General features: G+C 70.2%; 63 protein-coding genes and 1 pseudogene (1 of these 64 cut by a window edge). 47 read left to right on the top strand and 17 right to left on the bottom strand.

The genetic code is table 11. The annotated features are described in order from the left end of the window. A protein-coding gene (locus D0Z08_RS05945) for a Fic family protein (protein ID WP_118923661.1) crosses the window boundary here: on the bottom strand, window positions 1–1,065 show its 5' portion. The gene continues 156 nt to the left of window position 1, outside the view; the window shows 1,065 of its 1,221 coding nt (coding positions 1–1,065); it begins with the start codon at window positions 1,063–1,065; its stop codon lies off the left edge, out of view. Between the two features lie 77 nt (window positions 1,066–1,142). On the opposite strand from D0Z08_RS05945, the gene D0Z08_RS32895 reads away from it, so the two are divergent. The 24 genes from D0Z08_RS32895 to D0Z08_RS05830 all read left to right on the top strand — a co-directional run bounded on the left by D0Z08_RS32895 (window position 1,143) and on the right by D0Z08_RS05830 (window position 17,514). Beyond that, window positions 1,143–2,018 carry a hypothetical protein gene (locus D0Z08_RS32895; protein ID WP_245993695.1) on the top strand — a complete coding sequence of 292 codons (876 nt, stop codon included), beginning with the start codon at window positions 1,143–1,145 and terminating at the stop codon, window positions 2,016–2,018. Window positions 2,019–2,213: 195 nt separating this feature from the next. Beyond that, window positions 2,214–2,591, top strand: a complete 378-nt coding sequence (gene rplS / locus D0Z08_RS05935; RefSeq protein ID WP_118923659.1) for a 50S ribosomal protein L19 — start codon at window positions 2,214–2,216, stop codon at window positions 2,589–2,591. A gap of 27 nt (window positions 2,592–2,618) precedes the next feature. Continuing rightward, window positions 2,619–3,479, top strand: a complete 861-nt coding sequence (lepB, locus tag D0Z08_RS05930) for a signal peptidase I (RefSeq protein ID WP_245993692.1) — start codon at window positions 2,619–2,621, stop codon at window positions 3,477–3,479. Between the two features lie 23 nt (window positions 3,480–3,502). Then, window positions 3,503–4,183 (top strand): ribonuclease HII, encoded by a 681-nt coding sequence (locus tag D0Z08_RS05925; protein ID WP_118923657.1) that lies wholly within the window; start codon window positions 3,503–3,505, stop codon window positions 4,181–4,183. Then, the gene (locus tag D0Z08_RS05920; protein WP_118923655.1) at window positions 4,180–4,488 is read left to right on the top strand and encodes a DUF2469 domain-containing protein; all 309 of its coding nucleotides are present in this window, start codon (window positions 4,180–4,182) and stop codon (window positions 4,486–4,488) included. Before D0Z08_RS05925 ends, D0Z08_RS05920 begins: the two co-directional genes overlap by 4 nt. 87 nt (window positions 4,489–4,575) lie before the next feature. Next, complete coding sequence (locus tag D0Z08_RS05915) at window positions 4,576–6,315, top strand: pilus assembly protein TadG-related protein (protein WP_118923653.1); 1,740 nt, start codon at window positions 4,576–4,578, stop codon at window positions 6,313–6,315. Window positions 6,316–6,485: 170 nt separating this feature from the next. Continuing rightward, entirely contained in the window at window positions 6,486–6,983 is a 498-nt protein-coding gene (locus D0Z08_RS05910; RefSeq protein ID WP_182481183.1) for a TadE family protein, read from the top strand. Next, window positions 6,980–8,773 (top strand): Tad domain-containing protein, encoded by a 1,794-nt coding sequence (locus tag D0Z08_RS05905; protein ID WP_118923649.1) that lies wholly within the window; start codon window positions 6,980–6,982, stop codon window positions 8,771–8,773. Before D0Z08_RS05910 ends, D0Z08_RS05905 begins: the two co-directional genes overlap by 4 nt. Window positions 8,774–8,884: 111 nt before the next feature. After that, window positions 8,885–9,283, top strand: coding sequence for a YraN family protein (locus D0Z08_RS05900; RefSeq protein WP_118923647.1), 399 nt, complete (start codon window positions 8,885–8,887; stop codon window positions 9,281–9,283). Further along, window positions 9,283–10,239 (top strand): ATP-binding protein, encoded by a 957-nt coding sequence (locus D0Z08_RS05895; RefSeq protein WP_118923645.1) that lies wholly within the window; start codon window positions 9,283–9,285, stop codon window positions 10,237–10,239. Before D0Z08_RS05900 ends, D0Z08_RS05895 begins: the two co-directional genes overlap by 1 nt. 19 nt (window positions 10,240–10,258) lie before the next feature. Next, window positions 10,259–11,659, top strand: coding sequence for a recombinase family protein (locus tag D0Z08_RS05890; protein WP_182481182.1), 1,401 nt, complete (start codon window positions 10,259–10,261; stop codon window positions 11,657–11,659). Further along, window positions 11,656–12,048, top strand: coding sequence for a hypothetical protein (locus D0Z08_RS05885; RefSeq protein ID WP_118923641.1), 393 nt, complete (start codon window positions 11,656–11,658; stop codon window positions 12,046–12,048). Before D0Z08_RS05890 ends, D0Z08_RS05885 begins: the two co-directional genes overlap by 4 nt. 81 nt (window positions 12,049–12,129) lie before the next feature. After that, complete coding sequence (locus D0Z08_RS05880; RefSeq protein WP_118923639.1) at window positions 12,130–12,345, top strand: hypothetical protein; 216 nt, start codon at window positions 12,130–12,132, stop codon at window positions 12,343–12,345. Next, window positions 12,335–12,589 (top strand): DUF6011 domain-containing protein, encoded by a 255-nt coding sequence (locus D0Z08_RS33690; RefSeq protein ID WP_425454041.1) that lies wholly within the window; start codon window positions 12,335–12,337, stop codon window positions 12,587–12,589. The genes D0Z08_RS05880 and D0Z08_RS33690 overlap by 11 nt, the downstream gene beginning before the upstream one ends. Then, window positions 12,574–12,795: a hypothetical protein gene (locus D0Z08_RS05870; protein WP_118923635.1), complete on the top strand. Its 222-nt coding sequence runs from the start codon at window positions 12,574–12,576 to the stop codon at window positions 12,793–12,795. Before D0Z08_RS33690 ends, D0Z08_RS05870 begins: the two co-directional genes overlap by 16 nt. After that, entirely contained in the window at window positions 12,792–13,067 is a 276-nt protein-coding gene (locus D0Z08_RS05865) for a hypothetical protein (protein WP_118923633.1), read from the top strand. The genes D0Z08_RS05870 and D0Z08_RS05865 overlap by 4 nt, the downstream gene beginning before the upstream one ends. Beyond that, entirely contained in the window at window positions 13,064–13,609 is a 546-nt protein-coding gene (locus tag D0Z08_RS05860; protein WP_118923631.1) for a hypothetical protein, read from the top strand. Before D0Z08_RS05865 ends, D0Z08_RS05860 begins: the two co-directional genes overlap by 4 nt. Then, the gene (locus tag D0Z08_RS31950; RefSeq protein WP_182481181.1) at window positions 13,609–13,773 is read left to right on the top strand and encodes a hypothetical protein; all 165 of its coding nucleotides are present in this window, start codon (window positions 13,609–13,611) and stop codon (window positions 13,771–13,773) included. Before D0Z08_RS05860 ends, D0Z08_RS31950 begins: the two co-directional genes overlap by 1 nt. Before the next feature lie 160 nt (window positions 13,774–13,933). Next, window positions 13,934–14,188: a hypothetical protein gene (locus D0Z08_RS05855; protein ID WP_118923629.1), complete on the top strand. Its 255-nt coding sequence runs from the start codon at window positions 13,934–13,936 to the stop codon at window positions 14,186–14,188. Window positions 14,189–14,293: 105 nt separating this feature from the next. Then, window positions 14,294–14,524 (top strand): hypothetical protein, encoded by a 231-nt coding sequence (locus D0Z08_RS05850; protein ID WP_118923627.1) that lies wholly within the window; start codon window positions 14,294–14,296, stop codon window positions 14,522–14,524. 215 nt (window positions 14,525–14,739) lie between these two features. Then, window positions 14,740–16,158, top strand: coding sequence for a phage major capsid protein (locus D0Z08_RS05845; protein ID WP_182481180.1), 1,419 nt, complete (start codon window positions 14,740–14,742; stop codon window positions 16,156–16,158). A gap of 202 nt (window positions 16,159–16,360) precedes the next feature. Next, window positions 16,361–16,606, top strand: coding sequence for a hypothetical protein (locus tag D0Z08_RS05840; RefSeq protein WP_118923623.1), 246 nt, complete (start codon window positions 16,361–16,363; stop codon window positions 16,604–16,606). Window positions 16,607–16,779: 173 nt separating this feature from the next. Next, window positions 16,780–17,004 (top strand): hypothetical protein, encoded by a 225-nt coding sequence (locus D0Z08_RS05835; protein ID WP_118923622.1) that lies wholly within the window; start codon window positions 16,780–16,782, stop codon window positions 17,002–17,004. 6 nt (window positions 17,005–17,010) lie between these two features. Beyond that, window positions 17,011–17,514 (top strand): hypothetical protein, encoded by a 504-nt coding sequence (locus D0Z08_RS05830; protein ID WP_147381333.1) that lies wholly within the window; start codon window positions 17,011–17,013, stop codon window positions 17,512–17,514. Between the two features lie 60 nt (window positions 17,515–17,574). Here the strand turns inward: D0Z08_RS05830 and D0Z08_RS05825 are convergent, their stop codons facing one another. The 3 genes from D0Z08_RS05825 to D0Z08_RS05815 are packed head-to-tail and all read right to left on the bottom strand — an operon-like array spanning window position 17,575 to window position 18,319. Beyond that, entirely contained in the window at window positions 17,575–17,811 is a 237-nt protein-coding gene (locus D0Z08_RS05825; RefSeq protein WP_147381332.1) for a helix-turn-helix domain-containing protein, read from the bottom strand. After that, window positions 17,808–18,017: a helix-turn-helix domain-containing protein gene (locus D0Z08_RS05820; protein WP_118923616.1), complete on the bottom strand. Its 210-nt coding sequence runs from the start codon at window positions 18,015–18,017 to the stop codon at window positions 17,808–17,810. The genes D0Z08_RS05825 and D0Z08_RS05820 overlap by 4 nt, the downstream gene beginning before the upstream one ends. Then, on the bottom strand, window positions 18,014–18,319 hold the full coding sequence (locus D0Z08_RS05815; RefSeq protein WP_147381331.1) for a DUF6907 domain-containing protein: 306 nt from the start codon (window positions 18,317–18,319) through the stop codon (window positions 18,014–18,016). The genes D0Z08_RS05820 and D0Z08_RS05815 overlap by 4 nt, the downstream gene beginning before the upstream one ends. Before the next feature lie 68 nt (window positions 18,320–18,387). On the opposite strand from D0Z08_RS05815, the gene D0Z08_RS05810 reads away from it, so the two are divergent. From D0Z08_RS05810 to D0Z08_RS05800, 3 genes are read left to right on the top strand one after another with little or no spacing between them, the layout of a single operon-like run. After that, a complete protein-coding gene (locus D0Z08_RS05810; RefSeq protein ID WP_245993691.1) occupies window positions 18,388–19,140 on the top strand; it encodes an ATP-binding protein in 753 nt (250 codons plus the stop codon). Continuing rightward, window positions 19,137–20,267 (top strand): DNA-processing protein DprA, encoded by a 1,131-nt coding sequence (dprA, locus tag D0Z08_RS05805; RefSeq protein WP_118923611.1) that lies wholly within the window; start codon window positions 19,137–19,139, stop codon window positions 20,265–20,267. The genes D0Z08_RS05810 and dprA overlap by 4 nt, the downstream gene beginning before the upstream one ends. Window positions 20,268–20,321: 54 nt before the next feature. Continuing rightward, window positions 20,322–21,272 carry a tyrosine recombinase XerC gene (locus D0Z08_RS05800; protein ID WP_118923609.1) on the top strand — a complete coding sequence of 317 codons (951 nt, stop codon included), beginning with the start codon at window positions 20,322–20,324 and terminating at the stop codon, window positions 21,270–21,272. 4 nt (window positions 21,273–21,276) lie between these two features. Here D0Z08_RS05800 and D0Z08_RS05795 read toward each other — a convergent pair whose 3' ends face one another. After that, complete coding sequence (locus D0Z08_RS05795) at window positions 21,277–21,858, bottom strand: M23 family metallopeptidase (RefSeq protein WP_118923607.1); 582 nt, start codon at window positions 21,856–21,858, stop codon at window positions 21,277–21,279. Window positions 21,859–22,202: 344 nt separating this feature from the next. On the opposite strand from D0Z08_RS05795, the gene rpsB reads away from it, so the two are divergent. The 8 genes from rpsB (at window position 22,203) to D0Z08_RS05755 (ending at window position 29,244) form a co-directional block, all read left to right on the top strand. Further along, a complete protein-coding gene (gene rpsB / locus D0Z08_RS05790; protein WP_118923605.1) occupies window positions 22,203–23,186 on the top strand; it encodes a 30S ribosomal protein S2 in 984 nt (327 codons plus the stop codon). Window positions 23,187–23,234: 48 nt separating this feature from the next. Next, window positions 23,235–24,044, top strand: coding sequence for a translation elongation factor Ts (tsf, locus tag D0Z08_RS05785; RefSeq protein WP_118923603.1), 810 nt, complete (start codon window positions 23,235–23,237; stop codon window positions 24,042–24,044). 161 nt (window positions 24,045–24,205) lie between these two features. Continuing rightward, window positions 24,206–25,408: an SPFH domain-containing protein gene (locus D0Z08_RS05780; RefSeq protein WP_118923601.1), complete on the top strand. Its 1,203-nt coding sequence runs from the start codon at window positions 24,206–24,208 to the stop codon at window positions 25,406–25,408. Window position 25,409: 1 nt separating this feature from the next. Continuing rightward, window positions 25,410–26,666, top strand: a complete 1,257-nt coding sequence (locus tag D0Z08_RS05775; protein ID WP_118923599.1) for a TFIIB-type zinc ribbon-containing protein — start codon at window positions 25,410–25,412, stop codon at window positions 26,664–26,666. Continuing rightward, window positions 26,663–26,965, top strand: a complete 303-nt coding sequence (locus D0Z08_RS05770; protein WP_118923597.1) for a hypothetical protein — start codon at window positions 26,663–26,665, stop codon at window positions 26,963–26,965. The genes D0Z08_RS05775 and D0Z08_RS05770 overlap by 4 nt, the downstream gene beginning before the upstream one ends. A 49-nt stretch (window positions 26,966–27,014) precedes the next feature. Continuing rightward, the gene (pyrH, locus tag D0Z08_RS05765; RefSeq protein ID WP_118923595.1) at window positions 27,015–27,728 is read left to right on the top strand and encodes a UMP kinase; all 714 of its coding nucleotides are present in this window, start codon (window positions 27,015–27,017) and stop codon (window positions 27,726–27,728) included. A gap of 31 nt (window positions 27,729–27,759) precedes the next feature. After that, a complete protein-coding gene (frr, locus tag D0Z08_RS05760; RefSeq protein WP_220454087.1) occupies window positions 27,760–28,314 on the top strand; it encodes a ribosome recycling factor in 555 nt (184 codons plus the stop codon). Window positions 28,315–28,335: 21 nt separating this feature from the next. Further along, window positions 28,336–29,244, top strand: coding sequence for a phosphatidate cytidylyltransferase (locus tag D0Z08_RS05755; protein WP_118924124.1), 909 nt, complete (start codon window positions 28,336–28,338; stop codon window positions 29,242–29,244). Here the strand turns inward: D0Z08_RS05755 and D0Z08_RS05750 are convergent. Further along, window positions 29,188–29,814 carry a glycosyltransferase gene (locus tag D0Z08_RS05750; protein WP_118923591.1) on the bottom strand — a complete coding sequence of 209 codons (627 nt, stop codon included), beginning with the start codon at window positions 29,812–29,814 and terminating at the stop codon, window positions 29,188–29,190. The genes D0Z08_RS05755 and D0Z08_RS05750 overlap by 57 nt on opposite strands. 171 nt (window positions 29,815–29,985) lie before the next feature. On the opposite strand from D0Z08_RS05750, the gene D0Z08_RS05745 reads away from it, so the two are divergent. Together D0Z08_RS05745 and rlmN are read left to right on the top strand one after the other, a co-directional pair. Beyond that, window positions 29,986–30,417: a hypothetical protein gene (locus D0Z08_RS05745; RefSeq protein ID WP_245993689.1), complete on the top strand. Its 432-nt coding sequence runs from the start codon at window positions 29,986–29,988 to the stop codon at window positions 30,415–30,417. A 6-nt stretch (window positions 30,418–30,423) separates the two neighbouring features. Beyond that, window positions 30,424–31,557: a dual-specificity RNA methyltransferase RlmN gene (gene rlmN, locus D0Z08_RS05740; protein WP_118923589.1), complete on the top strand. Its 1,134-nt coding sequence runs from the start codon at window positions 30,424–30,426 to the stop codon at window positions 31,555–31,557. Between the two features lie 3 nt (window positions 31,558–31,560). On the opposite strand, the gene D0Z08_RS05735 is transcribed toward rlmN, so the two are convergent. Next, window positions 31,561–33,258, bottom strand: a complete 1,698-nt coding sequence (locus D0Z08_RS05735) for a TIGR03767 family metallophosphoesterase (RefSeq protein WP_220454075.1) — start codon at window positions 33,256–33,258, stop codon at window positions 31,561–31,563. A 132-nt stretch (window positions 33,259–33,390) separates the two neighbouring features. Here D0Z08_RS05735 and D0Z08_RS05730 point away from each other — a divergent pair, with 132 nt between their 5' ends. Continuing rightward, on the top strand, window positions 33,391–34,512 hold the full coding sequence (locus D0Z08_RS05730) for a glycosyltransferase family 4 protein (RefSeq protein ID WP_118923587.1): 1,122 nt from the start codon (window positions 33,391–33,393) through the stop codon (window positions 34,510–34,512). Window positions 34,513–34,568: 56 nt separating this feature from the next. Here the strand turns inward: D0Z08_RS05730 and D0Z08_RS05725 are convergent, their stop codons facing one another. Next, a complete protein-coding gene (locus D0Z08_RS05725) occupies window positions 34,569–35,459 on the bottom strand; it encodes an LOG family protein (protein WP_220454074.1) in 891 nt (296 codons plus the stop codon). After that, window positions 35,456–36,151: a winged helix-turn-helix transcriptional regulator gene (locus D0Z08_RS05720; protein WP_118923583.1), complete on the bottom strand. Its 696-nt coding sequence runs from the start codon at window positions 36,149–36,151 to the stop codon at window positions 35,456–35,458. The genes D0Z08_RS05725 and D0Z08_RS05720 overlap by 4 nt, the downstream gene beginning before the upstream one ends. A gap of 104 nt (window positions 36,152–36,255) precedes the next feature. Between D0Z08_RS05720 and D0Z08_RS05715 the strand changes: the two genes are divergently transcribed. Continuing rightward, complete coding sequence (locus tag D0Z08_RS05715) at window positions 36,256–37,437, top strand: acyl-CoA dehydrogenase family protein (RefSeq protein ID WP_220454073.1); 1,182 nt, start codon at window positions 36,256–36,258, stop codon at window positions 37,435–37,437. A gap of 9 nt (window positions 37,438–37,446) precedes the next feature. On the opposite strand, the gene D0Z08_RS05710 is transcribed toward D0Z08_RS05715, so the two are convergent. Beyond that, entirely contained in the window at window positions 37,447–38,319 is an 873-nt protein-coding gene (locus D0Z08_RS05710) for a serine protein kinase RIO (protein WP_118923579.1), read from the bottom strand. A gap of 175 nt (window positions 38,320–38,494) precedes the next feature. On the opposite strand from D0Z08_RS05710, the gene D0Z08_RS05705 reads away from it, so the two are divergent. The 6 genes from D0Z08_RS05705 to D0Z08_RS05685 all read left to right on the top strand — a co-directional run bounded on the left by D0Z08_RS05705 (window position 38,495) and on the right by D0Z08_RS05685 (window position 42,965). After that, window positions 38,495–39,898 (top strand): M1 family metallopeptidase, encoded by a 1,404-nt coding sequence (locus D0Z08_RS05705; RefSeq protein ID WP_118923577.1) that lies wholly within the window; start codon window positions 38,495–38,497, stop codon window positions 39,896–39,898. Between the two features lie 84 nt (window positions 39,899–39,982). Continuing rightward, the gene (locus D0Z08_RS31945; RefSeq protein ID WP_182481179.1) at window positions 39,983–40,150 is read left to right on the top strand and encodes a hypothetical protein; all 168 of its coding nucleotides are present in this window, start codon (window positions 39,983–39,985) and stop codon (window positions 40,148–40,150) included. A 24-nt stretch (window positions 40,151–40,174) separates the two neighbouring features. After that, the gene (locus D0Z08_RS05700; RefSeq protein ID WP_118923575.1) at window positions 40,175–40,699 is read left to right on the top strand and encodes a PH domain-containing protein; all 525 of its coding nucleotides are present in this window, start codon (window positions 40,175–40,177) and stop codon (window positions 40,697–40,699) included. 10 nt (window positions 40,700–40,709) lie between these two features. Continuing rightward, window positions 40,710–41,207, top strand: coding sequence for a MarR family winged helix-turn-helix transcriptional regulator (locus D0Z08_RS05695; RefSeq protein ID WP_245993687.1), 498 nt, complete (start codon window positions 40,710–40,712; stop codon window positions 41,205–41,207). A 10-nt stretch (window positions 41,208–41,217) separates the two neighbouring features. Further along, the gene (locus D0Z08_RS05690; protein ID WP_118923573.1) at window positions 41,218–42,192 is read left to right on the top strand and encodes a co-chaperone YbbN; all 975 of its coding nucleotides are present in this window, start codon (window positions 41,218–41,220) and stop codon (window positions 42,190–42,192) included. Window positions 42,193–42,203: 11 nt separating this feature from the next. Further along, on the top strand, window positions 42,204–42,965 hold the full coding sequence (locus D0Z08_RS05685; RefSeq protein WP_118923571.1) for an EI24 domain-containing protein: 762 nt from the start codon (window positions 42,204–42,206) through the stop codon (window positions 42,963–42,965). Between the two features lie 79 nt (window positions 42,966–43,044). On the opposite strand, the gene D0Z08_RS05680 is transcribed toward D0Z08_RS05685, so the two are convergent. Together D0Z08_RS05680 and D0Z08_RS05675 are read right to left on the bottom strand one after the other, a co-directional pair. Further along, window positions 43,045–43,977 (bottom strand): hypothetical protein, encoded by a 933-nt coding sequence (locus D0Z08_RS05680; RefSeq protein ID WP_118923569.1) that lies wholly within the window; start codon window positions 43,975–43,977, stop codon window positions 43,045–43,047. 155 nt (window positions 43,978–44,132) lie between these two features. Continuing rightward, window positions 44,133–45,032, bottom strand: a complete 900-nt coding sequence (locus D0Z08_RS05675) for a LysR family transcriptional regulator (protein WP_118923567.1) — start codon at window positions 45,030–45,032, stop codon at window positions 44,133–44,135. On the opposite strand from D0Z08_RS05675, the pseudogene D0Z08_RS05670 reads away from it, so the two are divergent. Continuing rightward, window positions 45,031–45,933: pseudogene (locus D0Z08_RS05670) on the top strand (EamA family transporter); the annotation flags it as partial. The gene D0Z08_RS05675 and the pseudogene D0Z08_RS05670 sit on opposite strands and share 2 nt — an antisense overlap. A gap of 33 nt (window positions 45,934–45,966) precedes the next feature. Here D0Z08_RS05670 and D0Z08_RS32585 read toward each other — a convergent pair. Genes D0Z08_RS32585 through D0Z08_RS05645 form a run of 5 tightly spaced genes read right to left on the bottom strand, consistent with a single transcriptional unit; the run spans window position 45,967 to window position 53,814 of the window. Next, window positions 45,967–46,737, bottom strand: coding sequence for an NUDIX domain-containing protein (locus tag D0Z08_RS32585; protein WP_118923563.1), 771 nt, complete (start codon window positions 46,735–46,737; stop codon window positions 45,967–45,969). A gap of 55 nt (window positions 46,738–46,792) precedes the next feature. Continuing rightward, on the bottom strand, window positions 46,793–48,712 hold the full coding sequence (gene glgB, locus D0Z08_RS05660) for a 1,4-alpha-glucan branching protein GlgB (RefSeq protein ID WP_245993685.1): 1,920 nt from the start codon (window positions 48,710–48,712) through the stop codon (window positions 46,793–46,795). Then, the gene (locus D0Z08_RS05655) at window positions 48,709–50,094 is read right to left on the bottom strand and encodes a maltokinase N-terminal cap-like domain-containing protein (protein ID WP_118923559.1); all 1,386 of its coding nucleotides are present in this window, start codon (window positions 50,092–50,094) and stop codon (window positions 48,709–48,711) included. Before D0Z08_RS05655 ends, glgB begins: the two co-directional genes overlap by 4 nt. Before the next feature lie 4 nt (window positions 50,095–50,098). Beyond that, the gene (treS, locus tag D0Z08_RS05650; protein WP_245993684.1) at window positions 50,099–51,802 is read right to left on the bottom strand and encodes a maltose alpha-D-glucosyltransferase; all 1,704 of its coding nucleotides are present in this window, start codon (window positions 51,800–51,802) and stop codon (window positions 50,099–50,101) included. Further along, window positions 51,799–53,814: an alpha-1,4-glucan--maltose-1-phosphate maltosyltransferase gene (locus D0Z08_RS05645; protein WP_118923556.1), complete on the bottom strand. Its 2,016-nt coding sequence runs from the start codon at window positions 53,812–53,814 to the stop codon at window positions 51,799–51,801. Before D0Z08_RS05645 ends, treS begins: the two co-directional genes overlap by 4 nt. Window positions 53,815–54,157: 343 nt before the next feature. Here D0Z08_RS05645 and D0Z08_RS31940 point away from each other — a divergent pair, with 343 nt between their 5' ends. Next, a complete protein-coding gene (locus tag D0Z08_RS31940) occupies window positions 54,158–54,301 on the top strand; it encodes a hypothetical protein (protein ID WP_182481178.1) in 144 nt (47 codons plus the stop codon). Window positions 54,302–54,406: the final 105 nt, after the last annotated feature.

Genomic DNA, 54,406 nt, shown 5'->3' with positions numbered 1-54,406 from the left:
GGCGGTGGACTCCGAGGCGTCGACGCGCTCCATCACCAGCGCGACGTTCACGATCGGCTCCTCGGTGAGGAGATCGAGGAGCCGGTGCAGCGCCGTACCGGGGCGGGAGCCGCCGACGGCGTCGTGCCACTCCTTGCGCAGGTCCTTGAGGTGCGCCGCCGTACGCCACGACTCAGCGGTCGCGACGCTCGTGGCGGAGGCGAGCATCGCGATCAGGGGAGCGGCGGACCCGTTGCGGTAGTCGTCGAGAGCGCCGAAGTAGCGCTCGCGGTGGGCGACCAGGGCGGACGCGATGGGCACCGTGAGGTGCCGGGTGGCCCGGCGGCGCCGGAGCACGGCGTGGATCAGCGCCCGGCCGATCCGGCCGTTGCCGTCGATGAACGGATGGATCGACTCGAACTGAGCGTGCACGATCGCGGCCTGCACGAGCGTCGGTACGTCGTCGCGGTTGGCGAACGCGAACAGGTCCGTCAGGTAGTCGGCCACCGTCTCCGGAGGTGGCGGCACGTGCAGGGCACCGAGGGGGGAGTAGTCGCTGCCACCGATCCAGTTCTGGGTCGTCCGGAACGTGCCGGCCCGGTGGCCCTCGTCCGGGTGGTGGCGGAACAGGTCCTCGTGCGCCTGCAGGATCGCCTCCGGACGGATCGCCCGGGTCGTCTCCGCGTCGCGGATCATCCGGGTGAGGGCGGCCGTCGCCGACGCCATCGAGACCGCCGAGGCGTTGGCGCCGACACCGAGCAGGGCACGTCCGTAGTCGGCGAGGCTGGCGTCGACGTTCTCGATCTTCGAGGAGTCGACCGACTCGGCACGGAGCTGGAGGTGGTTGAGCGCCTTGAGCGTCCGGCCGTGCACCAGGTCGAGGTGACCGAGGTCGCCGGCGCTCGCGGTGGTCATCGCCGCCAGAGGCCGCTCGATCGGGTAGTCGCGGTCGCGGATGTACGGCGGCAGCGCGACCGTGATCTCGCGGAGCTGCTTGTCGGCCCGGGGCCCCCGCGCCAGCCGTTGCCGGTAGGGCCGCACCTCCTGGGTGTGGGGCGCCCAGTCTCGGGGCGGGGCGGCGGTCACGGTCCCATCCTCCCAGGGGCGGGGGGCTGACCCCGGGATTCCTCCACCGGTCGGCCCGATGTGCGGTAGGAACAGGTATGGCCGCTTCCGCAGGTCGGCGCCTCCGCCCGCTGGCGGTGGTGTGCGCGCTGTTGATGGTCGCGTGGGGAGCCGCCTCGATCGCGTCGCTCGTCGTGCAGATCATGAACTACGACGAGTTCGGCTGGCCAGACGAGAACGCCGACGGCGAGATCTGGGCGTACGTCGTTCTCTACCTCGCCGCGGCGGCCAGCGGGGCCTGGGTCGCCGTCTGGGGCCTCTTCGGCCTCGCCTGGCGGCCGCCACTGCACCTCGGTGCGGTGGCGCTGCTGGTCGCGATCGGTGTCGAGGTGACCGCGAACGTCGTCCAGGTCAGCTACTTCTCCGACCTCGGTGCACCGGTCAACCTGGGCGACCAGGCGGAGGGGTACGTCGATCGGATTACCTTCGACACTGGTGTCGCGGTGAGCGAGGGCCGGGCGTTCCTCACCGCGCTGCCGCTGATGACTGCGTTCCTGCCGCTCCTCGCCTGGCTGGTCGTGCTCGTCAGCGGCGCCGGGCGCAAGCGCCGGTTCGCACCGCAGTACGGCCAGCCGCAGTACGGCCAGCCGCAGTACGGCCAGCCGCAGTACGGCCACCCGCAGTACGGCCAGCCGCAGTACGCCGCGCCGTACGGGCAGGTGTATCCCCACCAGCCTGCCTATCAGCCGCAGCATGCCCACCCGCCGCCGCAGCACTACCCGCCGCAGCCGCCGGCCTACCGACTACCCCAGGAGCCGGCGTACCAGGCGCCGCCCGACCCGCCCCGGCACAAGTGGGGCGCGGTGCCGCCGGTCCTGCCTGAGCGGCCGGCAGCGGTCCGCCCGACGCCCCCGCCGCAGCAGCCGCCGGACCAGGAGACGCTGCCGTACCAGAAGCCGACGCAGGGCCCCTGAGGCCCGACCCGCGATTACCGACGCTGCTCGGGGTTGTGCGATGATCGTTCGTCGGCGACGCGGGCGCTTCTGCGTTTGATCTGGTTCTGCCACAGGGGAACCGACACACCACGCCGCCGCGACTGAAGCATCACGAACCACTGAAACACGACCCCGATACCGCGGTTGACCTGTGTGCACTCGCGAGGAGATATCATGAGCAACCCTGCGCCCATTCATCCTGGCCCGTCCGTCGTCGCCGAGCTCGGCAACGCAGCGAAGCGCGACGACATCCCCGCCTTCCGCGCGGGTGACACCGTCAAGGTGCACGTGAAGGTCGTCGAGGGCAACCGGTCCCGCGTCCAGATCTTCCAGGGCGTCGTGATCCGGATCCACGGCAGCGGCGTCGGCCGTACCTTCACCGTCCGCAAGGTCTCCTTCGGTGTCGGTGTCGAGCGGACCTTCCCGCTCCACTCGCCGATCTTCGAGCAGATCGAGATCGTGACCCGCGGTGACGTGCGCCGGGCGAAGCTCTACTACCTGCGCAACCTCCGCGGCAAGGCCGCCAAGATCAAGGAGCGCCGCGAGGCCTGATCGGGTCACTGGCTAGAGTCAGTACCTGTGACGACCGACGCCGCCGGCGAGCCCGACGCCCTCGACGACGCCACCGACGGTGACGCGTCGACCGGCACGACCGACGGCCCCGCCGACGCGACCGACGACGCGACCGATGACGCCGAGGCGCCTGTGAGCAAGAAGCGGGACGAGGGCGGCGAGCGCAAGCACCTGCCGGTCTGGCAGGAGAGCATCCTGCTGCTCGCCGTCGCGCTCGTGCTCGCGGTCGTGATCAAGACCTTCTTCGTCCAGGCGTTCTACATCCCCTCGGAGTCGATGGAGCCGGGGCTGATCAAGAACGACCGGATCCTCGTCCAGAAGGTGTCCTACTGGTTCGGCGGCGGTCCGGCCCGGGGCGACGTCATCGTCTTCGAGGACCCGGGTGGCTGGCTCCAGGGCAACGAGCCCGCGCCCACCGGACTCGCGAACCTGCTCTCGAAGGTCGGGCTCTACCCGACCGGCGGTCACCTGGTGAAGCGTGTCGTCGGCACCGAGGGCGACGTCATCGAGTGCTGCGACGAGGAGGGCCGGATCCTGGTCAACGGCGAGCCGATCGACGAGTCGGACTACATCGCCGAGCGGCACGGCAAGTGTGCTGCCGTCTTCCAGGGCCAGTGCGACTGGTCGGTGGGTCCGATCCCCGAGGGCAAGCTGTTCGTGCTGGGCGACAACCGGATGTCCTCGGCGGACTCCCGCTTCCACATGTGCGGCCCTGACGTCGAGACCTGCGCCGAGAGCCCGTGGGTCGACGCCGACCTCGTCGTCGGCAAGGTGTTCTCCCTCGTGTGGCCGAGGGCCCGTTGGACCTGGGTGAGCAACCCCGGCGCGTTCGACGGGGTGCCCGACGACCCGCCCACGGTGGACTGACCAGGACTAACCTGGACGACGCCATGTCGACGCTGCCGCGAGGATTGACCGTACGACGCGACGCCGGCCTCTACGGCTACGAGCGCGCTCTGCGCCGCCATGGCATCGAGCCGATCGCCGGCGTCGACGAGGCCGGACGCGGAGCCTGCGCCGGGCCGCTCGTGGCGGGTGCGGCGATCCTGCCCGCAGGAAAGACCGGCATCGTGCCGGGGCTCGCGGACTCCAAGCTGCTCACGCCCAAGGCCCGCGAGCGCTGCTACGACCAGGTCGTGCGCCGGGCGGTCTCGTGGTCGGTCGTGGTGATGTCCCACGAGGAGTGCGACCGGCTGGGCATGCACGTCGCCAACGTCGAGGCGCTGCGCCGCGCGGTCGCCAAGCTCGACGTCGCGCCGTCGTACGTCCTCACCGACGGCTTCCCCGTCGACGGCCTCGGCGCCCCGGGGCTCGCGGTGTGGAAGGGCGATCGCGTCGCCGCCTGCGTCGCGGCGGCGTCGGTGATCGCCAAGGTGACCCGCGACCGGCTGATGGACGACCTCGACCTGGAGTGGCCGGCGTACGACTTCCGCACCCACAAGGGCTACATCACGCCGACCCACACGGCCGCGCTGGACGAGCACGGGCCCTCGCCCGTCCACCGGATGCGATTCGTCAACGTGCGTCGAGCCGCCGGTCTCGAGGGTCCGGCTATAGAGTCGGCGTTGTGAGTGCCGAGGAGCTCGAGAAGTACGAGACCGAGCAAGAGCTGACGCTCTACCGCGAGTACCGCGACGTGGTGAAGATCTTCAAGTACGTCGTGGAGACCGATCGGCGGTTCTACCTCTGCAACTCCGTCGACGTGAAGGCCCGCACCGAGGCCGGTGAGGTGTTCTTCGAGGTCACCATCAGTGACGCCTGGGTGTGGGACATGTATCGCCCGGCGCGGTTCGCGAAGAACGTGAAGGTGCTGACGTTCAAGGACGTCAACGTCGAGGAGCTCGCCAACTCGGACATCGAGCCTCCTAAGAACTGACTAGGCCGCGACGACCGTTCGGCCAGAGTTCCGGGCAGTCCGCTCGTTATCAGAAATAGAAACGGCGCGGCGTCTTACTGTCGAGGGGTGAAGGACAGGAATGAGCGCGGGGCCGTAGCGGTCTTCACTGCGTTCGTTCTCGTGGTGCTGATGGGCATCGTCGCGATCGTGGTCGACCTCGGCATGGAGCGCGTGACCCGGGCGGACCTCCAGGCGCTGGCCGACGTCGTCGCGCTCGACCTCGCCCGCGAGATCCGGGGTGGTCGGACCCAGGCGGCCCTCGCAGCGGAAGGCGACCTCGGCGACCCGTCGAGCGCGGTCAGCAAGAGCGCGGCGCGCAACTCCGACATCCTCGGGACGGGCCTCACCCTCGAGGTCGACTGGGGCTCCTACGACAACGAGGTCTGGAACACCGCCACCGACCCGCCGTCCGCCGTTCGGGTGATCGCGAGCGCCGACACCGAGTACTCGGTGATGGAGGGGACGGGCGCGGTGACCCGGACGGCGTTCGCCGTCGCGTCAAGCTCAGCCTGCTACCGGCTGGGCACGTTCGTCGCGGCGATCCGGACCGGTGACAGCACCGTGCTGGCGCCGCTCAACCGCCTGCTCGGCGTCAACCTCGACCTCGTCAGCTACCGCGCACTGGCAGACGCCGACGTCACCCTGGGCGACCTCGCCGCCACGTCCGTCATCGGCAGCCCCACGCAGCTCCTGACGGGGACGGTGACCTACGCGAACCTGCTCCGGGCGATGATCGAGGTGCTGTCCAACGAGCCGGGTTCCTCGAACGGCGCCGCGATCAGCGCGCTGCAGACCATCCTCGCCGTCTCGGCACCGCTCGGTGCCATCGCGGTCGGCGACGTGCTGCACGTGTCGCCGACGGACCGTGCGGCGCTGGAGATCGCACTGAGCGTCCTCGACATCGTCGGCTCGGCGCGGCTCGCCACGGGCGAGCACTTCCTCGATATCGACAACTTCCAGGCCGGTGTGCCGGGCGTGGGCTTCCAGTTCACCGGTGGCATCAAGCTGATCTCGGCCGCGCAGCTGGCCTGCGGCGAGCCCAACTCGCCGGAGAGCATCGCGCGCACCGCCCAGCTCCAGGGCAGCCTCGGCGTCAATTTCGTCAACCTGCCGAGCCTCAGCATCCCGGGACTGGCGACCCTGCAGACGACCGCCGGGTCGGGCAGCCTCCAGGTGAGCATCGCCGAGGGAGAGGGGCAGCTGGTCGCGCCTCCCGAGGTCCACTGCGGCAGCGGGACGGCCGCCGACCCGCACACGTACTCGGTCGCGGTCCGGACCCAGCCCGCGTCGTACTCCCTCAGCTCGGAGCTCGACGTCACCGGGGAGATCAAGGTCTCCGTGCTGCAGGACCTCGGCCTGGGCAGCCTGCTGAGCGGGCTGCTCGGCGGCATCCTGCTCCCGAACTCCAAGGTCTCGGTCGATCTGCACATCCGGCTCGCGGCCGCCACGAGCGCGCCGGCAGGGACGTCGATCGCGAACCTGCGGATCCCGCCCAACGACGTCACCCCGGTGCAGACGGGGACCACCGTCTACCTCGACCCGCAGAGCGTGGTGCCGACCGTGACCGACGTCAGGATCGGGGGCAAGACGGCCCCGCTCGGCGGTGCCCTGCCGCTGACGAACGCGATCGTGAACGAGCTGACGTTGAACGGCAACGACTTCGTGGAGAAGACGCTGGTGCCGCTCATCGACAACATCAACCAGACCTTGATCGGACCCGTTTCGCGGATGGTGGGCCTCCGGTTCGGAGGCGCCGACGTGTACGCCGTCGGGGCGGTCTGCGGACAGCCGTCCCTCTGGGGATGACTCCAACGGATGCGGCCCTAGTCCCAATGAACTAGGACCTCCGTCCCCGAGCGGTTCGAATAGACGGAGAACTGATGACGGCATACGACGGCAGCACTACTGTCCGGCTAGGCAGTCAAACTGCCTGTCCGGTGCTTGAGGGAGCACAGGGGGAGCGAAGGTGGAGGGCCATGCGTCGAGTGCTGCAATGGGGAGCAGGCGACGGTCGTAGGCGACGTCGCGAGGAACGGGGAGCAGCGGCCCTCGAGTTCGCGCTCGTGCTACCGATCCTGGTGATGCTCGTGTTCGGTGTCATCGCGTTCGGCTACATGCTCAGCTTCCGCCAGGCGATGAGCCAGGCTGCGGCGGAAGGCGGCCGCGCAGCAGCGGTCAGGCCCGCCGGTACGGCGGACGGCGACCGACTGACGGCCGCACGAGCCGCCATCAACGACGCACTCGACTCGTACAACGTGGAGTGCACCGCGGGTGGCGGCCTGATCCACGCCGGCGGGGCCGACGGCGCCTGCACGATCGTGATCGATGCCTGCACGACCGGTCCGGCCGGTTCCGAGTGCGCCAGGGTCACCCTCGAGTACCCCTACAGCGACAACTCCCTGATCCCCGGACTGGGCATCAACGCGATCCTGCCGGACAACCTCGTCTACACGGCTGAGGTACGGGTCAGTTGAGCGGGTGCTCCACCCGGCGGCCGCGGCTGCTGAGCCGTCGCGAGCCTGACGAGCGTGGCGCCACCGCGGTCCTGGTCGCGCTGATCACCACCCTGGTGCTGCTGACGATCTCTGCCTTCGCGATCGACCTCGGCATGCAGCGGGCCGGCGCCCGCGACATGCAGGCCGTCGCCGACCTGGTGGCGCTCGACATGGGTCGGCTCATCGACGGACGCACCCGCGCCGAGATCGAGGCGGGCGACGGCGACAAGCCGTCCGCGTCCACCCAGCTCAGCTGGAGCCTCTCGAACAACGACGACAACACCGTCGGCGACACCCCCACCATCGCAGCGTTCTGGGTCGAGGTCGACGAGGACGGCGACTTCCCCGAGGCCGGCGGGATTCCCGTCCAGGTCGCCGCCGGCGAGGCGCCGAACGGCGTCGTCGTCCGCGCGGGCACGGACGTGGCCTTCGCGTTCGCGGGTGTCACCGGCGTCCCGAGCGGCGACGTCGAGCGCTCGGCGGTCGCGACGGCCGAGGAGAGCGCCTGCTTCAGCATCGGGTCGTACGCCGCGCGCCTCAACACCAGCAACTCCGCGCTGCTCAACGCCATCCTCGGGGGCATCCTCGGGGGCGGGATCAACCTCAACGCGGTCAGCTACCAGGGCCTCCTCACTGCGGACGTCAGCCTCCTCGACATCGCGCTCGAGCTCGGCCTCGGATCGGTCGACGAGCTGCTCAGCAGCAACATCAACGCCGGCACCCTGCTGATCGCGGCGGCCAACGTGCTGCAGGCCGACGGCGGTGTCTCCGACGTCAACGTGCTCAACATGGTGGCGGCGCAGCTCGGCGGCCCGTCGATCAACGTCGGCGACCTGGTGAGTGCCGAGCCCGGCTCCGGTGCCGCGGAGACCGCCACGATCAACGTCCTTGACCTGCTGGCCGGCACCGTGCTCATCGCCAACGGCACCAACGCGATCAGCATCCCCGGCCTGACCGCGAACCTCCCGCTGCTCGGCACCAACCTGACGACGAGCCTCTCGCTCATCGAGAAGGCTCGGACCCGCTGCGGCAGGCGGGGAGGTACGGCGGAGACCGCCCAGGTCGCGCTGTCGATCGACGGGTCCCCGGTCTCGATGCCGAGCGTCCTCGGGCTCAGTGTCTCCGCCGACACCGAGGTCGCCCTGAGCGTGGCCTCGGCCCGCGGCACCCTGACCGACATCATCTGCGGCAGCGAGACCCCGTCCGACCCGAGCGGCGAGGACGTCCAGGTGACGAGCGGGGTCGCCGGCGCCTCCATCTACAGCCGGGTGGCGGTGAGTGGGACCGTGGCCGGCAGCGGGGCACTGGGTGGGCTGCTGAACGGCCTCACGTCGCTGCTCGGATCCGTCGTCTCGGTGCAGATCAACGGCACGGTCGGCCTGCGGGTCTCGACCGGCGACCCCTCGACGGTCAAGACGGCCCAGATCCGCGTGCCGAACAACCCATCCGACTGGGACGAGCCGATCGAGCTCGGCTCGGGTGACCTCGGCATCAACACAGCCAGCGTCACTACGGTTCCCAACCCGCCGGTGCTGACCATCACGGCCAAGAACATCCTGGGCCTCAACGTGTCGCTCAACGCCGGCCAGATCGCCGGGATCATCACGAACCTCACCTCGTCGCTCACGAGCCAGGTGCTGAACCCCGTCGTCACCTCGGTCAACGACACCCTGCTGAGCCCGCTCTTCGACCTGCTCGGAGTCAGCGTCGGCGGTGCCGACGTCTGGGGTCAGCGCCCCTACTGCAGCAACCCGGTGCTGGTCGGCTGAGCCACCGGGCGAGCCACTAACCATCCACAGCTCCGGCACGGGCCGGCGTCTCTCCACAGCGCCGGCCCGAGCCGGGTCCATTCGTCCGCGGCTCCGGCCACGCTGGCGGACATGACAGAGACAACGGCGGGGTCCCCTGCGGGGCCGACGACGGCAGCGGCCCGACAGGCACTCGGGCAGTACGGCGAGGACGTGGCCGCGCGCCACCTGGTCGAGAAGGGCCTGGTGCTCCTCGAGCGCAACTGGCGGTGCGACGAGGGTGAGATCGACCTGGTCCTCCGTGACGGCACGACCCTCGTGGTGTGCGAGGTCAAGACCCGCACCAGCCTCGAGGTCGGCACACCGCACGAAGCGATCACCGACGCCAAGCTGGCGCGGCTCCAGCGGCTGGGGGAGCGCTGGGCGACCGATCGCGGTGTCCGCCCGCAGGGCACCCGTGTCGACCTGGTGGCGGTGCTGCGGCCGCGGCGCGGGCCGGCAGTCGTCGACCACGTGGCGGGGCTGGCCTGATGCCGTTCGCGACCACCCACACCGTCGCGCTGAACGGTGCGCTCGGCCACCTGATCGACGTGCAGGCCGACGTCTCGCCCGGCCAGGTCTCGGTGACGATGGTCGGACGCGGCGACGCGGCGCTCCGCGAGGGCCAGGACCGGATCAGGATGGCCATCATCAACAGCGGCCTGCGGTGGCCGGCGACGAAGCGGATCACGCTTCTGCTCTCACCTGCCGACCTCCCCAAGTCCGGCACGCACTTCGACCTGGCGCTCGCGGTGGCCCTGCTGGCCGCTGACGCCGCCGTCCCGGCCGTCGTCCTGCGCAACGCCGCTTTCATCGGGGAGCTGACCCTGTCGGGCGGGCTGCGTCCGGCGATGGGCGTCCTGCCGATGGTGCTCGCCGCGGCCGAACGCGGCATCGACCGGGTGTTCGTGCCGGAGCCCCAGGCGCGCGAGGCGTCGATGGTCCCGGGCGTCGTGGTGTTCGGGGTGCGGTCGCTGTCGCAGGTCGTCGCCGAGCTGCGCGGGGAAGAGGTGCCGGCCGCGCCGCCGGTGGCGGCGGCCTCGGGCACGCAGCTGCTCACGTGGCGCGGCGAGGAGCGGCTCGACGAGCTGGACTTCGCCGACCTGCACGGTCTGCGCGACGTGAAGTACGCCGTCGAGGTCGCCGCCGCCGGCGGTCACCCGATCCTGCTGTCCGGCCCCAAGGGCGCCGGCAAGACCAGCATCGCCGAGCGGATGCCGACGATCCTCCCGGACCTGACGGCGGAGGAGTCCCTGGAGCTCACGGCGGTCCACTCGCTGGCCGGCGTCCTGGATCCGGCGCGGGGGATGGTGACCCGGCCGCCGTTTGCCGCACCGCACCACGACGCGAGCAAGGCCAGCATCGTCGGCGGCGGGCGCGGCCAGGTGCGGCCGGGCGAGATCAGTCGCGCGCACCTCGGTGTGCTGTTCCTAGACAGTAGTGCTTAACCCCGTTAGCCTGTCAAGGGTGAAGCGAGCAGCGATCTACCTGCGAATCTCCCGAGACCGCGAGGGCCTCGAGCTCGGCGTGCAGCGTCAGGAGCAGGACTGCCGAGCCCTGGCCGAGCGCGAGGGCTACGAGGTCGTCCACGTCTACCGAGACAACGACATCGGGGCCAGCACGCTCTCGAAGAAGAGCCGCCCGGAGTACGAGGCCATGCTCGACGCCGCCCGGGCCGGCGATTTCGAGATCGTCATCGCCTACAGCAACTCCCGGCTGACCCGTCGACTGCGCGAGTTGCTCGATCTCATCGACCTCTACAACGCGCACGGCACCAAGGTCGTCACCGTCGTCTCAGGCTCCGACGACCTGTCGACCGCGGACGGGCGGATGACGGCCCAGATCAAGGGCTCCGTCGACCAGGCCGAGGCCGAGCGGATGGGGGAGCGCATCCGCCGCGCGCACCTGCAGCGCGCCCAGAGCGGCACCACGAACCACGGCGGGCGTCCGTTCGGCTGGCAGGACGACAAGGCGACCATCGACAACAGCGAGGCCATGCTCATTCGCGAGGCGGTCGCCGACGTGCTCGAGGGCATCGGCCTGCGGGCGATCACGCGCAGATGGAACGAGGCCGGGGTACTGACGGCCCGCGGCAACGAGTGGGATCACCGCGCGCTGCGCCAGTTGCTCCGAGCGCCCCGCCTCGCGGGATGGCGGGTGCATCGCGGGGAGATCGCCCGCGACGCTGACGGGCTGGCCGTGCGTGGAGTGTGGGAGCCGATCCTCGACCAAGACACCTACGACCGCCTGCAGGTCGCCCTGAGCGGCCGCGCGGGGCGCTCTCCGGGCCGCCGTGGCGCTCGGCGCTACCTGCTGTCCGGCATCGCGCGCTGCGGAACCTGCGGGGCTCGCATGTACGGATCGACGACGCCTGCCGGCCACGCCTACACGTGCCGTAAGGACAACGGCGGCGCCGGGTCGCACAACGTCTCTGTTGCCGGCGTCCCCACCGACGAGGCCGTCAGCGCCGTCGTGGTCGCCCGCCTCCAAGGCGAGGACCTCGCGACCTCGACCGGGGACGCGTCCCCCGAGTTCGGGCAGTCCGAGCGCCTCGAGGAGATCCCGGCCAAGATCGCCGAGTTGATGGGGGAGTACAACGCGGGGCGGCTTTCAGGGGCGGTCGTGTTCCCCCAGGTTGCGAAGCTCGAGAGCGAGCAGGCCGACCTGACTGTCGAGCGGGACAGGTTCATCGCTGCGACCTCGGTGCCTGACATGCACCACGTCGACATCGACGGCTTCCCGATGCTCAACACCGATCGTCAGCGACTCATCATCGAGCAGGTACTCGAGGCGGTCGTGATCGCGCCCTCTCGGAAGGGTGCGCCGTGGGATCCTGACCGCATCACCTACGTGTGGAGACAGTCGTGAAGCGCACTGAAGTGAGGATCGTCTGCGATGGCGAGTCGCTGTGTGACGGCGCGGTGCCGTCGCACAGCGACCGCGTCACGTTCGTGGAAACGATGGTGAAGGACGCCCGCGGTTGGCGCGCCATCGGCTCGCCGTCGATCGCGGCCAAACGTGCGGCTCAACAGCTTGCCGAGGAGCGCGGAATTCGGCTGCTCCCCGCTGAGCGCAACGCCGCAGGCTATGACGTGGTTGACGACGACGACCGTCATCACAAGTACGACCTGCTCTGTTCGCTCTGCGGCTACGAGTTGGACGTTCGCGCCGAGCGCCTTCATCCAGTGCTTGACGTGATCGCAAACGCCGGCGTCGGGTCCGTCTCCTTGCGCGGCCTGGGTGCTAGATTGCAGTAGCAACACCGAGAGGCGAGCGGAAGACCGCCTCACCGGGCTCCTTAGGCGGGAGCAGAGTTCTCCTGCCTAGGAGCCTTTCGTATGTCCAGCTGGACTGCAGAACGGGCGCGAGTAGCGTCCCTGTCCCGATCCCGCGCCGCCGACGATCCCGACCTGATCGAGGCGCGCTCCAACCTCAAAGCCGAGCGCCTGGCCGACCACGTCGCAAAGGCCCTCCATGACGCCCCGGATCTGACCGAAGAGCAGCGGCGGCGCATCGCACGCCTGCTGATGGGCGGTGGCTCGGATGCCGCCTGAAATGCATCAACGCCCCGGCGGCGAATCCGAGGCGCTGACAATGACGTTGGACGGCGTCAAAGCCATCGTCGCACAAGGTCCCGACACATCACCGGACCTCGAGCACCGCTGCGAGGTCTGCGCTCATCCCCTGTACGCGCGCCGCTCCATTGCCCTCGGTATCGGGCCCGTCTGCCTGAGGCGCGTCGTGGTGTCGCCCCTGAGGCTCTACGCCGAGGCGGTGGCAGCATGCAGCGCCGCCTGACCATCGTCGCGGTCAACGCGAACATGACCGTTGTTTCCGGGTACGGGGCTCGAGACCTCATCACCGAGCTGCGATCCCGGCCGCCGATGTGGTCGAGCCGTCCGCGCGGGTGGGTGATCCAGCCGTCGACTCTCCCCGATCTCATCGCCCTGGCCGAGCACCGCGGCTTTCAGGTCGTTCACGAGGACAGCGGGGAGGCGGCATGAGGATCGACCCCGACCGCGTGTTCCGCGACTTCATGCTCGACGTCTTCGGCGACGTGTGCGCCGCCCAGTGGCGCGCACGGGCCGAGGAGTTCCGCGCAGCTCGACCGCGGCCGGGTGACTACCTCGGCGCCTCGACTGTCGAGGACCGCCGCGAGCAGTGGCGCCGGCTGACTGCCATCGCCGAAGCGTGCGAGGCCCGTGCTCGGTTCATCGCGGCGGGGCATGTCGAGTTCCCCGAGGTCGAGGCGTTCCGGCTCTCGGAGGCCGCATGAGCCGCGTACCTCAGGAGTGGGGCAAGAACCCCAGCTTCTTCTTCGGCAACCGCGAGAGCTTCAAGGACATGGCGACCGACGACGTGTTCCCGCGCTGGCTGCGGGTGACGTTCGCGGCCTACGCGCACTTCGGTGCCAACGGCCATGCCACCTTCCGGCAGAAGCGATTGGCCTGGCTCCTCGGCGAGAAGGTCGGCGAAGTCATGATCCCGACCAGCCGGCAGCGGGTGCGGGAGGCGATCGACGGCGCCGTCGATCGCGGTCTCCTGATGCCCGAGTCCAAGGCGCTGTGCCTAGTCCTGCCGAGCGCGGTCGTCGCCTTCGGTGTCGGCAAGGAAGGCGCCGCCTGTCCGCGTCACCCAGCCAGAAGGAACGGTCAAACCGTGTCACCTACCTCCGAAACGACACGGTTTCAGCCTGTCGTTTCGACCCCAAAGGAACGCCAGAACCGTGTCGTTTCAGGCTCAGCCCCTCTCTTCTCTCTCACAACCCCAACCGGAGACGACCGCGACTCTGCGGACCCCGACGAAAGGACCGCCTGATGTTCGCCACCACCCCCGACCAGAAGCCCAGGCGGGTCGACCGCAAGGACTGCGCGCACTGCGGGGGCAGCGCCGCCGGCTGCCGCTCCGTCGAGTGGCTCGCTGGTCGCCGCTGCTGCGAGGCGTGTCCGGGTGACCATGACCAGGAGGGGGCGGGCCGATGACGCAACACGCACGCGCCCGCGGACCCCTGCACTCGTTTTTGGCGTCTCTCCCCAGCAAGACGCCGGGGGGTACCTACCTCGCGCGTCGCGTGATTCGGCCCCAAGACCCCGGAATCCATCACGCATATACACCGCGAAAACCGCTGGAAGGAATGTACCGATGACCGACCCATCCGACCATCTGACCATCGAACAAGCCGCGGAGAACGGCACCCGGCGAGACCTCCTGGTTTCGCTGCGCCGACGCCTCGCCGCCGCGCTGGACGACGACAGAACGCAGCCGCGAGACCTGTCGCCTATCACACTCCGGCTCCGCGAACTCGCCGAGGAAATCGCAGGAATCGACGCCGAGGCCGACGACCCGATCGCCGCCTCTGACTTCCCAGACGAACCGTTCGACGCCACGGCCCTCTGAGGTCTCAGAGAAAAACCCTCGCGGAGAGGGAAGAAAGATTCCGGGATCCGCGCCCCCCATTTCGCCCCTGCGCGACCGACCGGCCCCCCTTACCTAGGAGCACCGATGACCGACAACCTGACCCTCGCTGACCTCCAGTCCCTCGCTTGCGAGGACTGCCCGGCTGACGTGAGCATCCAACTTGGCGAGGGCTTCGCCGGCTCGGTGCTGACCGTGGTCGTGGTGCACGCCGTCACCTGTCCGTGGGCGGCGCGGTGCGTCCCTCACGGTGGCGTGACGCTGATGCGTGGGTCACAGCTCCTGCGGCACGTCGTGGCGAGTGAGCCTCCGTGCTGATGTCGCCGCGGCGTGAGACAATTCCTGTGTCGGTCTGGCCCGGTGGGTGGCCGACGAATCGGAACCGCAAGAACGCAGGTCTCCCTGACTGGCCCGGTGGGCGTCAGGCACAGCAGACCTTCGCCCCTGGTAGGTGGCGGCGCGTGGAGCGGCCGAGTCATCGAACCCACCCATGCCTGCGCTCGCTCGCGGCATTCCAGATCGGACACACACCCATGACCACCATGACCTTGGGCCAAGTCTCGGCCCGCATGATCGAGCTCGGCGACGAGATGGAGAAGCTCGACAACATCCGCCAGGAACACGGCAGCCTCACGCGCGAGAAGCAGGCGCGTCTCGATGGGCTGCTCGCCGAGTTCAAGGACCTGCAGGACCGCTATCACGAGAAGCGCTCTGCCGAGCTCGCCGAGCTCCGCGACATCGCCAACGGCAAGGACGGCGGCATGGTCGTTCCCGGCGTCCCGGGCCGCGATGATGACTCGTTCGCCCAGGCTCCGACCCGCGCCCGTCGCATCATCGACCAGGCGCACCGCTCCGGCGCCCTGGCCGACCACGCCGCCGAGACGGTCGAGCGGATGGTGACCGGCGGCAGCGACTTCGAGCGCTCCGCGGCCTCGCGCTGGGTGGAGGTCACCGGAGACCCGGCCTACCTCCGCGCGTTCGCCCACCTGCTCACCGACCCGACCCGGGGCCACCTGATGTGGAACGAGCAGGAGCGCGAGGCCTTCCAGCGCGTCGAGCGCTACCGCTCGGAGTCGCGAGCCATGTCGCTGACCGACGCGAACGGCGGCTACATGGTGCCGATGACCCTCGACCCGGCCATCAACCTGACCTCGGCGGGATCGACCAACCCACTGCGCCAGGTCGCGCGTGTGGTGCAGACCGCCACCGAGTCCTGGACCGGGATCACGTCGGCCGGCGCCACCGCTGAGTGGAAGGCCGAGGCCGCTGAGGCCGCCGACGCCGCGCCGACCGTGGACGACCAGCCGATCCCGGTGCACTTCGGTGACGTGTTCGTCCCGTACTCCTACGAGGTGGGCATGGACGCCGCCAACTTCTCTGTCGAACTCGGCAGGGTGCTTGCAGACGCCGCGGACCAGCTGATGAACACCGCCTACACGACTGGTTCCGGCTCCGGTCAGCCCAAGGGCTTCGTGACCGCACTCGCGGGCACTGCCTCGGAGGTCAACGCGGCCGCGGACGACACCTTCGCCAAGGGAGACGTGTACGCGCTGCAGAACGCGCTCCCGGCCCGGTGGTCGGCAAACGCGTCGTGGCAGGCATCGCTGCCGATCATCAACACCATGAGCCAGTTCGAGACGACCGCCGGCGCGCGGCTGTTCCCCGAGCTCTCCGAGGGTCGGCTCCTCAACCGGCCGATCAACGAGAACTCCAACATGGACAGCACGGTCACCACGACCGGCGCCGTCTCGAACTTCGTCCTGGCCTACGGCGACTGGAAGCAGTTCGTCATCGTCGACCGGATCGGCACCACGCTCGAGCTGATCCCGAACCTCGTCGGCACCAACCGGCGCCCGACCGGCCAGCGCGGCGCGTTCCTGTGGTTCAGGACCGGCTCCGACGTCCTGGTGACCAACGCGTTCCGCCTGCTCGACGTGGCATCCGCTGCGTGACCCTGATCAACCTGCCGGCCTAGTCATCCGGCAGGGCGCCGCCCGAGGGTGCGGCGCAACAACGACCCCGGCTCTCGGGCCGGGGTCGTTGTTGTCTCGCCATGACGGGAGGAACGCAGCCAAGACGAATGGCTCAAATGAGCCCTTTGATTCCCGCGGCCGTGGCGGCAAGAAGCTGCCGGCGGGGTCTAGCGTTGCTGGCATGGATGAGCAGACCAGAGAACGCCTCTACGCCGCCCGGGACGAATGGCGAGACGCTATGGACGCCTACCGGGAGCAGGCAGACAAGCATGTGCTGATGTGGTGGGGAGATCGCCCGCCGCCGAAGCTGGACCTTCAACCAGTCACGCACGAGGCGATCAAGAGGCTCGAGGCGCTTCGAGAGGAGGAGCAGTCCCGCAAAGACGCGTACTACGCCCTCGCGAGGGAGCTTGGTCTAGCCGAGTGACGGGGAACGGGGAGTAGCAACGACCCCCGGCCGCACACATTGAGGTCGGGGGCGCTGGCCATTTTGCCCGCCAACGGCCCCGCACCCCCCCGGAACTCTCGCTTCTGTCCGGGTGCGGCGCTTGTGTGTTTGTGTGATCATGGGTGTGAAGAAGTGTGGAAGGAGGCCGAATCATGGACGCAAGGCGACTGCTCGCCGCGCTGCTGCGCCGCACCACAATGCTGCTTCGCCCCGCCACACACGCACCGGAGCCGGACGAGATGGCTAACCTCGCGGAGTTCCGCGCCGGGGTCGGCCGTCGGCCCGCCATGACTCCCGAGCGCCGTCAGATGTTCGACGAGTTCGGCGAGAAGCTCGCCGGGGTCGCCGTCTGGCGCGACCGTCCGTCGTCGCGATAGGCCCGCGTGACCCTGAGTCTTGGCTGGACTGTCGCCCAGCGCGGCGACATCGCCGAACTGAATCAGTTTGACTGCTCGACTCCGGTGTCGGGCATACCGCACTGGGCCCAACACCCCCGCGACTGGGAACGGGTCGTTCAGGCAGGTATTCGCAATGCCCGGCCGCCAATGCCGATGGGCGAAGAGTTGCTCCTCGGTCGTGACGCGGACGGCATTGTGGCTGTGTCGTGGACGTGGGAGGAAGACGGCCCCGGCCTCGTGAAGTTCCTTGCCGCCGCCGTCGCGCGTCGGGCGTGGGGGACGGGCGTGAGCGATGCGCTTATCGCGGAGACTATCGACAGAACGGCGGCTCGGGCCGATGCCGCGGGGCTCGACCACTTTCTGATCTACGGGCTGATTCATCCGAACAACGCAAATAGTCAGGCGATGGTGGCACGTCATCAGTTCACGTACATGCGTGACGACGACGACCATCAGGAATGGGTCCTCCGCGTGGACTTCAACCCCTGACGCGCCAACGACCCCCGGCCACATCCCGGCCCGGGGGTCGTTGCTTTGTGTTCGGAGGTGCTAGTCCCGGTGCGCCTCGATCCAGCGCGCCACGGCACCGTCGCCGACCGGAACGAACGTCGCTGACTCGCCATTGGTGAGCTTGAACGTGACCGATGCAAGATCGCGGTGCAGGTCCCGCTCGATCACGTCGGGCGCGATGCCGTACCGCTCGGAGACCTCGCCTACCGTCAGGAAGCCGTGGGTCTCGCGGGCATCGCGCGCCCCGATCAGGCGGGCCGCCGTCATCGCGCTCATCGGTTCGCCCGCTTCTCGGCCAGCCGCACGCCGAGCGCGTCGGTTACCTGTCGCAGCCACCGGTCCGACGGATTCTTGATCCCGCGTTCAACCTGCGACAGGTAACCGGGCTCGACCTCCGCCAGTGTGGCGAGCTGGCGCATGGAAAGGCCCATCGTCTCGCGCATCATCCGCAGCACCCATCCGCCCGCATAGTGCGCGCTCATCGGTGCGCCTCGAGCCACTCAGCGGCGGCCGCGAACTGGCCTGCGAGCTCCCTCAGGCTGGCCGGCGTGTGTTCCACGCCGGGCCCACCGGCCTCGACGTCGATGATCCGCACTTCCAGCTCGACGCGGGCGCCCGTGACCGCGTTCACCTCCTCCGCACCCCACACCTTTCGGCCGAAGTTGATGATGTGCGTGAAGCGCACCGTGCCGTCCTGGTAGGTGTCGAGGTCGTGCTCCTCGGCGACGCCGGGGTACTCGCACCAGTCGGGGCAGGTGATGTGGGTGGTTAGGGTCGTGTTCATGGCGCCGAGGCTGCTCTCAGCCTCCGACGCAATCGGGCTCGTGGTCATGTCGGGTTTCCTCTCGGTTGGTGAGGGTCCACAAACAGGGTTACGTGTTGTGGTCTCTCGATGAGTTCCCGCTCTTCCACCTCGATGTGATCGAGGCGCTCCGGCAGCCGCTGGAGAGCGGCGACATCACGGTGGCCCGGCAGGAGGAGTCGGTGACGCTGCCGGCGCGGACTCTGCTGGTTCTCGCCGCCAATCCGTGCCCCTGCGGCGAGTACAGCGCCGAGCCCGGTGCCAACCACTGCAACTGCCTCGAGCGGGTTCGTCGTGACTACCGGCGCCGCTTGTCGGGCCCGATCGCCGACCGGATCGACATCACGCGTCACGTCGCGCCGGCCCGCGGGTCCGAGCGGGACCAGTTCCGCCCGGCCGAGTCGTCGGACGTTGTCCGTGACCGGGTGGCTGCGGCCCGCGAGCGGCAGCGGACACGGTTCGCCGGGCGGAGCTGGCGACTCAACGCCCAGATTCCGAGCCAGCTGCTCAAGCGGGAGTGGGCAGTCTCGCCCGACGCCCAGCGTCTCGTGGACCTGGAGACCTACCACGGTCGCCTGAGCGCACGGGGCGCGGTCCGGGTGATGCGCCTTGCCTGGACGGTTGCCGACCTGAGGTCGATCCGCACCGGCCGGGACCTCCGCCCAGGTCACGCTGAGGTCGTCGCTGCGCTTCAGCTCCGCAACGGTGACCCGCTCGACCTGCGCACGATCGACGCCGAGCTCGACCAGCAGCTGATCGACGAGCAGAGCAGCGACGGTGTGGTCACGGAGCGGGCCGGATGAGCGACGACGACCGGCTCGCGCGCGTCACTCTCAGTGTCGTCGGCGAGCCGGGGGAGACCCGATTGCTGAACCTCGCAGCCGACCTCGGGCCCCGTGGACTGCTCGACGCGCTCCACGAGCAGTCGGAGGAGCGCGACCTGTTCGCCGCGGTGAGCAGCCGACTCGCGGAGGTCGAGCCCGAGCGCGAGCTCGAGCAGGCGGCACGCGCGGGCATCCGGTTCGTCACCCCGAGCGATCCGGAGTGGCCCCAGCAGCTGGGTGACCTCGCGACCGCCGGCGCGCTCCAGGCACGGGGCGGGGTCCCGGTGGGGCTCTGGGTCAAGGGTCCGCTGCCCCTGACCGAGCTGGCCGGGTCCGTGGCTGTGGTGGGGTCGCGCTCGTCGACGTCGTACGGCGAGCGGGTGGCGGGTGACATCGCGGCGGTGGTCGGCCTCGCGGGTCGCGTGACCGTCTCGGGCGGCGCGTTCGGCATCGACTACGCGAGCCATCGCGGTGCGGTGAGCACGAGCTCGCCGACGGCGGCGGTCCTCGCGTGCGGAGCCGACCGCGTCTACCCGGCCGCGCACCGGGAGATGCTGACCTACCTGGGACGTGAGCACGCGGTGGTGTCCGAGGCGCCCCTGGGGGCCGCGCCGCACCGGGTGCGTTTCCTCGCGCGCAACCGGCTGATCGCCGCGCTGACCCGCGGCACCGTGGTCGTCGAGGCGGCCGCCCGCAGCGGTGCTCTCAACACCGCCAACTGGGCGCAGCGCCTCAACCGGTTCGTCATGGGCGTGCCAGGACCGGTCACCAGCGCCTGCTCGGTCGGGATCCACCACCTCATCCGCACCGGCGGCGCGACGCTGGTGACGAACGGGGAGGACGTGCTCGAGCTCGTCGCGAAGGCCGGGGAGCATCTCGCCGCGGATCCTCGCGGCCCCGAACAGGCGCGGGACGTCCTCAGCTTCACGGATCGGCAGGTTCTCGATGCGGTGCCCGTGGCCGTGGGTGCCCACGTGCATTCGATCGCCAAGGTCGCCGGACTCGCGGACGCCGAGGTCAGACCGATCCTCGACCGGCTGGAGGAGCAGGGCTTCGTCGAGCCCGACGAAGGCGGGTGGCGCTTGGGTGTGGTCGCACGCACGTGATGCCGGGCGCGCGGCGTCCCCGGCCTGCGCTGTCGATCTTCCTAGACTCGATGCGTGCCAGCAGACCCCGCACCGCCCGCCGCGGAGGACGATCTCCCCGAGTCACTCACCCGGGTCCTCGGCGACTACGAGCGACACCTGCGGTCCGAGCGCAATCTCGCTCCGCACACGGTGACGGCGTACTCGGGAGACATCGGCGGTCTGCTCGACCACGCGCACCGGCTGGGTTTCGACGACGTCGCGGACCTGGACCTGCGGACGCTGCGGAGCTGGCTCGCCAAGCAGCAGACGATGGGCCGTTCGCGGACGACGCTGGCCCGGCGAGCGACGGCTGCTCGCGTCTTCACCGCGTGGCTGGCCCGGACCGGCCGGATCGCGACCGACGTGGGTTCGGCGCTCGGATCGCCCAAGCCGCACCAGACCCTGCCGAGCGTGCTCCGGGTCGACGAGGCCCGCGAGCTGATCGCCGCCGCCACGGCGCTCGCTGACGACGGCGGTCCGGTGGGCCTGCGCGACGTGGCGATGCTCGAGCTGCTGTACGCGACCGGCATGCGGGTGGGTGAGCTGTGCGGGCTCGACGTCGACGACGTCGACCGCGACCGCAACGTCGTCCGGGTCTTCGGCAAGGGGCGCAAGGAGCGCATGGTGCCGTTCGGCCAGCCGGCGGCGGCCGCTGTCGACGCCTGGCTGGTCCGCGGGAGGAGCCAGCTCGCCCGCCCCGGCTCGGGACCGGCGCTCTTCCTCGGCGCCCGTGGCGGCCGGATCGACCAGCGCGCGGTGCGCACGCTCGTGCACCGCCGGATCGCCGACGTGCCCGGCGCACCGGACCTCGGCCCGCACGGACTGCGGCACACCGCGGCGACCCACCTGCTGGAGGGAGGGGCCGACCTCCGGTCGGTCCAGGAGCTCCTCGGTCACGCCTCGCTCGCCACGACCCAGCGCTACACCCACGTGACGACCGACCGGCTCCGCCGGGCGTACCAGCAGGCCCACCCGCGGGCCTGACGTCTCACCACCAGGCAGCCAGGGGGCGCCAGCCGGCGAACGGCAGCGTCAGCCGGCCCGGAGTCGGGGCACGCGCGACGGGGGAGTCCCGCCAGAGCGGCAGCAGCCGCACCGGCCCGGCGCCGACGAGGCGGAGCGGATCGAGGTAGGTCTCGCCGCGCAGCCAGCCCCAGTGCAGGCAGGCCCGGGGCGCGCAGTGGGAGGCGAACGGCTGCAGCGTGCCCAGCACCGCCCCCTGGGCGACGGAGTCACCGAGGGAGACCCGCGCGGTGACGGGTTCGTACGTCGTACGGGTGTCGCCGTGGCTGACCACCACCACGCCCCGGCCGGCCAGCGGCCCGGCGTAGGTCACGGTGCCGGCGAGCGCCGCATGCACCGGCTGTCCGGTGTGGCCGAGCAGGTCGACACCCCGATGTCCCGGACCGTACGGCGACGTGGGCGGGTCGAAGTGGGCAACGACCTCGGGCTCCGGGCGCAGCGGCCAGACGCCCACCGGGTCCTCCTCGCCCGCGCAGGGCGAGGCGCTCAGGAGCAGGATCAGCGCCGCCGGCAGCAGCACCCGGAGCAGTCGGATCAGCAGTCGCATGGATCGACCCTCACGGGACCGGCCGACGAAGGCCGCGTCCGGCCCCGAACCTGTGGACGGCCACGTGCGACCGGGGCACCTGTGGACGGTTCCTGGCCATGGACAGCGATTGGCCGCAGGGGCGCGTCGGCGGGTACCCTGGGCGGACCGGTTCCAGGACCGTCCGTGGGGCATGCCCGCTCCCCGGATTCGACTGAGCCGGAATTCGCACGTCAGCAGACCACGACGGGGTCCTTCCGGACGCCGACCGCCCGTGGGTGACGGCTCTCAGTCCCGAGTACTCGGGTCGGGCCGCACGCAGGCGTCAGGACCGAACTGAAAACAACCACACAGGAGACACCATCATGGCTGTCGTCACTATGCGCCAGCTCCTTGAGAGCGGCGTCCACTTCGGACACCAGACCCGTCGCTGGAACCCGAAGATGAAGCGCTTCATCATGACCGAGCGCAACGGCATCTACATCATCGACCTGCAGCAGTCGCTGGCCTACATCGACCGCAGCTACGCCTTCATCAAGGAGACCGTGGCCAAGGGCGGGACGATCATGTTCGTCGGCACCAAGAAGCAGGCGCAGGAGGCGATCGCCGAGCAGGCGACCCGCGTCGGCATGCCCTACGTCAACCAGCGTTGGCTCGGCGGCATGCTCACCAACTTCCAGACCGTGCACCAGCGGATCAACCGCCTCAAGGAGCTCGACGACATCGACTTCGACGATGTCGCCGGCAGCAGCCGCACCAAGAAGGAGCTGCTGCAGATGCGCCGCGAGCGCGACAAGCTCAACAAGTCGCTCGGCGGCATCCGCGAGATGACCCGCACCCCGTCGGCGGTGTGGATCGTCGACACCAACAAGGAGCACCTGGCGGTCGAGGAGGCGCGCAAGCTGCGCATCCCGATCATCGCGATCCTCGACTCCAACTGCGACCCCGACGACGTCGACTTCCCGATCCCGGGCAACGACGACGCGATCCGCGCGGTCGGCCTGCTGACCCGCGTGATCGCCGACGCTGTCGCCGAGGGCCTCATCGCCCGGTCCGGTGTCAAGGGTGACGGCGAGACCGTCGCCGCGGAGGAGCCGCTGGCCGAGTGGGAGCGCGAGCTGCTCGGGAAGGCCGACGCCCCGGCTGCCGAGGCGCCCGCCGCCGACGCTCCGGTCGCGGACGCGGCCCCGGTTGCCGACGAGGCGCCAGCCGCCGAGGCCCCGGTCGCCGACGAGGCGCCCGCCGCTGAGGCTCCGGCCGCCGACGAGGCGCCCGCCGCCGAGGCTCCGGCCGAGGACGCCGCTGTCGAGACCGTCGAGGCCGAGACCGAGGCTCCCGCCGAGGCCTGAGCCCGGCGCACTCTCACTCACCCACCACGTAGATCCGAGGGAGGATCCATGGCATTCACCGCTGCCGACGTCAAGAAGCTCCGTGAGCTGACCCAGGCCGGGATGATGGACTGCAAGAAGGCGCTCGACGAGACGGACGGCGACTTCGACAAGGCAGTCGAGCTGCTCCGCGTGAAGGGCGCCGCGAAGGCGGCCAAGCGCGGCGCCGAGCGCGAGGCGTCGGCCGGTCTGGTCGCGGCCTCGGGTGGTGCTCTCATCGAGCTGAAGTCCGAGACCGACTTCGTCGCCAAGAACGCCGAGTTCATCGCCACTGCCCAGAAGATCGCCGAGGCGGTCGACGCAGGTCAGGCCGGCGACACCGAGGCCGCCAAGGCGCTGCCGCTGGGCGACAGCACGGTCGGCCAGGTCGTCGAGAACCTCGCGATCACCATCGGCGAGAAGATCGAGCTCGGCCAGGTCGCATACTTCGGCGGTCCGACCACGGTCTACCTGCACAAGCGGGCTGCGGACCTGCCGCCCGCCGTCGGCGTCCTCGTCGAGTACGACGGTGACGAGGCCGCTGCCCGGGGCGCCGCGATGCAGGTCGCCGCGCTCAAGGCGCAGTACCTCACCCGTGACGAGGTCCCCGCGGACGTCGTCGCCGCCGAGAAGGACGTGCTCACCAAGAAGACGCTCGAGGAGGGCAAGCCGGCCGCAGCCGTCGACAAGATCGTCGAGGGCCGCCTCGGTGGGTTCTTCAAGGAGATCGTGCTGCTCGAGCAGGAGTCGGTCACGGAGTCGAAGAAGACCGTGAAGTCGGTCCTCGACGCCTCCGGCACCTCGGTCAAGCGCTTCGCGCGCTTCGAGGTCGGCGCCTGATCCAGGCACCCTACGAAGTTCCGTCGGCCGGCATCACGAAAGTGCTGCCGGCCGTCGGCGTCTCTGTATAAGTTTGTGCGGCCCAGCCATCGGAGATGCTCCGGTGAGTGCGCCGCGACCCCGCGGGCGCACTTCGTTTTCTGGCGAAGGAGACAGGTCAAGTGGGACTCATCCAGGCTGCGATCGGATCGATCGGTGGGACGCTCGCGGACCAGTGGGTCGACTTCTTCGGCGTCCCTGACGGGATCGCCCCGACGGCGGCGGTGTTCCCCGCCGTGCGCAAGGGCGAGAACGCGGGCCGCGGCAGCAACGACAGTGCGTCGGACGGCGTCATCACCAACGGCTCGAAGTTCGTCGTGCCCGAGGGCTACGGCCTGGTCCTCCTCGAGGACGGGGCCTTCACCGGGTTTGCCGCCGAGCCCGGTGCCTACGAGTGGAAGTCCGACGAGCCGGCCTCGCAGTCGGTGTTCACGGGCGGCGGTCTCATCGACTCGGTCATCAAGCAGAGCTGGGAGCGGTTCAAGTTCGGTGGTCGTCCGTCCGCCCAGCAGAACGCGCTGTTCGTGACGCTCAAGGAGCTGCCCAACAACAAGTTCGGCACCCAGTCGGAGATCTACTGGGACGACGCGTTCCTGAACACCCAGGTGGGCGCGATCACCCGCGGCACCTACACCCTCAAGATCACCGACCCGCTGACCTTCATCCGCAACTTCGTCCCCGCCGGCGTCATCAGCGGCCAGGCCGTCTTCGACTTCACCGACATCGACAACCCCGCAGGCGAGCAGCTGTTCAACGAGGTGATCGGCTCGCTGGCGCCCGCGTTCTCGATGTACACCAACGACCCGGCGAAGGGGAACCGGATCGCGCGTCTCCAGCAGGACTCGATCGGGTTCGCCCAGTCGCTCTCCGCGGCAGTGGAGCAGAACTACCAGTGGAAGACCGGCCGTGGCCTGGAGATCGTCAAGACCGCGATCATCTCGATCGAGTACGACGCCACCACCCGTGAGCTGCTCAAGAACGTCCAGCGCGCCGACGCACTGTCGGGAGCGCGCGGCAACTCGAACCTGCAGGCGTCGGTCGCCGCCGGTTTCGAGGCGGCCGGGGAGAACGCCGGTCCGGGCGGCCTGATCGGGATGGGCATGGCAGCCGGTGGCGCCGGGCTCGGTGGCCTCCAGCAGCCGGCTCCCGCTGCGCCTGCCGCCGCCCCGGCGGCTCCGGCTGCACCGGCTGCGCCCGCCGCGCCGGCCGCGCCCGCCGCCGAGGACCCGATGGCGGTGCTGAAGCGCGCGAAGGAGATGCTCGATGCCGGCCTCATCACGCAGGCCGACTACGACGCAGCAAAGGCGAAGGCGCTCGGGCTCTGACATGGCGCAGGAACCCATCGACCCCCAGCAGCCCACCTTCGACGGCCCGCCGTTGTCGCTGGAGGAGGAGCTCGCCGCCGCCAAGGCCGAGCCCGAGCCGGGCCCGAGCATCGAGACGGTCAACGAGTCCCTCAAGGACGGGCTGAACCGGTGCCCGAAGTGCGGCTCGACCGACGTGAGCCTCCGCGGCTCGACCGGGATGCTCGTGTGCCACTTCTGCCGCAACGAGTGGCAGGAGGCACGGGTCGAGGAGGAGTTCGGCCTCGGCGAGGGCATCGACCAGCTCGAGGGCACCGTCATCGCCAGCGGCGCCAAGGACATCCAGGCCGATGCCGCCGACATGCTCACCTTCAAGTGCGAGGCGTGCGGTGCCGAGGTGGTCGTCGACACGGCGCACGCACTCAACGCCCGCTGTCACTGGTGCCGGCACACGCTCAACGTCAACCAGCAGATCCCCAACGGCGCCGTGCCCGACGCCGTTCTGCCGTTCAAGCTGACCAAGGAGGAGGCCGTCGAGAAGATCCGCGAGTTCGCCTCCAAGCGACGGCTCTTCGCCCACCGGCAGTTCAAGAAGGAGTTCGTCCCGGAGAACGTGCTCGGCGTCTACCTGCCCTACCTGGTGATCGATGCCCGCGCCGAGTCCGAGTACTGGGGCAAGGGCGAGGTCCAGACCCGGCGGTGGACGGAGAAGCACGGGGACAACAACGTCACCTACTACGCCGCCGACGTCTACCAGCTCGCCCGACAGGTGAGCTTCACCGTCGACGACCTCACCATCGAGGGCTCCGCGGAGCGGGCCCAGTTCGGGCCGGCGAACACCAACAACATCATCAACACGATTCTGCCCTTCGACACCAAGAACGCGGTCCGGTGGAACGCGAGCTACCTCGTCGGCTTCACCAGCGAGAAGCGGGACGTCAACGTGGACGCGATGAAACCGGTCCTCGAGGACCAGCTGCTCTCGATCGGCAGGTCGGAGGTCCGCGGCTCGCTGGACAAGTTCGACCGCGGGGTGCGCTGGGAGCAGGAGAAGATCGACGTCGGCGGGTCCCGCTGGGTGTCGATGTACCTTCCGGTCTGGCTCTACTCCTACCAGCAGGAGAGCAACGGGCTCCTCCACTACATCGCGGTGAACGCCCGGACCGGCGAGACAATGGGCAGCATCCCGGTCTCGCAGCCGAAGCTGATCCTCGCGGCGTTCACGGTCGGCACCTTCCTCGAAGGCATCGCCGGCACGATCCTGGTGGCCTCGGCATGACCGCCGTGACCATCGACGCCGTCCACGCCGTGACGCAGCTCCTCCCGCTCGCGAGCGACGACGGTGTGCTGTGGTTGCTGGCGGCCGGTCCGGCGGGGGCTGTGGCGACGTACTGGCTGATCTTCCGCTACTACCGCAACACCGACAAGTCGCACGCGTTCGAGCGGGACACGATCATCCACGCCCAGCCGGTGCAGGGTGGCGAGGAGCGGGTCGACCACATCTCCAAGACCCGCGACAAGGACATCGACGGAGACAACAGCAAGAAGCACCGGGAGCGGGTGCAGCGGCTCCGTTGAGTCTGTATCCGTTTAGTTGGGTGCCAGACTGCCCGGTAGGGTCGCAACCGTGACGGGTTACGAGCGAGTACTGCTGAAGCTCTCGGGTGAGGTTTTCGGCGGTGGGGCGGTCGGTCTCGACCTCGACGTGATCAATCGGATCGCCGGGGAGGTGGCCGACGTCGCGAAGTCCGGCGTCCAGGTGGGCATCGTCGTCGGCGGTGGCAACTTCTTCCGCGGCGCCGAGCTCCAGCAGCGCGGCATGGAGCGCGCACGTGCTGACTACATGGGCATGCTCGGCACCGTGATGAACTGCCTGGCTCTCCAGGACCTGACCGAGAAGCACGGCGTCGAGACCCGCGTCCAGACCGCGATCACGATGGGCCAGGTGGCCGAGCCGTACATCCCGCGCCGCGCGATCCGGCACATGGAGAAGGGCCGGGTCGTGATCTTCGGCGCCGGCGCCGGCATGCCGTTCTTCTCGACCGACACGGTGGCCGCCCAGCGTGCGCTGGAGACCCGCTGCGAGGTCATCCTGATGGGCAAGCAGGGGGTCGACGGCGTCTACGACTCCGACCCGCACAAGAACCCCGCGGCGGTCATGTTCGACCACCTCACCTACGACGAGTACCTCGCCAGGGACCTGAAGGTCGCCGATGCCACCGGCATCGCGATGGCGCGGGACAACAAGATGGACATGGTCTTCTTCAACCTCTCGGCCGACGGCAACATCCTTCGGGTCGTCCAAGGTGAGAAGATCGGCACGCTGGTCAGCGCCGGCTGAGTCTCGACAACCGAACTAGGAGCACCAGTTGATCAACGACATCCTCAACGAGGCCGACGGCAAGATGGACAAGTCGGTCGCCGCGACCCGCGAGGAGTTCGCGACCATCCGGGCCGGCCGCGCGCAGCCGAGCATGTTCAGCAAGATCATGGTCGACTACTACGGCACCCCGACGCCGATCCAGCAGCTCGCGTCGTTCACGGCGCCCGAGGCGCGGATCATCCTCGTCCAGCCCTTCGACATGGGCGCGATGGCCAACGTCGAGAAGGCGATCCGCGAGTCCGACCTCGGCGTCAACCCGGCCAACGACGGCAAGGTGCTGCGCTGCGTCTTCCCCGAGCTGACCGAGGACCGCCGCAAGGAGTTCATCAAGCTCGCCAAGGAGAAGGCCGAGGGTGGCAAGGTCGCCGTCCGTCAGGTGCGACAGAAGGCCAAGCAGAACCTCGAGCGCCTCGAGAAGGACGGCGAGGCCGGCAAGGACGACGTGACCGGTGCCGAGAAGCGGCTGGACGGCATCACCAAGAATCACACCGACGCCATCGACGAGCTCCTCAAGCACAAGGAAGCCGAGCTCCTCGAGGTCTGAGCCTCGATGGACGAGACCTCGATGACCGACGCCACTCCGCCGGCCGGCTCCGGACCTGCTCCGCCCCAGCCCGTGGAAGCGAAGAAGGAGCACGGCCGCGCCGGGCGCGACCTCAAGGCAGCGGTCGCCTCCGCCGTGGTGCTGCTCGCCGCGATCGGCGCCTCGCTGTACTTCTGGAAGCCGGCGTTCATGCTGATCGTCGCGGCGGCGGTCGTGGTCGCGGTCTGGGAGCTGCGCAAGGGCATGCTCGCCAAGGACATCGACCTGCCCGAGCAGCCGCTGATGATCGGCGGCGTCGCGATGGTGGTCGTCGCCTACGTCTCCAGCGCCGAGGCGCTGGTCACCACGACCGCGGTGACCGCCCTGGTGATCATGCTGTGGCTGCTGCGCCGCGGCGTCGACGGCTACGTCAAGAACGCCACCGCGTCGGTGTTCACCCTCATCTACGTCCCGTTCCTCGGCTCGTTCGTCGCGCTGATGCTGGCCGAGGGCGGCGACACCTGGACCGGCGGTGGTCTCGACGACGACGGTGTGGCCGGCGTCCTCACGTTCATCCTGGTGACGATCGCGTCCGACATCGGCGGCTACGTCGCGGGAGTCCTCTTCGGCAAGCACCCGATGGCCCCGGTCATCTCGCCCAAGAAGTCGTGGGAGGGCTTCGTCGGCTCGCTCCTTGCCTGCCTGGGCGCCGGCTGGGCGCTGGTCGTCTACCTGCTCGACGGCGAGTGGTGGGTCGGCCTGTGCCTGGGGGTCATCGCGGTCGTGATGGCCACGCTCGGCGACCTCTGCGAGTCAGTCGTCAAGCGCGACCTCGGCATCAAGGACATGAGCCAGGTGATCCCTGGCCACGGCGGCCTGATGGACCGGCTCGACTCACTCCTCGCGACGATCGCCCCGATCTGGTTGCTCCTCCACTACGCCGTCTTCTGACCCGAGGGCGTACGACGCCGCCAGCTCGACGCCCGCAGCGGGGTCCGGCGGGTCGGTGAGCACGTCGACGATGGCGTCGGCGATCGACAGGACGGTGTCGCCGTACGCGACAGTGTCGCCGAGGAGCGCGCGCACCTCCGGCAGGTCCCGGGCCACCACCGGCACGCCGGCCGCCAGCGCCTCGAGCGCGGCAGGACAGGAGGGGTCGCGGGTGGGGAGGTAGCCGAGGGCCGCGGCGCCCGCGACCAGGGCCGGGTAGGTGGCATCGGCCACCGGACCGAGCCGCAGCGGCCGGGTGCCGAGCCCGGCGGCACGGCTGGTGAACTCGGCCAGGTAGTCCTCGTCGGCGGGCTCGTCGCCGCCGGCGATCACGAGCCGTAGGTCGGCCAGCTCCGCGTGCTCCTGCGCGAGCGCGGCGTGGGCCTCGAGGAGGTCGATCGTGCCGTTCTCTGCTGCGACCCCGCCGACCGTCAGCAGGTAGCGGCCGCCGATCCGGACCCGCCAGGCGGCCTGCCCGGGCACGTCGTACACGGCAGCGGCCAGCCGCTCCACCTCGACGCGCCAGCGCATGGCTTGACCTCCCGGCAGCCGCTCCCCAAGAGCGTTCCCCCGCCGTGGTGACAAGATATCCGGCAACGGCGCGCAAGAGCGACGGCCAAGGGTCCCAAAGAGGGTCCCAACCGGGGTCCCGGGTGGGCGACGATCATGCTCAGGATCCGCTCGGCCGCTACCATCGAAGTGATGGATCAGGCTGTGGAGACCCCGGCGACCACCGCGACCGACCCCGCCCGGGTCGCCGCGGTGTCGGGCGACGCGCCGTCCTCCGCCGACGCGGGTCGGGAGCCGAGCGGCAGGCGCTGGCAGCTGCCGGGCTGGTGGCACCGGGACCACCCCGTCTTCGTCCCGCTCGCCGGGTTCTTCACCGGGATGGCGTTCATCATCCTGGTGCCCGGCACCTATGCCGCGATCCTGAAGTCGATGGTCGGCTACGAGCGCACCGAAGAGCTGTTCCCGTTCGTGCTGCTGACCCTGGTCGTCCCGATCGGGCTGCTCGTGCCCCAACACACCCGTAAGTTCGGCCGCTACATGCTCTTCGGCGTGCTCGCGACCGCGGTGGTCGTCGTCGGCGTGGCTGTCGGCGTCCTCTGGTTCCTGCTCAACCGCGACGGCTGAGTCGCGTTGACCGAGCCCTCCGAGCCGATCCGGCTGCCTCTTGTCCTCGCGGAGCCGCGGGGACGCCAGAAGCCTCCCCGGCACCTCGCGGACCTCGCGCCGGACGAGCGCAAGGCGCACCTGGTCGACCTCGGCCTGCCGGGCTTCCGCGCCAAGCAGCTGAGCACGCACTACTTCGCCCGTCTGGTCGACGACCCGGCGGCGATGACGGACCTACCGGCCGCGCAGCGCGAGGAGCTCGTCGCCGCGCTGCTGCCCGACCTGATGACGCCGATCCGCACCCTCGAGGCCGATCGCGGCACCACCCGCAAGACCCTCTGGCGCCTCTTCGACGGCGCCCTCGTCGAGTCGGTGCTGATGCGCTATCCCGGCCGGGTCACGATGTGCGTCTCCAGCCAGGCCGGGTGCGGGATGGCGTGCCCGTTCTGCGCGACCGGCCAGGGCGGTCTCCAGCGCAACATGTCGACGGCCGAGATCGTCGAGCAGGTCGTCGCCGGTGCTCGCTCGCTGGCGCGCGACGAGGTGGCCGGCGGTCCGGGCCGGGTCTCCAACGTGGTGTTCATGGGCATGGGGGAGCCGCTGGCCAACTACAAGGCGGTGCTCGGCGCCGTACGCCGGCTGACCGACCCTGCCCCCGACGGCCTCGGCATGTCCGCACGCGGCATCACCGTCTCCACCGTCGGCCTGGTGCCGCGGATCCGGCAGCTCGCCGACGAGGGCATCCCCGTCACGCTGGCTCTCAGCCTGCACGCGCCCGACGACGAGCTGCGCAACGAGCTGGTGCCGATCAACACCAAGTTCTCCGTCGCCGAGACGGTCGAGGCCGCGTGGAGCTATGCGGAGAAGACCAAGCGCCGGGTCTCGATCGAGTACGCCATGATGCGCGGCATCAACGACCAGGGCTGGCGCGCCGACCTGCTCGGCGACGTGCTGAGGTCGTACGGCGACTGGGGCTGGGTCCACGTCAACCTGATCCCGCTCAACCCGACGCCGGGGTCGAAGTGGACGGCGTCCGACCCGGCCGACGAGCGTGAGTTCGTCCGGCGGCTCGAGGCCAAGGGCGTGCCGACCACCGTGCGCGACACCCGTGGCCGGGAGATCGACGGCGCGTGCGGGCAGCTCGCCGCGGCCCCCGACTGACGGCTAGGCCAGCGGGTTGTCGACGAGCAGCTCGGTGTTGCGGTCGAGGGGGGTGCCCGTCGAGGCCGCCAGGTTGTTCTGCGGGTCGTTGGCCGCGAGCTCGCGGCTCAGGCTGGCGAGGGCGAGCGTGTTGTTGAGGACGCCGGCGTAGCTCGGCGGCCCGGCGTGGTCGATGATCGTCGTGATGATCGACCAGGTGCCGTCGAGGTTGTCGGCGACCTCGATGACCCGCGCCTGCTGCGGGTAGTCGATGTGGGAGGCGGTGTTGATCTCCCAGAAGCCGCCGGCACCGCCGGGGCGCTGGTGGGCGGTGATCCGGTTGACGTGGGTGTGGCCGTTGACCCACGCGATCACGTGCGACTGGGTGAGCAGGTAGCTGACCACCTCGTCGCCGAGGACCCGCGGCAGTGCCGGGTCCCCTCCGGTGAGCACGAACGGGTTCGACATCGTGCCGCTCGTGTGGTGGCTGTAGACGATCACGGCCTTGCCGGTCGCCGCCTCGATCGTGGCCTTGAGCCAGGTGAACTGTGCGGGGTCGAGAGAGCCGTCGGCGTACCCGTTGGGGTTGACCGAGTCCATCACGACGTGGCGGATGCTGCCCTCGTCGAAGTAGTAGTACGCCGTGCCGTCCGCGCGGTTGGTCGCGGTGAAGCCGTGCCCGACGGGCAGTCCGGTCGTCGTGAAGTGCTCCTCGACCGTCTGCTTGCGGGTCAGGCTGCGCCGGTTCGGGTCCGGTGTGACCGCCCGGACGTACGGTGACACGACGAGGTCGCCGACCAGGCTGAGCGGGTCGAGGTTCTCGACCGCCTCCTTCACGTCCGTGTCGCTCACGCCGGCGGGCGGTGAGATCACCTTCAGCGGGCCCACCGCCATGGTCGACAGCTGCATGGTGTGCGGGAAGTTGCCCTGCACCAGGCCGTCGTGGTTGCCGAAGACGCTGTACCAGGGGATGTCGAGACCGGCGGCGGTGAACGGACGGCGGGAGGCGTTGAGGAGCCCGGCGACGGTCGGGAACCCGTGGTCGGTCTTGTACTGGTCGGGCTGCTTGCCCGCGGGCGTGGGGTGCGGGTGCCAGTAGTGGACGTCGTAGTACAGGGCGTTGTTGTCCATGACGCCCTCGTAGGCCAGCGTGCTGCCGCTGTCGGGGCGAATGGTGCCGCCGTCGAGGACGTCGATGTACCAGCGGACCTCGTTGAACTGGCAGTTGTCGGAGTTGTCGCCGGTCTCGATGGTGAACGAGAAGGGCAGCTTGGTCACCGGCCCGCGCTTCTGAGCGTTCACGGCCTGGACCATGGCGTCCGCCACCTGCGCGGAGAGCATCTCCTGCGGCCGGTAGGAGGAGGAGAACAACCCGGGCGTCTCGTACCGGTCGACCCACTCCACCCGCGCCGGGGACTGGTCGTCGACGACGTGCATGTCGCTGAACTGGACGAACGCCTGGAGGCCGACCCGGCGAGTGACGCGCCCCGGCTGCGCCGCGATGCCGAGGTCGGTGCGCACGGTGCGGATCTCTCCAGGCCCGGCCACGATCTGCGAGTAGCCGAGCGCGTTCGGAGGCCCGGGCGCGAGCGTGCGGTTGAAGGTGGTGCGTGGGGTCACCGCGGCCTCGGCGAGCGATGGGCCGGCGACGATGCGCCCCGCGGCCGCCATCCCTCCCGCGATCGCACCGGCACGGAAAAGGTCGCGACGTGACAGCTTCACGGCGACTCCAACGATCGGGAGGTGATGTGGGTCACGCGCCCTACTGAAGCAGGCCGGCCGTTCATCCGCAGGACATTGCGGGATCGTGTCTGTTTGCCCGTTCGTTGGCCGCTCCTCCCTAGCGTCAGCGCCATGAGAGTCCTCGTCGTCAGCGAGTCGTTCCTCCCGCAGATCAACGGCGTGACGAACTCGGTGCGCCGGGTGCTGGAGCACCTGTCCGCCGAGGGCCACCAGGCCGAGCTGGTCGCGCCGACCGGCCCGGACGTGTACGCCGGCTTCCGGGTCCGCCGGGCCCGCGGCGCCAACCTCCCCTTCTACAAGGACTTCCGGATCGGCCTCGAGACCCGGCGTCGGCTGCGTGCGGTGATGCTGCGGTTCCGCCCCGACATCGTGCACATCGCGTCGCCGGCGACGCTCGGCTACCAGGCGGCGCGGGCCGCGAGCGAGCTCGGGATCCCCACCGTTGCGATCTACCAGACCGACCTGGTCGGCTTCGCCGAGCGGTACGACGTCCCGGGCGGCGCCCGCGCCGCAGCCGCCCTGACCCGCAAGATCCACTGCCAGGTCGACCGCACCCTCGCGCCGTCCACGGCCAGCCTCGCGCAGCTGGAGGAGCTCGGGATCCCCGGTCTGGCGCGGTGGGGTCGCGGCGTCGACCTCCAGGCGTTCCACCCCCGTCACCGCGACGAGGAGCTGCGCCGCCGGATCTCGCCGGAGGGCCGGATGCTCGTCGGGTACGTCGGCCGGCTTGCTGCCGAGAAGGAGCTCGAGCTCCTGACGCACATCGCGCACGACCCGCGCTTCGAGCTGGTGCTGGTCGGCGCCGGCCCCGAGGAGCAGCGGCTCCGCGGCCTGCTCCCGCGGGCGCACTTCCTGGGCCTGCTGCACGGCGACGACCTGAGCCGGGCCTACGCCTCGCTCGACGTGTTCGTGCACACCGGGCGGCACGAGACGTTCTGCCAGTCCGCGCAGGAGGCGCTCGCGTCCGCCGTACCGGTCGTGGCGCCGGCGCAGGGCGGTCCGGTCGACGTGGTCTGCGACGGCGTGACCGGGCTGCTGTACCCGCCGGGCGACGGGGCTGCCCTCGCGGCTGCCGTCGAGCGGCTGGTCGGCGACCGGGCCGTGCGGGAGCGGGTCCGTGCCGCCGCGATCCGGAGCGTCCAGGAGCGCTCGTGGCAGGCGATCAACGAGCAGCTGGTCGACCACTACCGCGCGGTGATCGACTCCCGGATCGAGCTCCGCGCGGTGAGCTAGCGCGCGGACCGTCGGGCGCGCAGGCGGCGGTCGAACACCAGGCGCTCACCGAGCTCTCAACCAGCGGCGGCGAACAGCGCGGCTGCCTCGTCGACCGTGTCGACCAGGTGGACGTGGGCCTCCATCGCACGGCCGCGGGCGAGCCCGGTCAGCAGTGGCCAGGCGGGCAGCGTCTCGGTCCAGTACCTCTTGCCGATGAGCACCATCGGCGCGACCTTGCCGTCGCCTGCGTAGAAGTTCTCGCAGGCGTCCTGGAAGATCTCCTGCACCGTGCCGGCGGCGCCCGGCAGGAACACGATCCCGGCGTCGCAGATCTGGAGCAGGATCGCCTCGCGCTGGGCGTTGCGGAAGTACTTGGCGATCGCCGTCGGGAACAGGTTCGACGGCTCGTGGCCGTAGTGCCACGTCGGCACGCCGAGGGTCGGGCTCGGATCGGGCCAGACGGAGCGGGCCCGGCGGGCGGCCGCGACCCAGTCGTCGACGGACGGGCGGAACGTCGGCGCCGTCGAGAGTACGGCGAGCGCCTCGTCGAGCGCGGAGTCCTCGGCGAGCGCGAGGGACGCCCCGAGGTTCGCCGCCTCCATCGCGCCGGGTCCGCCCCCCGTGGCGACGGTGTGCTCGGCGCCCAGCAGCCGTCCGAGACGGGCCGCGTCGGCGTACGCTTCGCTGCCGCGGAGCGCGGCGTGCCCGCCCATCACGCCCACCAGGTGGCGCGGGTCGCACCAGCGGCCGAGCGCCTGGTCGATGCCCTCGTCGTGCAGGGCACGGCTGAGGAGCGACCCGGGGGAGCGCTCCTCGAGCGACCACGCGTAGGCGCGGGCGTCGAGGGACTCGCGGTAGGGCGTCGCGTCGTACAGCTCGTCGGCGGTGTAGAGCCCGTCCCGCCCGGGGTCTGCCGGTGAGCTGTCGCGGACGACGACGATCCGCTCGGGGACCTCCCGGGTCAACGAGCGGCCCGCTGGGATCGCTCACGGGTGACGTCGGCCCACGGGCTCCACAGGAACCAGCGGGGGAGCGCCGATGCCAGCCGTGGGGGTCCGGCGACCTCGATCCGTCCCTCGCCCACCGCCTCCCGCCACGTGCGGTAGCCCGAGAACACCTCGGAGAAATCGGCAGTCGAGGCGGTGGCAACGAGGTCGACCTCGAACCCGGGGTGCTGGTGGCAGACCGAGACCTCGCCCCGGTCGAGCACCAGCCAGATCGTCTGGGGCGCCGGCGCGGTGTGCCGGAACTCGACCACCGTCCGCACGGGTGGCAGGGCCTCGGCGTTGACCCGACGGTGCATCCACCACATCAGCGTGGTCGGCGGCACGTCGTGCGGGCGGAGGTCGTCGAAGAGCCACTCGATCGCCCAGCGCCCGAGGCTGTCGATCACCCGGGTGAGGTCCTTGCCGGCCGGCGTGAGGTGGTACTCGCTGCCGCGGCCGGTCGGCGCCGGCCAGGTCTCCAGCACGCCCTTCTTCTCCAGGTGGCGCAGCCGCTGGACGAGCAGCGAGCGCGAGATGCCGGGCATCGCCCGCGCGATGTCGTTGAAGCGGGTGTTGCCGAGCACCAGCTCGCGGATGATCAACGGCGTCCAGCGGTCGGCGATGACCTCGGCCGCCATCTGGACGGGGCAGTAGTCGCCATAGTCGGGCATGGGATCAGGATGGCACCGTCGGGCGCCTCACGGTCCCGAATCAGGACCAGGGAGGTCACGATCGTGGACTAGTTGCGCGATCGGCGGCGGCGCAGATTGATCCCATGACCACTACTGCACCCCAGCCGATGATCCAGAACACCGAGCGGACGGCCCGCCCGGCCGAGCGCGCCGCGGCCATCGGCCCGGCCATCGCCGAGCAGGCTGCCCGCCACGACGCCGACGGCAGCTTCGTCACCGAGGCGTACGACGCCCTCCGCGACGCCGGCCTGCTGAAGGCCGGTGTCCCCACCGAGCTCGGCGGCGACGGCGCCACCGTCGCGGAGCTCACCGCGCTGCAGCGCGAGCTCGCGCACCACTGCGGCTCGACCGCGCTGGCCAGCTCCATGCACCAGCACGTCGTCGCCTTCACCGCCTGGCGCTACCGCCGCGGACTCCCCGGCGCCGAGGCGACGCTGCGGCGCGTCGCCGAGGAGGGGATCCTGCTGGTGTCCACCGGCGGCGGCGACTACACCCACCCGCGCGGCGAGGCGGTCAAGGTCGAGGGCGGCTACCGCGTCTCGGGTCACAAGCGGTTCGCGAGCCAGTCCGGCCATGTCAACGGGGGCACCGTGATGTCGACGATGTTCGTCTACGACGACCCCGATCAGGGCAAGCGGGTGCTCAACCTCGCCGTCCCGATCGCGGCGAAGGGCGTGACCGTCGCCGACAACTGGGACACGCTCGGCATGCGCGGCACCGCGAGCAACGACATCGTGGTCGAGGACGTCTTCGTGCCCGACGAGCGGGTCCTGGCCAACCGGCCGTACGGCGTGGTCGACCCGCCGCTGCAGGTCATCTCGGAGGTCGCGTTCCCGATCATCACCGGCGCGTACCTCGGCGTCGCCGAGGCGGCGTACGCCGCTGCCGTCGCCGCTGCGGCGCCCAAGGCCGACAGCCCGCTCGTGCAGCGCCAGATCGGCCGGATGCAGCACCGGCTGCGCGTCGCGTCGTGGGCCCTCGACGGTGCCCTGGCCGCCATCGGCGACGGTGTCGACGGCGATGTGACGCCCTCGCACGAGGCCTACCTCGCGGTGATGATGGCCAAGGCGGAGGTCGCCGAGGCCGGCATCGAGGTCTGTGACCTGGCGATGGACGTCGCCGGCGGCCCGGCCTTCTTCAAGGGGTCGGTGATCGAGCGGGCCTACCGCGACATCCGCGCGGTCAAGTTCCACCCGCTGACCCCCGAGGCGACGCTGGTCGAGACCGGACGGCACGAGCTCGGCCGCACCGGACTGCTCGCCTGACCGGCCTGGTCAGAACGCGTGGGCCATGAGGTCGCCGAACAGGTCCTGGGCGTCGATTTCCAGCCCGCGCCGGGTGAACCACCCGCACACGTTCGTGCAGTCCCGGAGCAGGAAGTCGAAGCCCGCGGCGTTGCCGACGAGGTCGACCACCTGCGGCAGGTCGATGATCACCAGCCGGTCGCCCGCCGCCAGGATGTTGTAGGGCGACAGGTCGCCGTGCACCAGACCGGCCTGCACCAGGGTGGCGAGGGCGTCCCGCAGCTGCTCGAAGTACGACGCGAGCAGCTGCCTGTCGGGGCGGGTCTGCGCGAGCCTGGGTGCGGTCTCGCCGTCGACGGTGATCCACTCCATGAGCAGCTCCGTGCCGTCGATCTGGACCGGGTAGGGGACGGGGAGGCCGAGGTCCCAGCAGCGCACGAGCGCGGACCACTCCGAGACAGCCCACTCGCCGGCGGCGACCTCGCGGCCGAAGGTGCTCTTGCGCTTGATCGCGCGCTCGTCGCGCGACCGCTTCATGCTGCGGCCCTCGGTGTAGGACGCGGACCGGTGGAACGTCCGGTGCTCCGGCGCGCGGTAGCGCTTCGCCGCCATCACCACCGACTGGTCGGGGTACAGCGGGTCGGCCCGCTCCAGCAGGAAGACGTCGGCCTCCTTGCCGGTCTTGAGGATGCCGAGCTCGGTGTCGATCGCGCCCTGCGAGGTGACCACCCAGTCGGGGCGGGGCTCAGGGCCGCGGCTGAGCGGCTCGATGCTCAGCCAGGTCGACCAGCGCTGACCGTCCGCGAGGTTCTCGTCGTACGCGACGAAGTCGAAGACGAAGCCGGGGTCGATGGGGTCGTTCGGCTCGGCGTCAGCCGAGGTGGAGGGGAACTCCAGGTGCATGGTGGTTGCTCCGGGTCGAGAGGGGGAGTTGGTCTGCGGACAGGCCAAGGACAGTCGTGGACATGTCACTGCTCCTCTCGTCTCGGACCGGCGCCACTCGCAGGTCGCACCGTCATCGTCGTTGGGGCCGGTGGCGGGGCGCAATGCATTTATCGGTCCGGGTTAGGTTGTCTGCGTGCTGCGTCGACCTCGGATCGCTCCGTTCCTCGCTGTCGCCCTCGTCGGCGCCCTGGCCACTGGATCGGCCGCAGCGCCGGCCGCCGCCCCGCAGGTCCCCGATCCGTACTACCCGGCCGACGGCAACGCCGGGTACGACGTGCGCCACTACGACATCCACGACCGCTACCGGTTCGGCGACCGGCACCTCAAGGGCGTCACGACGGTCCGGCTGGTGCCGTCGGAGGAGCTGACCACCTTCAACCTCGACCTGCTGCTCAAGGTCGACGCTGTCCGGGTCGACGGCGTCGTGGCGGACTTCGAGAAGGCCAACCTCCACGAGCTCGCGATCACCCCGGTCACGCCACTCGCGGCGGGGGAGCCGGTCGACGTACGGGTCCGCTACCACGGGTTCCCGGCATCGCTCGAGTGGCCCGTGCCGCACGGCGAGCGCAACTGGCTCGCCAACGACCACGAGGTCGTGACCATGAACGAGCCGCACATCGCTGCCTGGTGGTTCCCCAGCAACGACCACCCGAGCGACAAGGCCCGGTTCGACATCCGGATCACCACGGGCCAGGGCCGGAAGGTGGTCAGCAACGGCGTTCTCAAGGGCCGCACCGTGCACGGCCGGACGGCGACCACGCACTGGCGGATGACCGACCCGATGACGACGTACCTCGCCTTTTTCGCGGCCGGCGACTTCAGGACCGAGCGTGGCCGGGCCCACGGGCAGCGCTACTACAACGCTGTGTCCACACGCCTCCCTGCCACGGAGGAGGCCTACGCCCTCGACATGCTGCGCCGGTCCGCCCGGATCACCGCCTGGCTGGAGCGCGAGCTCGGTGACTACCCGTTCGCGACCACCGGCGGGCTGGTGACGAGCATCGACCTCAACTTCGCGCTGGAGAACCAGAGCCGGCCGACGTACCCGTCGTGGATCTATCCGTCGGTCGTCGTCCACGAGCTCGCCCACCAGTGGTTCGGCGACTCCGTGTCCGTCGCCCGCTGGCAGGACATCTGGCTGAACGAGGGCTTCGCGACCTACATGGAGCGCCGCTACGCCGAGGCGCAGGGCAGGCAGACGACCAACCGCTGGCTGCACGTCACCTACCGCTACCTCCCCGACGACGACCCGTTCTGGAACCTGGACATCTCCGATCCCGGTCCGCAACGGCTGTTCGACGGCGCGGTGTACGACCGCGGGGCCATGACGCTCGCCGCTCTCCGCAACCGGATCGGGAAGGCCGACTTCCGCCAGCTGCTGCGGCGCTGGGTCACGGTGCACCGGGACGCCAACGCCACGTCGGAGCAGTTCGAGACGATGGCGGAGGACGTCTCGGGCGAGAACCTCGACGCGTTCTTCGAGGCGTGGCTGCGTGCCGACAACGCACCTCCGAACACCGCCGCGTACGGTCTCTGACCGCGCGCCTCCCGCGCGACCTGCGCGACTGCTGATACCAATGTGACGACGTATGCCCGCCTGCCTCGGACGGAGATTCCCCAGATGGACGCCAAGAAGCTGATCGCTGTCGTGGTCGTCGTCTTTCTCGGGTTCTGGATGCTCCAGGACCCCACCGGCCTCGCCGACACCGCGAAGAGCGCTGGTGGCGAGGGCTGGAGCGTGACCGAGAAGGTCTTCACCGGCGTCATCGACTTCGTCGGCGCGCTGTGAAGGCATCGACGACAGGCTGAGTCGGTGGGCTTCTTCGCCTGGGTCGGCGACCCTAAGATCGGCAAGCACCTCCTCCGTGAGGAGGGCGAGGTCGTCGTCGACGAGGTCTGCCACCACTGGGTCGCCTACGTCCGGCCGGGGATCGAGACGCTCGGTGCCGTGCTGCTGCTCGTGGCGTCCCCGTTCGTGAACGTCAACGTGGCGTGGTTGTTCCTCGTCGTCGCGTTCCTTCTGCTGCTCCACGCCGCGTGGTGCGCGGTCCGCGAGATCCGCGACCGCTTCGTCATCACCAACATGCGGGTGTTCCGGGTACACGGCGTGCTCTCGCAGCACCTGGCCACGATGCCGCTCAGCCGGATCCTCGACATCTCGGTGAAGAAGCCGCTGCACGGCCGGCTGCTGGGTTTCGGGCACTTCTGCTTCGAGTCGGCGGCGCAGGAGCAGGGCCTGCGCGACATCAAGTACGTCGGACGTCCGGACGAGCGCGACCTCTCCATCCAGCGCGTCGTCCAGCGGTCCGGTCTGCGTGGCCCTCGGGTGCCGAACTAGGAGGAGAGCAGTGCTTCCGTTCGATCCGATCGACGAGGCGGCCCGGCAGTGGGGGCGGCGGTGGGGTGCCGTGTCCGCGATGCACGCGGTGACGTCGCTGATGCGCGTCCAGCAGCTGGTGCTCGCGCGTCTCGACTCCCTGCTCCGGCCGCACGGGCTGAGCTTCGCGGGCTACGAGGCGCTGGTGCTGCTCGTCTTCTCGTCGCGCGGCTCACTCCCGCTCGGGAAGATGGGGGAGCGGCTGCAGGTGCACCCGACCTCGGTCACGTCGATCGTCCGGCGACTGGAGTCGCGGGGGCTGATCCGCCGGCTTCCCCACCCTGACGACGGCCGGGCGGTGCTCGCCGAGATCACCCCGGCCGGCCGTGAGCTGGTCGAGCTGGCCACCGCCGACCTGGTCGACGCCGGCTTCGCGCTCGACGGCATCGACGAGACCCAGATGAGCGAGCTGTCCGAGCTGCTGCGTCCGGTCCGGGCCGCGGCAGGGGACTTCGAGGCCGGTCCCTAGACTCTGCTGCATGACGCAGCAGCCGTTCATGGGACGTGGAGCCATCGACCTGTCGGCCCTGAAGCGCCCCGCGCCCCAGCAGGCCCCCGGTGCCCCGTCGGCGGAGGGCGGTGGCGGTATGGCCGGCGCGGCCGGGTCGTCGTACGCCGTCGCCGTCGACGACCAGAACTTCCAGTCCGTCCTCCAGGCGTCGACCACTGCGCCCGTCGTGCTGGTGTTCCACTCGCCGTCGCAGGCACCGGACAGCAGCCAGATGGCAGAGGACGTCGCCGACCTCGTCGGTCAGTACGACGGCCGCTTCCTCGCCGGGCTCATCGACGTCGACGCGTCGCCGCAGATCGCCCAGGTGATCGCGCAGGCGAGCCAGATGCCGCAGCTGCCGGTGCCGTTGCTCATGGTGTTCCTCGACGGTCGGCCGGCGATCCAGCCGATTCCTGGGCTGGTCTCCCGCGAGGAGCTGAGCACGCTCTTCAACCAGCTCGGCCAGCAGCTCACCGCGCAGGGCATCACCGGCCGGCACCAGCCCCTCGCCGGCGGGCCTGCCGAGGATGACGCCGACGAGGAGCCCGGTCCCGACCCGCGCTACGCGCCGGCGGAGGACGCGTTGGCCGCCGGCGACATCGACCTCGCAGTCGGCGAGTTCCAAAAGCTCGTCGACGCCAACCCCGCCGACGCCGAGGCCGCCGCCGGTCTCGCGATGGCGAAGATCCTGCAGCGGACGCAGGGCGTCGACCTCAACCAGGCCCGCGCCGCGGCCGCGGCGGCCCCCGACGACGTCGACGCGCAGATCATGGTCGCCGACCTCGACCTCCTGGGCGGCCACGTCGAGGACGCCTTCGCGCGCCTGGTCGAGCTGGTTCGCCGTACCTCCGACAAGGACCGCGACCGCGCGCGGGAGCACCTCGTCAGCCTGTTCGCCGCCGTCGGCAACGAGGACCCGCGGGTGCTCAAGGGCCGTCAGGCACTGGCATCGGCCCTGTTCTGAGCGGGCCCGAGGTGGGGTTCGCGCACGGGGCGGGCTTCCTGTTCCGTGGCCTGAAGATGTGGCGGCAGCGCCCGGCGCTGATGCTGCTCGGGATCGTGCCGGCGCTCGTCGTGCTGATCCTGCTGCTCGGGCTCTTCGTCACCGTCGTGCTCCTCGCCGACGACCTGATCGGGTGGGCGACGCCGTTCGCCGACGACTGGTCGGCGCTGTGGCGGGGCGTGCTGCGGATCGGGCTCTACCTCGCGGTGATCATCGGCTCGCTGTTCCTGTCGATGATCACGTTCACCGGTCTCACCCTCGCCGTCGGCGACCCCTTCTACGAGAAGATCTGGAAGGAGACCGAGCTGATGCTCGGTGGGGACGTCCCCGCCAGGGGCGTCGGTTGGTGGCGCGGCGCTCTCGACGGACTCGGCCTGGTCGCGCTCGGCCTGGCCACGACGGTGCTGGTGTTCGTGATCGGCCTGGTCCCGGTGATCGGTCCGATCGTCGGGCCCATCCTCGGCGTGATGATCGCCGGACGGTTGCTCGCCGGCGAGCTGGTCTCGCGGGCGCTCGAGGCCCGCGGCATGAACCGCGCCGCCCAGAAGGCCCTGCTCGCCGACCACCACCCCACGATGCTGGGCTTCGGTGCCGTGGTGCAGCTGTGCTTCCTGATCCCGTTCGGCGCCGTGCTGATGATGCCCGCTGCCGTGGTGGGTTCCACCATGCTCGCGCGCGAGGTGCTGGACGCCGCCGGAATCGGCGGTTGTGTGCCTGAGACCCCTGCTGGCTGACCAAACCGTGCTGGGCGCACGGTTGTGACGCTTAATGGCTCGCGGTCGGCGTCACAACGGGACCTGCTGCACGGTTGTGTCAGTGATAGCCCGGGAAGTGCGGGCGCCAGGCATCGGAGAGCCGGGTTGGTACGCCGGGTTCGCCCCGCTCCCGAAGCACCCGCTGCACCTTGAGCAGGGTCCGTTCCGGGTAGGCATGGACGCCCTTGGCGGTCACGACGAGGATCCTGGCCCGTGTGTCGTCGATCTCCTCGCGACGCTCGAGGTCAGACTCCCAGTTCTGCTCCCGCTCGATGTGCTGGCGGCCGTCGTACTCGACGAGGGTGCGCGACTTCTCGTACCAGAGGTCATAGCGGCGCACCGGGTGGCCGTACTCGTCACGGATGACGAGGTTGACCTTCGGCTCGGGCAGGCCGGCGAGAACGATCAGCATCCGGAGCCGGGTCTCCATCGGGGAGTCCACGCCTTCGCGGACGTAGCGAGCCGCATCCAGGGCACACTGGGCGCCCGGAAGAGTGCTGTCGCGGCAGAACCGGATCAGCTTTTCGGGGGTGACCTTCCCCTTCCGGACCAGGTTGTCGCCGACGATGACGAGGTCGACGAGTGAGAGGGTCTCGGCCAGCTCGACGAACGTCTGGGCGTAGTCGGAGACGCGGATCCCGCGCACCCTGCGCACCAGGCCGGTCTTCGCCACGTGGCAGCGGATGCCGCTGCGGGTGCGTCGGTGATCGGGATCCAGGACGGTGACGTGCTCGTCGGGCAGGGTCGGGATCGGGAGCCGGTGGACCCGGGCGGCCGATGCGTGGCTCGCGTAGGCACTCGCGTGGAACGGCACCAGTGCAGCCTCGACCCGGAGCTCGGGCGTCGGCGGCACGGACGTGTCGACGAGCACACCGCGGAAGATCCTGCGGAACCCGGACCCGCGCAGCAGCTTCGGGTCGATGCCAGCGGCAATCGCGTCCGCGCGGCTGAACGGTCGACGGGTGTCGAACGGTGACGATGGGTCGGGCATGACGGGAGCCTGCGCACGACTGGACCGACGCGAAACGGGGTGGGGCCGGTATCCACAGGCCCGTCGGCCATCACATTCGTGCGCGGTGCACGGTTGCGACGACGTCCCGCCCTCACTTGTGGTCACAGCCGTGCAGCACGCACGGTTGTGACGCGTCAGCCAGACCCAGCCGCCCGGAGCGCGTCGAGCACGGCGGCGACAGCGGGGGAGTCGGCCATCGTGCGCCGGTGCAGGGCGTCGACGAGCCGGGTCGGCACCGGGTCGGTGACCGCGACCGCGACGACCTCCGGGCCGAGCGGTGCCCGGCCGAGGCGCGGGACGAGTGCGACGCCGAGGCCGGCCGCGACCAGCGCGAGGTGCGACTCGAACTCCATCGAGACGTGGGCGATGCGCGGCGGGCGGCCGGTGCCGTCGTACATCCGGTGCAGCCACTGGCGGCAGATCGTGCCCTCGGGGGTGGCGATCCAGTCGACGTCGAGCAGGTCGCGAGGGGAGACCCTCGCCCGCCCGGCCAGTGGGTGGTCGCGCGGCACGATGAGGTCGGCGACGTCGTCGGCGACCCGGGTGGACGCGACATGGTCGGGTACGGCGAACGCGACCCCGCCCCACCGGTGCACGATGCCGACCTCGCACTGACCGGCCGCCACCAGGTCGACCGCGTCCCAGGGCTCGCGCTCGTCGAGCGTCAGTCGGAGGTCGGGGTGTGCGTCGAGCAGGCTTCGTGCCACCGGCGCGACGAGCCCGCGCATGGCCGTCGAGAACGCCACCAGCCGGACCGAGCCGGTCACGACGTCCGCCCGGTGCTGCAGCTCGGCCTCCAGCCGCTCGAGGTCGGCGAGGACCTGCTCCCCGGCGTCGACGAGGTGGCGGCCGTGACTGGTGAGCATCACGCCGCGGCCCACCCGCTCCAGCAGCGGTACGCCGACCTGCCGCTCCAGGCGCTTCACCTGCTGGGACACGGCGCTCGGCGTGAACCCGGTCGCCTCTGCGGCGGCGATCACCGAGCCGTGCGTCGCGACCGCGCGGAGACCGGTGAGCGCGGCCAGATCGATCATGCAGGGATGCTACATGAACAGCGCCACAAGTATTCGCTGGTGCTTCACGGTCGTGGCGGGGACGATCGAGCCTGTGAGCCGCCGTGACTGCCTCCTCGCCGCCCTCGTCGCCGGGCTGTGGGGCTTCAACTTCGTCGTCATCGAGTGGGGCATGGGCGACGTGCCGCCACTGCTCTTCCTCGCGATGCGGTTCCTCGTCGTGCTCCTCCCGGCGATCCTGCTGGTTCCGCGACCGGACACTCCGTGGCGGACGATCCTGGCGGTCGGCGTCTTCATGTCGCTCGGCCAGTTCGGTCTCCTCTACAGCGCGATGGCGGCGGGGATGCCGGCCGGGCTCGCCGGGCTGGTGCTCCAGGCGCAGGTGGTGCTGACGATCCTGATCGCCGCCACCGTGCTGCGGGAGCGACCCACCCGCGGCCAGGTCGTCGGCGTCGGGCTGGGTGCCGTCGGGCTGCTGGTCGTCGCGCTGGGACGCGGCGGTCAGGTCCCGCTGCTCGCGCTCGGCCTGTGCCTGCTCGCCGCCCTCGCCTGGGCGATCGGCAACGTGGTCTCCCGGGCGTCCGGCGTCAGGGGAGGGCTCCCGCTCACGGTGTGGTCGGCGCTCGTCGTACCCCTGCCGCTCGCGCTGCTCTCGCTCGCGCTCGACGGCCCGGATGCCTTCTCGGTCGCAGTGAGTGCCTTCGGCTGGCAGGCCGCGGTCTCGACGCTCTACACGGCTGGGCTCGCGTCCCTGGTCGGCTACGGCATCTTCAACGGTCTGCTGTCGCGCAACCCGTCGGCGGCGGTGGTGCCGTGGATCCTGCTGGTGCCGCCGGTCGCGATCGGATCGGCCTGGCTGCTGCTCGACGAGCAGCCGACGGCCGCCGAGCTGGCCGGGGGAGCGGTACTGGTCCTCGGGGTCCTGGTCGCGCTGCGACCTGCCAGGAGAGGGTCGCTAGCGACCGGACTCGGTGTAGGCGGGGCCGCCGTCCAGGTTCGCGAGGGCGGCGCGGATCCGGCGGGCGCTGAAGTCGGCGGCCCGCTCGTCCACCTCGGCGAGGGTGCAGAACTCCGCGGTCCGGATCTCCCGCGCCTGCGGGACGATCTGGTCGACGATCGACGCGTCGTGGGCGCCGCCGTCGAAGACCAGGCACAGGGCGTCGTCCCAGCCGCCCCACGGGGGTAGCCAGTCGGTGAGGACCAGCGGACCGGCCTTGAGGTCGAGCCCGAGCTCCTCCTCGACCTCGCGCGCGACGGCCAGCTGCGGGGACTCGCCGACCTCGACCACCCCGCCCGGCAGGTCCCAGTCGGTCTTGTAGGTCAGCTGGCACAGCAGCACCCGCGGCTCGTCCGACGTGTCCCGGACCAGCATCTGGCTGATCGCGCGCTTGCGGGGCAGGAACGAGTTGAGCAGAGCACGGAACCCACCCGGCTCGTGCACCGGTACGTCGTCGACCAGGCGGGCGTACACGACGAGGTCACCACCGACCCGCCGCTGCACGCCCTCGCGGCGCAGCCCGGACCAGGTGGCGATCCGCTGGCCCTGGTCGTCGTCGACCGGCACCAGCGCCTCGACCCGGTCGTGGTCGACCAGCGCAGCGGCCACGTCACGCCGTACGACGTCGACCGCGGCCTGCCAGCCGCGCTCGGTCAGCTCAGGGGACCATTGGATCCGGGCCACCCGGTCGGACACGGTCGCGAAATGCGGGTTGGGCTGGTCAGGCACAGGTTCACCTTAGCCAGCCATGGTTTCGAGGCTCGGCGCCAGTGCGCCGAGCACCTCAACCAGCGGCGGCCGGGGCGCGCAGCCACAGGGTGGCGAGCGGCGGCAGCGTGAGTACGGCGTACGCGGGGCTGCCGCCGGGCGACCGGGACTCCAGGTCCGTGGCCGGCTCGGCGGTCACGACCCCGAGGTTGCCGACCCCGGAACCGCCGTAGAGTTCAGCATCGGTGTTGAGCAGCTCGGTCCACGCGCCCACGGCAGGCAGCCCGAGCCGGTAGAAGCCGTGGGACGTGTTGGCGAAGTTCGTCACGCAGACCAGGTCCGGCTCGCCGTCGGCACGGCGGACGAAGGAGAACGTGTTGTGGCCGGCGTCGTTCGCATCGATCCAGGCGAACCCCTCGGGGTCGTTGTCCTGGCGCCAGAGGGCGGGCACCTCGGTGTAGCGCCGGTTGAGGTCGCGCACCATGTTCTGCATCCCGGCGTGGGCGGGGTCGGCCAACTGCCACCAGTCGAGCTCGCGGGACTCCGCCCACTCCGACATCTGGGCGAACTCGGTGCCCATGAAGACCAGCTGCTTGCCCGGGTGGGCCCACATGTAGGCGAGGTAGGCCCGCAGGTTGGCGAGCTGCTGCCACGCGTCGCCCGGCATCTTCCGGGGGAGCGAGCCCTTGCCGTGCACGACCTCGTCGTGGCTCAGCGGCAGCACGTAGTTCTCGGAGTAGGCGTAGACGAGCGCGAAGGTGAGCTCGCCGTGGTGGTAGGCGCGATGGATGGGGTCACGCTTGAGGTAGCCGAGCGAGTCGTGCATCCACCCCATGTTCCACTTGAAGCCGAACCCGAGCCCGCCGCCTGAAGTGGCGGCAGTGACGCCGGGCCAGGAGGTGGACTCCTCGGCGATCGTCACCACGCCGGGCACCCGCTTGTAGACGGTGGCGTTCAGCTCCTGCAGGAACTGCACCGCCTCGAGGTTCTCGTGGCCGCCGTACTGGTTGGGCGTCCACTCACCGGGGTTGCGGGCGTAGTCGAGGTAGAGCATCGAGGCGACCCCGTCGACGCGCAGGCCGTCGGCGTGGAACTCCTCGAGCCAGTAGAGCGCGTTGGCGAAGAGGAAGTTGCGGACCTCGCGGCGCCCGAAGTCGAAGATGTGCGATCCCCACTCGGGGTGCCAGCCGCGCTGGGGATCGGGGTGCTCGTAGAGGGGCGTGCCGTCGAAGCGCACCAGCGCCCACTCGTCGGTCGCGAAGTGGCCCGGCACCCAGTCGAGGATCACGCCGACCCCGGCCTGGTGCAGCGCGTCGACGAGCCGGCGGAAGCCGTCGGGGTCGCCGAACCGCGCGTCCGGGGCGAAGTACGACGTCACGTGGTAGCCCCAGGACCCGCCGAACGGGTGCTGCATCACGGGCATCAGCTCGACGTGGGTGAACCCGAGGTCGGCGAGGTACGCCGGTAGGTCGGCTGCCAGCTCGTCGTACGTCCAGAAGCTGCCGTCCGGATGCCGCTTCCACGACCCGAGGTGCATCTCGTACGCCGACATCGGCTCGTTGACGGCCAGCCTCTGGCTGCGCTCGGCGAGCCACGCGTCGTCCTGCCAGACGTGCTGCGACGAGAACACCCGGGACCCGGTCGCCGGCGGCGCCTCCGCCCACGACGCGAGCGGGTCGGACTTCTGGCGCCAGATGCCGTCGGCGCCGTGGACGAGGTACTGGTAGAACGCGCCGTCTCCCACACCGGGGACGAACGCGGTCCAGATCCCGCCCGACGGCGCGGGCTGCATCGGGTGGGCGTTGCCGTCCCAGCCGTTGAAGTCGCCGACGACGCTCACCGAGCGGGCGTTGGGTGCCCACACCGCGAACGACGTACCGCCCTTCTTGACGTGCGCGCCGAGCACCTGCCACAGCTGCTCGTGCCGGCCCTCGCCGATCAGGTGCAGGTCGAGCTCACCGAGGGCGGCGGTTGCCTGGGGGTCGCGGGGGCTCATGGCGTCCCCACTCTCGCCACGGCTGCGAGTGGGATCGGCAGCCACGAGGGACGGTTGCGGGCCTCGTAGACACATTCGTAGACGGTCTTGTCGGCGACGTACGCCGCCACCAGCACTCCTTCCTCGGGGGACAGCACCGTGTCCGACTCGGTGGACGGATCCGCGGCGTAGGCCGACAGGAACGCCGCCTTGTTGCGTGCGGCCCACTCCTCGGCCCGGTGCTCGCGTTGCAGGACGACGTCGGGGTCGTCCTCCGGGAGGGACCTGGCCATCGCGTGCGGCGCGTAGTCGAAGGAGCGCAGCATGCCGGCGACGTCGCGCCACGGGCTGTCCGGGAGCAAGCGCTCGGACAGGGGCTTCGCCGGCTCGCCCTCGAAGTCGACCAGCTTCCAGCCCTTGATGGTGCGCAGCGTCTGGCCCAGGTGGAGGTCGCCGTGGATCCGCTGGACGGGGAGCTTGCCGAGCCCGGCGAGCGCGGCATAGGCGCCGCGGAGGCGGTCGGCGTGCTCGCCGAGCTCCGGTACGACGTCGATCGCGCTGGCCAGCCGCTCGTCCATCTGATCGGCGACCAGGCCGGCGTCGACGGTGTCGACGCCGAACGCATCCCGCAGCTGGTCGTGGACCTCGGCCAACGCCGTCCCCAGCCGGGCGGCCTCCGAGGCGAAGTCGCCGCCGACCTCGTCGGCGTGGAGGTCGGCCTCGGAGAACAGGTCGCGGACGCTGACGAGCGCGATCTCCCAGCCGTCGCTGGCGGTGCGGAGGAACTGCTGGAGCATCGCCAGGTGGAGCGGCTGTCCGTCGTCCGTGGTGGCCTCGATCCACCCGTAGAGGTCGGCGACGTGCGTCGATCCGGCCTCGGTGAGCGCCCGGAGGGTGGTGATGTCGGGGTTCTCGCCGGGCGTGACCTTGCGGAAGACCTTGAGCACCGAGTCCTCGCCGAAGAGGACCGAGGAGTTCGACTGCTCGCCGCTGTACAGCGCCGGGATCGCCTCCAGGTCGAGCTCGTGCCCGGACAGGCGGACGAAGCTCAGCGGCCCGTCGTCGGCTGCCGCGAAGGCATGGAGGAACAGCGTCATCGCGTCCCGGTCGTGGACGGCGTCGTAGGCGTGCACCCAGCCGTGCTCGGGGTCCTCCCACCAGCCGACGAACGCGTTGTCGAGGCGGGTCTCGGGGTCGGTCGCGAGCACGAGTGGCAGCTGGTAGAGCTCCGTCGTGCCGTCGTCGTAGGTCAGCTCGACCACATCGACCACGACCGGAGGCTGGTCGCGATCCGCCACCGTGCCGAGGCGGCGTACGTCGGAGACCGTGAAGTCTCGTCCCTTCCCGCCGAACCATCGCGCGTCGCGGACGTAGGAGTGGAGGGACTCGGTCCTGGTGGACATGCTGCTAGATCACCATCTCGTTGGTGTCGGGGTCGCTGAGCCGGAACCAGTAGAAGCCGTGGCCGCTCAGGGTGAGCAGGTAGGGCAGCTCGCCGATCGCCGGGAAGGGGACGCCGCCGAGCATCTCGACCGGGACCCGCCCCTCGTAGCGGCGCAGGTCGAGCTCCACCGGCTGGGGGAAGCGGGAGAGGTTGTTGACGCACATGATCACGTCGCCCTCACCGGTCTCGGGGTCGACGTGCTCGCGGACGTACGACAGCACGGTCGGGTTGGACCCGCCGAGGTCGGTGAAGTCGCCCAGCCCGAAGGCGGGGTGCTTGCGCCGCGCGTGGATCATCCTGCGGGTCCAGTGCAGCAGGGACGAGGCGTTCTCGAGCTGAGCTTCGACATTGACGCTCTGGTACCCGTAGACGGGGTCCTGGATAACGGGGAGGTGCAACTTGCCCGGGGTTGCTGCGGAGAAGCCGGCGTTGCGGTCGGGCGTCCACTGCATCGGCGTACGGACCGCGTCGCGGTCGCCGAGCCAGATGTTGTCGCCCATGCCGATCTCGTCGCCGTAGTAGAGGACCGGCGATCCCGGCAGGGACAGCAGGAGCGCGGTGAAGAGCTCGATCTGGTTGGTGTCGTTCTCCAGCAGCGTCGCGAGCCGGCGCCGGATCCCGATGTTGGCCTTCATCCGGGGGTCCTTGGCGTACTCGCCCCACATGTAGTCGCGGTCCTCGTCGGTGACCATCTCCAGGGTCAGCTCGTCGTGGTTGCGCAGGAAGATGCCCCACTGGCAGCCGTCGGGGATCTCCGGGGTAGCGGCCATGATCTCGGAGATCGGGTAGCGCGACTCCCGTCGTACGGCCATGAAGATCCGCGGCATGACCGGGAAGTGGAAGGCCATGTGGCACTCGTCGCCACCGACCTTCGGGTCGCCGAAGTACTCCACCACGTCGTCGGGCCACTGGTTGGCCTCGCAGAGCAGGACCGTGCCGGGGTACTTCTCGTCGACGAACCTGCGGACCGCCTTCAGCGCCTCGTGGGTCTCGGGCAGGTTCTCGCCATTGGTGCCCGGCCGCTCGTAGAGGTAGGGCACGGCGTCCAGCCGGAAGCCGTCGAGGCCCATCGAGAGCCAGAAGTCCATCGCGTCCAGCATCGCCTCGAGCACCTTCGGGTTGTCGAAGTTGAGGTCCGGCTGGTGATGGAAGAAGCGGTGCCAGAAGTACTGGCCGCGCACCGGGTCCCAGGTCCAGTTGGAGGGCTCGGTGTCGACGAAGATGATCCGCGCCTCCTCGTAGAGCTCGTCGGTGTCGGACCAGACGTAGAAGTCGCCGTACGGGCCGTCGGGATCGGCGCGCGAGGCCAGGAACCACGGGTGCTGGTCGCTGGTGTGGTTCATGACGAAGTCGATGATCACGCGGATGCCGCGCTTGTGGGCCTCGTCGAGGAAGTGGTGGAAGTCCTCGACGGTCCCGGCCTCGGGGAGGATGTCGTTGTAGTCGGCGACGTCGTACCCGCCGTCGCGCAGCGGCGACGTGAAGAACGGTGGCACCCACAGGCAGTCGACACCGAGCCAGGCCAGGTAGTCGAGCTTCTCCGTCAGGCCACGGAAGTCGCCGGTGCCGTCCGCATTGGAGTCGCGGAACGAGCGCACCAGGACCTCGTAGAAGACTGCGGTGCGGAACCACTCCGGGTTGTCGCCGATCGAGATCTCCTGGGTCACGGAACCAGCCTCACCGTCAGCACGTGCGCAGGCTCCTCGTGGGGATCGAGGCGTACGTAGTTGTCGGCACTCCAGTGCCAGTCGTTGCCGGTGAGCTCGTCGTGGACAGGGATCGTGGCATCGGCTTCGAGGCCGAGCGCGGCGAGGTCGAGATGCACCATGGCGTCCCGGACCGCATGCGGGTCGAGGTTGATCACGACGATCACCCTGTCAGCGCCAGCGGTCTTGCTGAAGCAGACGATGCCGTCGTCGTCGGTGGGATGGATCACCAGGTTGCGGAGCAGCTGGAGAGCCGGGTGTGTACGCCGCAGCTCGTTGAGCTTGGTGAGGTACGGCGCGAGCGACCGCCCCTCGGCCTCGGCAGCCTCCCAGTCGCGGATCCGCACCTGGTACTTCTCCGAGTCGAGGTACTCCTCGCTGCCCGGCCGGACCGCGACGTGCTCGAACAGCTCGTAGCCGGCGTAGACGCCCCAGCTCGGGGAGCCCATCGCCGCGAGCACGGCCCGGATCTTGAACGCGGCGGGTCCGCCGTACTGGAGGAACTCGTGGAGGATGTCGGGGGTGTTGACGAAGAAGTTCGGCCGGATCCGGTGGGCGGACTCGTCGGCCACCTCGCGCAGATAGTCCTCGACCTCGCCCTTGGCGGTGCGCCAGGTGAAGTAGGTGTAGCTCTGGTGGAAGCCGATGGCGCCGAGGGTCTGCAGCATCGGGGGCTTCGTGAACGCCTCGGACAGGAAGAGCACGTCGGGGTCGCTCTGGCGGACCTCGGCCAGGAGCCACTGCCAGAACGCGACCGGCTTGGTGTGGGGGTTGTCGACGCGGAAGATCCGGACGCCGTGCGCCATCCAGTGCCGGACGACGCGGAGCACCTCCTGTGCGAGGCCCTCCGGGTCGTTGTCGAAGTTGAGCGGGTAGATGTCCTGGTACTTCTTCGGCGGGTTCTCGGCGTACGCGATGGTGCCGTCGGCGCGGGTCGTGAACCACTCCGGGTTGCTGGAGACCCAGGGATGGTCGGGCGCACACTGCAGCGCGAGGTCGAGCGCGACCTCCAGGCCGAGGGTGTTGGCGTGCGTCACGAACGCGTCGAAGTCGGCCAAGGTGCCGAGGTCGGGATGGACGGCGTCGTGGCCGCCGTGCCGGCTGCCGATCGCCCACGGCGATCCCGGCCAATCAAGGGGAGCCGGGCCGGGGCCTGAGAGCACAGTGTTGTTGGGACCCTTGCGGTTGACCTCGCCGATCGGGTGGATCGGCGGCAGGTAGATGACGTCGAAGCCCATCGCCGCGACGGCGTCGAGCCGCTTGGCCGCCGTGGCGAAGGTGCCGCTGACGACAGCGCCCGTCTTGGGGTTGCGGAAGGCGCCCTCGGACCGCGGGAAGAACTCGTACCAGCTGCTGTACAGCGCGCGCTGCCGGTCGGCGTACGCCGGGTAGGGGCCGTCGACGGTGACCAGCTCGCGCAGCGGGTGCGCCAGGAGTACGTCGGACAGCTCGGGCGACTCGAGCTGCGCGAGCCGGGCCTCGACCGGGCGGGTCGTGTCCTGCGCCGCCTCGATCGCGCCGCGGAGGACGGCGACCTCCGGTGGCGTCAGCTGGCTCGCGGCGTGCGAGCCGCCTCCGGCCAGGACCCGCTCGAAGAGCAGCCGGCCCTCCGTGAACATCAGCTCGACATCGACGCCGGCGCGGATCTTGATGCCGGCGTCGTGCTGCCAGGTGGCGACCGGGTCGGACCAGGCGTGGATCTCGAACAGCCACGGGCCGGGCCGGTCCGGTGTCACCCACGCGCGGTAGCGATCGACGGTGTGCCGGTCGGTCGCCGGCCCCGACCTCAGGCGGACCGGTGGCCTTCGTACGCCATCGGGGTCGATGAGCACGACCTCGGCGCCGAGCAGGTCGTGGCCCTCCCGGAAGACGGTCGCCGAGACCGGAAAGGGCTCACCGACCGTGGCCTTCGCCGGAAGTCGGCCATTGTCGACCAGGGGCATCACGTCGATCACTGGGATGCGTCCGACCATGTCACCCACCCAACCATTTACCTGGTGAGGGTGCGAGGGCAGCCGCTGGTTGAGGCGCCACGATCGCGCCGGCCGCCGCTGGTTGAGGTGCGACGAGTGCAGCGAGGAGCCTCGGTCGGCTACCGGCGCGCTCAACGGCACGGGCTCCGCCCGCGCCGCCGCTGGCGCGGCCGCCTTGAGGCGAAAGAATCACCAAGAACCCGCAAGGGGTGGTTCCAATTCGAACAGATGTTCGATAGGATGAGGGCATGTCCTCCACCCCAGCGCTGACGGCGGCCACCGCCGTCCAGGCTGCCGCGCGCTCGCCGACGCGGACTGGGATGGCCTGGATGGTCCGGACGCGTTGGCGACCGTCGTTGAGCTGGGCCGGTTGAAGGCGGTCGTGGACGGCGCCCTGGTCGCGGTCGCTGAGCGGCTGGAGGAGACCGGTGCCGCGGACGCGGCGGGGTGGGCCTCGACCAAGGATGAGGTTCCCCCCGGACCGTAGAGGCATCGACAATGAGGATCGAGATGCCAGAGAAGCGGAAGAAGTACGACCGGGAGTTCCGTGAGGGAGCTGTCCGGATCGTCGAAGAGACCAACAAGCCGATCG

Source organism: Nocardioides immobilis, from assembly GCF_003515065.1.
In the GTDB taxonomy this organism is placed as follows: domain Bacteria; phylum Actinomycetota; class Actinomycetes; order Propionibacteriales; family Nocardioidaceae; genus Nocardioides; species Nocardioides immobilis.
Note: the sequence above shows the minus strand (reverse complement) of the source record. Positions and strands in the feature narration are given on the sequence as shown.

Excerpts from the sequence above, each read along its gene's own strand:
- D0Z08_RS05775 (WP_118923599.1), top strand. The coding sequence starts at position 25,410 with ATGGCGCAGGAACCCATCGACCCCCAGCAGCCCACCTTCGACGGCCCG.
- D0Z08_RS05865 (WP_118923633.1), top strand. The coding sequence starts at position 12,792 with ATGAGGATCGACCCCGACCGCGTGTTCCGCGACTTCATGCTCGACGTC.
- D0Z08_RS05870 (WP_118923635.1), top strand. The coding sequence starts at position 12,574 with ATGCAGCGCCGCCTGACCATCGTCGCGGTCAACGCGAACATGACCGTT.
- rplS (WP_118923659.1), top strand. The coding sequence starts at position 2,214 with ATGAGCAACCCTGCGCCCATTCATCCTGGCCCGTCCGTCGTCGCCGAG.
- D0Z08_RS05680 (WP_118923569.1), bottom strand. The coding sequence starts at position 43,977 with ATGCCCGACCCATCGTCACCGTTCGACACCCGTCGACCGTTCAGCCGC.
- D0Z08_RS05715 (WP_220454073.1), top strand. The coding sequence starts at position 36,256 with ATGACCACTACTGCACCCCAGCCGATGATCCAGAACACCGAGCGGACG.
- tsf (WP_118923603.1), top strand. The coding sequence starts at position 23,235 with ATGGCATTCACCGCTGCCGACGTCAAGAAGCTCCGTGAGCTGACCCAG.
- D0Z08_RS31950 (WP_182481181.1), top strand. The coding sequence starts at position 13,609 with ATGTTCGCCACCACCCCCGACCAGAAGCCCAGGCGGGTCGACCGCAAG.
- D0Z08_RS05815 (WP_147381331.1), bottom strand. The coding sequence starts at position 18,319 with ATGAACACGACCCTAACCACCCACATCACCTGCCCCGACTGGTGCGAG.
- D0Z08_RS05910 (WP_182481183.1), top strand. The coding sequence starts at position 6,486 with ATGCGTCGAGTGCTGCAATGGGGAGCAGGCGACGGTCGTAGGCGACGT.
- D0Z08_RS05675 (WP_118923567.1), bottom strand. The coding sequence starts at position 45,032 with ATGATCGATCTGGCCGCGCTCACCGGTCTCCGCGCGGTCGCGACGCAC.
- D0Z08_RS05840 (WP_118923623.1), top strand. The coding sequence starts at position 16,361 with ATGGATGAGCAGACCAGAGAACGCCTCTACGCCGCCCGGGACGAATGG.
- glgB (WP_245993685.1), bottom strand. The coding sequence starts at position 48,712 with ATGAGCCCCCGCGACCCCCAGGCAACCGCCGCCCTCGGTGAGCTCGAC.
- D0Z08_RS05655 (WP_118923559.1), bottom strand. The coding sequence starts at position 50,094 with ATGTCCACCAGGACCGAGTCCCTCCACTCCTACGTCCGCGACGCGCGA.
- D0Z08_RS05880 (WP_118923639.1), top strand. The coding sequence starts at position 12,130 with ATGTCCAGCTGGACTGCAGAACGGGCGCGAGTAGCGTCCCTGTCCCGA.
- D0Z08_RS05645 (WP_118923556.1), bottom strand. The coding sequence starts at position 53,814 with ATGGTCGGACGCATCCCAGTGATCGACGTGATGCCCCTGGTCGACAAT.
- D0Z08_RS05895 (WP_118923645.1), top strand. The coding sequence starts at position 9,283 with ATGCCGTTCGCGACCACCCACACCGTCGCGCTGAACGGTGCGCTCGGC.
- D0Z08_RS31945 (WP_182481179.1), top strand. The coding sequence starts at position 39,983 with ATGGACGCCAAGAAGCTGATCGCTGTCGTGGTCGTCGTCTTTCTCGGG.
- D0Z08_RS05855 (WP_118923629.1), top strand. The coding sequence starts at position 13,934 with ATGACCGACCCATCCGACCATCTGACCATCGAACAAGCCGCGGAGAAC.
- rpsB (WP_118923605.1), top strand. The coding sequence starts at position 22,203 with ATGGCTGTCGTCACTATGCGCCAGCTCCTTGAGAGCGGCGTCCACTTC.
- D0Z08_RS05745 (WP_245993689.1), top strand. The coding sequence starts at position 29,986 with ATGGATCAGGCTGTGGAGACCCCGGCGACCACCGCGACCGACCCCGCC.
- D0Z08_RS05710 (WP_118923579.1), bottom strand. The coding sequence starts at position 38,319 with ATGCACCTGGAGTTCCCCTCCACCTCGGCTGACGCCGAGCCGAACGAC.
- D0Z08_RS05825 (WP_147381332.1), bottom strand. The coding sequence starts at position 17,811 with ATGAGCGCGATGACGGCGGCCCGCCTGATCGGGGCGCGCGATGCCCGC.
- D0Z08_RS05720 (WP_118923583.1), bottom strand. The coding sequence starts at position 36,151 with ATGCCCGACTATGGCGACTACTGCCCCGTCCAGATGGCGGCCGAGGTC.
- D0Z08_RS32895 (WP_245993695.1), top strand. The coding sequence starts at position 1,143 with ATGGCCGCTTCCGCAGGTCGGCGCCTCCGCCCGCTGGCGGTGGTGTGC.
- D0Z08_RS05845 (WP_182481180.1), top strand. The coding sequence starts at position 14,740 with ATGACCACCATGACCTTGGGCCAAGTCTCGGCCCGCATGATCGAGCTC.
- D0Z08_RS05690 (WP_118923573.1), top strand. The coding sequence starts at position 41,218 with ATGACGCAGCAGCCGTTCATGGGACGTGGAGCCATCGACCTGTCGGCC.
- D0Z08_RS05755 (WP_118924124.1), top strand. The coding sequence starts at position 28,336 with ATGACCGACGCCACTCCGCCGGCCGGCTCCGGACCTGCTCCGCCCCAG.
- D0Z08_RS05850 (WP_118923627.1), top strand. The coding sequence starts at position 14,294 with ATGACCGACAACCTGACCCTCGCTGACCTCCAGTCCCTCGCTTGCGAG.
- D0Z08_RS05730 (WP_118923587.1), top strand. The coding sequence starts at position 33,391 with ATGAGAGTCCTCGTCGTCAGCGAGTCGTTCCTCCCGCAGATCAACGGC.
- D0Z08_RS05770 (WP_118923597.1), top strand. The coding sequence starts at position 26,663 with ATGACCGCCGTGACCATCGACGCCGTCCACGCCGTGACGCAGCTCCTC.
- dprA (WP_118923611.1), top strand. The coding sequence starts at position 19,137 with ATGAGCGACGACGACCGGCTCGCGCGCGTCACTCTCAGTGTCGTCGGC.
- D0Z08_RS05795 (WP_118923607.1), bottom strand. The coding sequence starts at position 21,858 with ATGCGACTGCTGATCCGACTGCTCCGGGTGCTGCTGCCGGCGGCGCTG.
- D0Z08_RS05750 (WP_118923591.1), bottom strand. The coding sequence starts at position 29,814 with ATGCGCTGGCGCGTCGAGGTGGAGCGGCTGGCCGCTGCCGTGTACGAC.
- D0Z08_RS33690 (WP_425454041.1), top strand. The coding sequence starts at position 12,335 with ATGCCGCCTGAAATGCATCAACGCCCCGGCGGCGAATCCGAGGCGCTG.
- D0Z08_RS05860 (WP_118923631.1), top strand. The coding sequence starts at position 13,064 with ATGAGCCGCGTACCTCAGGAGTGGGGCAAGAACCCCAGCTTCTTCTTC.
- D0Z08_RS05820 (WP_118923616.1), bottom strand. The coding sequence starts at position 18,017 with ATGAGCGCGCACTATGCGGGCGGATGGGTGCTGCGGATGATGCGCGAG.
- D0Z08_RS05900 (WP_118923647.1), top strand. The coding sequence starts at position 8,885 with ATGACAGAGACAACGGCGGGGTCCCCTGCGGGGCCGACGACGGCAGCG.
- D0Z08_RS05835 (WP_118923622.1), top strand. The coding sequence starts at position 16,780 with ATGGACGCAAGGCGACTGCTCGCCGCGCTGCTGCGCCGCACCACAATG.
- D0Z08_RS05925 (WP_118923657.1), top strand. The coding sequence starts at position 3,503 with ATGTCGACGCTGCCGCGAGGATTGACCGTACGACGCGACGCCGGCCTC.